Raw genomic sequence first — 56,441 nt, forward strand, 5'->3', positions numbered from 1 at the left:
GCGTCGAATCAACCACATGCGCGCGGAACACATCCGCCAGCCGCAGCGCCTCGACCCGGTCGTCGCCCTTGCCGGCGACCTTGATCAACGCCAGCTCGCGTTCGACGGAGGGGCCTTCGACGGTCAGGTCATGCACTTCGTGCACCGGCACGATGCGGCCGAGCTGCGCCTTGATCTGTTCGATCACCTGCGGTGTACCGGTGGTGACCACGGTGATGCGGCTGAGGTGGCCGGTATGGTCGACCTCGGCCACGGTGAGGCTCTCGATATTGTAGCCCCGGCCCGAGAACAGCCCGATCACCCGCGCCAGAACCCCGGGTTCGTTGTCGACGATGACCGCCAGGGTATGGCTTTCCTGCACGTCCGAGAAATTCGGCCGCAGGTTATAAGCGGAGTGTTTGGACGAGCCTTTTTTGATCTTTAGCGCAGACATGATCTCTTCTTCTGTTTGAAAATACCGCGTGGGGTCGACTTTGACCCGCCATTGGTCCGAGGGTCAATGTCGACAGACAGAGCCCCCGGACAGCGCATCGTCACACCATCACCGCGCCCTTGGCGCCGATGGCATCCTTGGTCGAGGCCGCGCCCAGCAGCATCTTGTTGTGCGGCTCGCCCGACGGGATCATCGGGAAGCAGTTCTCGTGCTTCTCGACCAGACAGTCGAAGATCACCGGACCGTCATATTCGATCATTTCCATGATCGCATCGTCGAGCTCGCCGGGGTCCTTGGCCAGGATGCCCTTGGCGCCGAAAGCTTCGGCCAGCTTGACGAAATCGGGCAGCGCCTCGCTCCAGGAATGCGAATAGCGTTCGCCGTGCAGCAGCTCCTGCCACTGGCGGACCATGCCGAGACGCTCGTTGTTGAGGATGAACTGCTTGACCGGCAGGTTGAACTGCACCGCGGTGCCCATCTCCTGCATGTTCATCAGCCACGAGGCCTCGCCGGCGACATTGATCACCAGCGATTTCGGATGCGCCACCTGCACCCCGACCGAGGCCGGGAAGCCATAGCCCATGGTGCCGAGCCCGCCGGAGGTCATCCAGCGGTTGGGATCCTCGAAGCCCAGGTATTGCGCCGCCCACATCTGGTGCTGGCCGACCTCGGTGCAGATATAGCGGTCGTGCCCCTTGGTCAGCGCCTCGAGCCGTTCGAGCGCGTATTGCGGTTTGATGCCGGGGCCGTCGTTCTTGTAGCTCAGGCAGTTGACGCGCTTCCAGTCGTCGATCTGGGCCCACCACTTTTGCAGCCCCTCGCGGTTGACCTTGCGGCCGCGCGCCTTCCAGACCTTGAGCACATCCTCGAGCACATGGCCGACATCGCCGATGATCGGCATGTCGACGCGGATCACCTTGTTGATCGAGCTGGGATCGATGTCGATATGCGCCTTGCGGCTGTGCGGGCTGAAAGCATCGAGCCGGCCGGTGATCCGGTCGTCGAAGCGGGCGCCGATGTTGATCATCAGGTCGCAGCCGTGCATCGCCAGGTTGGCCTCGTAAAGCCCATGCATCCCCAGCATGCCCAGCCAGTGCTTGCCCGAGGCGGGATAGGCGCCAAGGCCCATCAGCGTCGAGGTGATCGGAATGCCGGTGGCCTCGACCAGTTCGCGCAGAAGCTGGCTGGCCGCCGCGCCCGAGTTGATCACGCCGCCGCCGGTGTAGAACACCGGGCGTTCGGCGTTCTCGATCGCCTCGACCAGCTCGGTGATCGTCTCCATGTCGCCCTTCACCCGCGGCTGGTAATGGCCAAGATCGGCCTTGGCCGGCGGGGTGTACTGGGCCGAGGCAAACTGCACGTCCTTGGGAATGTCGATCAGCACCGGGCCGGGGCGGCCCTGGCAGGCGACGTGGAACCCTTCGTGGATCAGCGACGCGAGGTCCTTGGTGTCCTTCACCAGCCAGTTCATCTTGGTGCAGGGCCGGGTGATGCCGACGGTATCGGCCTCCTGAAAGGCGTCCGAGCCGATCATGAATGTCGGCACCTGGCCCGACAGCACGACGATCGGGATCGAATCCATCAGCGCATCGGTCAGCCCGGTCACCGCGTTGGTGGCGCCGGGGCCGGAGGTCACCAGCGCCACGCCCGGCTTGCCGGTCGAGCGGGCATAGCCCTCGGCGGCATGCACCGCCGCCTGTTCGTGGCGCACCAGGATGTGGCGGATCTCGTTCTGCTGGAACAGCTCGTCATAGATCGGTAGCACAGCACCGCCGGGATAGCCGAATACCGTGTCCACACCCTGATCCTTCAGGGCCTGAACCACCATCTTTGCTCCGGTCATCTGACGTGTCATCTTGTTGCTCCGTTCATGACGTCATCATTTTTTCTTCTGCGCACAAAAAAGCCCCCGAAATTTCGGGGGCGCATGGGGTACCGTTCAGGGTGTCCGTTACCGGCCCATGCGCCACTTGCCTACTACGACGACTAGACGTGTCATTGAATGCGTCCTTCCTTGTGCGTGGGCGCGACACTAGGTGAGGGCGGCAGGAGGGTCAACCGCTGTTTGACGGGTTTTCTTTCCAAATATTGCCCCGCGAGCCGATCTGGCGACAGGAATGCAAAGTTTCCCGGAGTGGCGGCCCGGTCTGGAAAACGGTGCGCCGGTCGCGCCGCCGCTAGGGAATTTCCGCCGGCCGAACCTGTGAGCGTTACCGGTCATTTAACAAGATAAATATGTCTGAAATACAGGCACTTGCCTGCCGCAACGGCAGCTTTCCGGGGGTGGGGCGCGCTGCCTTCAAACCCCTTCGGATGCAAGTCGAAAAAATGTCCAATCCGGAAATTGTGGGTATTTCCACATGGCGACACAGCCGCTAACCTCCGACTCGTTACCAACGATCCGCCATGCTGCGACCGGCGCAGGCCGCTGGCAGGAGCGTGGCAATCAAAAAACCATGGGAGGTATGAATGGATCGTCGTTCATTTCTGAAGAATTCCGCACTTGGCGGCACCGCGGCCGCGGCCACCACGCTGGCCGCCCCGGCTTATGCCCAAGGCAAGCGCACCCTGCGTCTGGTCACCTCGGTGCCCGAGGGCTTTGCCGTGTTTGACGACGCCGCGCAGTATTTCACCGACGCGGTCAACGCGATGTCGGAAAACATCACCATCCAGAAGAACCCGGCCGGCACCCTCGTGGGCGCCTTCGAGGTGTTCGACGCGGTGACCGCTGGTCAGGCCGATCTGTATCACTCGGCCGACTACTACTTCGGCGGCCAGCACCCGGGCTACTACTTCTTCACCGCCGTGCCCTTCGGCGGCACCGGCCAGGAACTGATGAACTGGTATCTGCACGACGGCGGCGCCGAGCTGCATGACGAGCTGGGCGAGATCTTCGGCCTGAAGTCCTTCCTCGCGGGCAACACCGGGCTTCAGCCGGGCGGTTGGTTCAACAAGGAAATCAACTCGGCCGAAGACCTTCAGGGCCTCAAGTTCCGCATGCCGGGCCTCGGCGGCCGCGCGCTGGGCCTCACCGGCGCCTCGGTACAGAACGTGCCGGGCGGCGAGATCTATCAGGCCCTGTCCTCGGGCTCGATCGACGGTGCCGAGTGGATCGGTCCCTTCGCCGACGAACGCCTCGGCCTGCAAGAGGTCTGCGAATTCTACTACACCGCCGGTTTCCACGAGCCGGGCTCGGCGCTGTCCTGTGCCTTCAACCGCGACGTCTTCAACGAGCTGGACGCTGCCGATCAGAAGATCGTCGAGATCGCGGCGCAGGCCACCCACCACTGGTCGCTCGCCCAGAGCTATGCCAACAACGCGGCGGCGCTCGAGCGTCTGCAATCGGGCGGCACCAAGCTGATGACCTTCCCCGACGACGTCTGGGAAGCTTTCGGCAAGGGCTCGCAAGAGGCGCTCGACGAGCATATGGGCGACGAGCTCTATGCCCGCATCCGCGAAAGCTTCAACGCCTCGCTGAAGAAATCGTCGAAATGGACCTCGGTTTCCGACGACGCCTATCGCCAGCAGCGCGACCGCGTCCTGGGCTGATCGTTCCGACACTTCACTGAAAAAGGTCCCCGGCATCCGTGCTGGGGGCTTTGCTGTACCGACGGCACGGGCCAGAGGCCCGGCCGGACACGGGGATATCGAAAGGGGGCACGATGCTGGACGGTCTTGTTTGGGCGCTGCAAAACCTTGTGCTGGCGTTTTTCAATTTCGCCAACGCGCTGATAAACTGGGACCAGTGGATGAGCTGGACCGGCGGGATGGAAACACCCGAGGACAAACAGGCGCTGATGCGCTTCATCTACTACGGCGGATCGACAGAATTTTTCTTTGTCGTCTTCACCCTGTTCCTCGTGATCTTCCTGGTCGGCCTCTGGAGTCGGAAGTTCCTCTGGGGCGTGGTGATCGCGCTCGAAGGATTTGCCAATGGCATCGGACGGTTCTTTGCCTGGGCCGGGATCCTGATGGTGATCCAGCAGATCCTGATCGTCTTCAACCAGCGGATTTTCGCGACGCCGGAAATTTCGCTGGGCTTCGGTTCTGTGCTGACCCGCGACATCAGCTGGTGGGCCGAGGAGCTCAAGCTCTATAACGCGATGATCGTGGCGCTCTGTGTCACCTACACCTTTGTCCAGGGCGGGCATGTGCGCGTCGACCTGATCTATTCCGCGATCTCGTTCCGCGCCAAACGACTGGTCGACATGGTGGGCTGTATGATCTTCATGATCCCGGCGGCGGTGCTGACCTGGATGTACGGCTGGTACTTCCTGTGGCGGCATCTGGTGGTGCCCAAACCCTCGGCCTCGGACACGCTCGACCGGCTGATCGCCAAGGCGCGCGCGCTGCGCTGGAACGTTGAGACCATCGGCTTTTCGCCGAACGGCTTCGACGCCTATTTCCTCTTTAAAGTCCTGCTCGTGGCCTATGCCGGGCTGGTCTTCATCCACGGCTGGGCGTTCTTCTACCGATCCTACCTGGAATGGCGCGAAGGACCTGAGAGCGAACACAAATACCTCGACCGGGACGTGCTTGGCAGCGACGAAGCCGAACTCGTTCACGCGATCGAAGAACATCACTAAGGGGCAGGGTACATGCTATTCGGACTTGATGGCGTCGAGATCGGCCTGATCATCGTCTTCCTCTGCCTCTTCGGGGGCATTCTTTCCGGCTTTCCGGTGGCCTTTGCCATCGGCGGCGCCGGCATCATCTCATTCGGCATCATTGCCGCGCTCGACAGCGCCGGGCTGCTGCTGCACCAGGCGATCGACACCGGATCGGCGATGTATGCCGATCTGGTGGCGCAGGGGGTGCGGCCGGAGTCGATATCGACCTTCCGATACCCGGATCTGCCCAGATACAGCGAACCGGTATTCCCGCGCGGCTGGGAAGTGGCGCTCGACCGCAACATCTCTTTCGTGGTCAACCGGATGAACGAACGCGTTCTGGCCGGCCAATCGATCGAGACGCTGCTGGCGGTGGCGATGTTCGTGCTGATGGGCATCACGCTGGAGCGGTCGCGGATCGCCAATGACCTGTTGACCACCATGGCGCGGGTCTTCGGCCCGCTGCCCGGCGGCCTCGCCGTCTCGGTGGTTGTGGTGGGGGCCTTCCTGGCCGCCTCGACCGGGATCGTCGGTGCCACCGTGGTGACCATGGGTCTGCTGTCCCTGCCCACCATGCTGCGCGCCGGCTATTCGCCACAGCTCGCCACCGGCGTGATTGCCGCCTCGGGCACGCTGGGGCAGATCATTCCGCCGTCGATCGTCATCGTCCTTCTGGGCACGCTGGCGGGCGATCTCTATTCCGCCGCGCAGGAAGAGCGCGCGACGCTGGCCGGCTGTACCGATGCCCTGACCTTCCTGGGCGAACCGGCGGTGGTCTCGGTCGGTACTCTGTTCCAGGCGGCGCTGCTGCCGGGCATCCTTCTGGCCGGGCTCTACGGGCTTTATGCCTTCGGCTACGCGCTGGTGAACCCCTCCAAGGCCCCGGCGGTTGAACTGGGCGACGGCGGCTCCGAGCCGGTGACCCGGGGCGAGGCGATGACCTGGTTCCTCGGTGTGCCGGCGCTGCTGATCGTCGGCATGCTGGCGCTGGGGCAGGTTGGCGTGATCGGTTCGCAGGATGTGACCGTCGACACCTATTCCGACGCGGGTGAAACCGCCAGCCTGCGCACCAACGTAGGCGAGCAGTGCCGCGCGTCGATGATCGATCTGCACGGCCAGGCTGCCTGGGACCGGGCGGTCGCCGAACAGCAGGCGATCAACGAGGCGGGCGGTGTCGAACAGGCGCGCGCGCTGAGCGAAGAGGAACGCGACGCCCTGCGCGACGCCAAGATCGCCAACAGCCCGGTGATCGGCACCGGCGTGGCGGTGGGTTTCCTGCTGCTGGCGCTGGCGCTCAGCGTGGCGCGGGGGGTGTCGCCCACCGCTGAGCCGCTGCCGCTGATTGTCGGCGCGGCAGGGGTGGCGTTGGCACTGCTGTTCGACGCGCTCTTCATCTCGCCGCTGGCCAGCGCGGGCGTGACCTTCCTGATCCTGTTGGTGCCCCTGGCGCTGACGCTCTGGGGCGTGCGCTACGCAACCGGCATCCTGTCGCAGAACGAGCTTTTGCGCGTGGTCTTCCCGCCGCTGGTGCTGATCGTCGCCGTGCTCGGCTCGATCCTCGGCGGCATCACCAACCCGACGCCGGCGGCCGCGCTTGGTGCGGGCGGGGCGATCATGCTGGCGGCCTATCGCAAGCTGGCGGACGAGAACCGGTCGGGCAGGCTGATCATCTGGACCACCTTCGCGGTGGTGATCATGATCCTCGTCGGCATCAACTTCGATCTGCGGGTCGGGCTGGCCGACGTGGCGCTGGAAAGCTGGATCGCCTATGTCGTGGCGCAGGCGGCCTATCTGTTTGCCATCTTCGGGCTGTTCTATGCGCTCTGGGTGCTCTTTGCCGGCGGGGTGCTGACCCCGGTGGTGCGCGAGACGGCCAAGGTGACCTCGATGGTCTTTACCATCCTGATCGGCTCGCAGCTCTTGAACCTCGTGGTGATCAGCTTCGGCGGCGAGCATTACATCCAGACCTTCCTTCAGAGCTTCGACAACGAGTTCAAAGTCTTCCTGATCGTGATGCTGGTGCTCTTCGTGCTGGGCTTCGTGCTCGACTTCCTCGAGATCATCTACATCGTGATCCCGATCGTCGGGCCGGTGATCTATGGCGGCACCTTCGATCCGAAATGGGTGACGATCATGATCGCGGTCAACCTTCAGACCTCCTTCCTGACGCCGCCCTTCGGCTTTGCGCTGTTCTATCTGCGCGGCGTGGCGCCCAAGGAGGTGACCACAGGGCACATCTATCAGGGCGTGCTGCCCTTCGTGCTGATCCAGGTGGTGGGGATCGCGATCCTGTGGTTCTTCCCGGCGATCGTGACCATCGTGCCGGATCTGATCCCGAACTAGGGTGGTTTGAAGGAAATCGGAAAGGCCGGGCTCAGCGCCCGGTCTTTTTTGTTGCGGGTGGGGCAGGGTGATGGGTTGGAAGCCCGTCCCAAGGGGGCGATTTGCCCTCCGGCCGCGCGGTGTTCCGAAAGGGAGGTGCGCCGCACCGTGGCCCGGCGATGGAACCGAGGCCGGTCTCGCGCATTGTTTCGGCGAGGCTGGAAACCACGGACAGTGACCGCAAATGCGCGCATGTATCATTCTCAATCCCGCGTCGGGGCGCGGCGACCACAGAGGTGACGCAATCCGCGCCGCCGCGGCGAAATTCCCCGGGGTCGAAATTCGTGAGGTGCCGTCCCCGTCGAAGCTGGGCGACACGGTCGACACCGCATTGGCCGAAGGCTGCGATCCGATCATCGCCGCCGGCGGCGATGGCACCATCGGCGCCCTGGCCGCCGCCCTGGCCGGCACCGACGTCGCGCTGGGAATCCTGCCGATGGGCACCTTCAACTATTTCGCGCGCAGCCTGGGCCTGCCGGAAGACCCGGAACAGGCGCTGACCGCGGCGCTCGAGGGCGACACCCGCGCGGTCTCTGTCGGCGAGGTGAACGGCCGGGTCTTTCTCAACAACGCCAGCCTCGGCGCCTATGCCTCGGTGCTCAGCGTGCGCGAAAGCATCTACAAGAACTGGGGCCGCAGCCGGCTGGCGGCCTATTGGTCGGTGATCGTGGCGATGACGACGATCTACAAGTCGCTCAAAATGACGATCACCGTCGACGGCAAGACCCACCGGGTGAAATCGCCAATGGCCTTTGTCGCGATCAGCGCCTATCAGCTTGAGCAGTTCGATCTCGCCGGCGCCGATGCGGTCTCTGACGGTAAGCTGGCGTTGTTGGTGGCGCGCGACGTCGGCCGGCTGCATCTGTTGTGGCGGGCGGTGCGCATCTTCTTTCGCGGCGCCCGCTCGGGCACCGATTATGTACTGCTGACCGGCGAGGACATCACCATCGAAACCAAGCGCAGCAAACGCCTGATCGCCCATGACGGCGAAAAGGAGCGCATGCCGGGCCCCTATCGCTTTCACCTGAGGAAAGACGCCCTGACCGTCCGTGTGCCGCGCCCAACCGACGAGGTGCGGTGATGCGACTGGCCCTGCTCTCGGATCTGCATTTCGGCCGGGCCAGCCCCGAGCTGGTGCTGCCGCTGCTTGCCGCGCTGGAACGGGCCGCGCCCGATCACATCGTCATCGCCGGCGATTTCGTGCAGCGCGCCCGGGCCAGCCAATACGACATGGCGCGCAGCTTCGTCGATCGGCTGCCAGCGCCCTGGCTCGCGGTGCCCGGCAACCACGACATTCCGCTGTTCAACCTGCTGGCCCGGCTCGCCTGGCCGCGCCGCGCCTATCGCCGCTGGATCGCCGACGACACAGAGCCGATGCTGGTGACCGACAGCTGCGCCATCCTCGGTCTCGACACCACCCATCGCTGGAGCCGGCAGGGCGGGCGGGTTGATCCGGCCCAGATCGAGCGTGTCGCCGGCTTCATCCGCGAGCATGCGGCCGACCGGGTGGTGCTCATCGCCGCCCACCATCCGTTTCACCAGGGTGCCGAGATCGCCAAGAAGCTGATGCGCGGTGCGCCACGGGCGCTCGAGGCCTGGGCCGAAGCGGGGCCGCATGTGATCCTCACCGGCCATCTGCACCGCTGGCTGGTCGAGCCCTTCGTCTCGCGCAAGAACCGGTCGGCCACCTTGCAGGTGCACTGCGGCACCGGGCTCTCGACCCGCCTGCGCGGCGAGCCGAACGAATTCGCCCTGATCGAGATCCATGATCACGCGGTGGAAATCCGCCGCATGGTGGCCGAGGGCGCCGAAACCGGCTTTGACGCGGCCGGACGCTGGTGTTTTGTGATCGAAGCGGGCGACTGGGCGCTGTCCGAGGACTAGCGGCCTCTGGGGCTCAGGTCGGGCAGTGAGATATTGGCGACCTGTTCGGCAATCGGATCGGTCGACAGCGGATGGTGATCGGCGTCATAATCCTGCGGGTTCCGCATCCGGGTCCAACGCCCGCCGCGATAGACCTCGAGACCGGCGAATTTTGCCTTGTAGCCCATCTTGGGGCTGCCCGGCACCCAATACCCGAGGTAGACATAAGGCAGGCCGGCCTCGCGCGCGATTTCGATGTGATCGAGGATCATGTAGGTGCCGAGGCTCTGGCGCGGCAGTTCGGGCTTGTAGAAGGAATAGACCATGCTCAGCCCGTCATCGAGCACATCGGTCAGGCAGACCGCCGTCAGGTCGTCGTCGGCCTCGCGGTCGGTATATTCGACGACCCGGCTGCGAATCGGCGTCTCTTCGATCATCGCGGCGAATTCAAACACATCCATGTCGGCCATGCCGCCTTCGGCATGACGGCTCTCGAGATAGCTGCGGAACAGGTCGTATTGCTCGTCGGTGGCCCAGGGCGAGGTCGCCCGGCGGTCGAGGTGGGCATTGCGGCGCAGGGTGCGCTTCTGGCTTCTGGAAGGGGCGAAATCCGCCACCGAGATCCGCGCCGACATGCAGGCGGCGCAATCGGTGCAGGACGGCCGGTAGAGCACGTTCTGCGACCGCCGAAAGCCCTGTTTCGACAGGCTGTCATTGAGCTTTTCCGCGCTTTCGCCCTGCAAGGCGGTGAACAGCTTCCGTTCCAGCCGCCCGTCGAGATAGGGGCAGGGCTGCGGAGCCGTCACGTAGAATTGTGGCGCGAGTGGAAGCGTATGGCGCATGTGGACATCCCTGAGCTTCCCAGAAGATAACAACGAATATCGCCGCCGCCAAGCGCAAGACTGGGGCGGCGGCGGTCCTTTGCGTGGCAGGCCTCGGGCGGCACCGGCGGCGGGCTCAGATCCGGCGGTTCACCATCACCGTGCCAAGCACCATGTCGGTCAGGCCCTGGCCGCGCTCCGAGGTCAGCATCAGCACCACGGACCCCAGCTGCACCAGCGCCATCAGGCAGCTCAGATAATAGCCCAGCGTGTGCAGAAAGGCGCCGCCCAGGTCGAGCCTTTCGCCCCGCGCATTGCGCAATTCGACCGACATCACCCGCATGCCCAGCGTCGCCGAGCCGCCGGCAAGGGTCATCACGCGATAGGCAAAGCCCAGAATCGCATAAAGAAAGGGCAGGAAAAACAGGCCGATAAAGGCGGTGAACGGCAGCGCGATCAGCGTCAGGCCCAGGATCAGGCCGACATCGATCATCCAGGCCATCAGCCGCTTGGGAGCGATATCGGCGTAGAACTCGGGCTGATACTGCGGATCGGGCAGGGCGGCGGTATGCATCATGTCCTCCGTTGGCAAGGGTGGCCCCCTTCGGGGGACCACCCGGTCATGCTCTGGCTCAGGCGTCGCGACGGTCGTCGTCGGCGCTGTCTTCGGCGCGGGCCTTGCGGGCGTCGCGGGCGCGCTCGTCCATGAACTGGTCGAATTCGGCCTTGTCCTTGGCGGCGCGCAGCCGTTCGAGGAAGGCCTCGAAGCTCTCCTGTTCCTCCTGGAGCCGGCGCAGGGTCTCTTCCTTGTAGGCGTCAAAGGCGCTGTTGCCCGAGGGTTTCATCGCGTTCCAGCGCGCCGCGTGGCGGCTGTGACGGCGGGAAGCCATGCTGCATTTTCCAAACATGCGTTTGCTCCAGATCATATAGGCAAGAAGGGCGAGGCCGACGGGCCAGAAAAAGATGAAGCCCAGGACCATCGCAGCAATCCAGGCACCTCTGCCCTTGCTGTCGAGCCAGGCCTCGCTGCGCGAGAACCAGCCCTGGGTGGACCGGATCGGGTGGACTTCGGTGGCGACGGTTGTCATCGGGGCTCTCCGTTGTTGGGTTCAATGTGAATGCTCTTCACATCACAACAGATGGGAAGCCGGTCCCCGGGGCGCAAGCCTCCATGTGAATGTTTTTTACATTTATTTTGACTCTACAACGAAATCAGATACTTGAGCCCCGGTCAGCGGCTGCAATTCCGCCGAAGGCATGGCAAAGACATGCCGCGGCGTGCCGCCTGCGGCCCAGACCTCGGCAAAGGCCTGCAAGCGCGGATCGAGAAAGGCGCGGATCGGAGCGAGATGGCCGATCGGCGCCACGCCGCCGATGGCAAAGCCGGTCTGCGCCCGGATCAGTGCCGCGTCCGCCTTGCCCAGCGGCTCGCCGGCCAGGGCGCTGGCCTTGGCGCCATCCACCCGGTTGCCGCCGGCGGTGAGAAACAGGATCGCCGCGCCGCTCGCCTCGCCGCGAAAGATGATCGACTTGGCGATCTGGTCGATATGGCAGCCGACGGCATCGGCCGCCTCCTGCGCGGTGCGCGACTGGCCCACTTCGACGATCTCGGTCTCGATCCCGGCCTCTGCCAGGGCGCGCGCCACCCGTTTCAGCGATTTGCTCATGTCAGCCTCCTGTCTCACCGTCACAAACGCAAAACGCCGGCCGGGGTCAAGCGGGCTCCGGTCTTCCTCTTGCCGGAAATACCTCGGGGGAGGCCGCAGGCCGGGGGCAGCGCCCCCTGTGATCCCGCCGGTTCCAAGCGCCACTTGACGGGGTCCCGCCCCCATGCACAACGTGGCGGCATGAATTTCGCCAGCCGCATCACCCGCTTGCCCCATCCCTTCGAGCCCGACCGCGGCGCCGAGACCCGCGCGCTCTTTCCCGGGGTCGAGCAGGGGGTCGGTGATCTTCTGGCCGGCACCGGCGGATGCAGCCCCTATCTCAAAGGACTCTGCGAAAAGGAGCAGGCCTGGCTGGCGCCCGCCCTCGACGATGCCGAAGCGGAAATCGAGGCGCTCTTCGACACGCTTCGCGCCACCGCCCCGGATCAGCTCGCCTCGGCGCTGCGGCGGGGCAAGCGCCGGGTGGCGCTCTTGGCAGGGCTTGCCGATCTCGGCGGTGTCTGGTCGCTGGAAGAGGTCACCGGCACGCTGACCCGCTTTGCCGATCTCGCCACCCACCTGGCGATCCGCGCCTGCGTCGGCCACGAACTGCGCCGCGGCAAGATCCCCGGCAAGACCGAGGAGGATGCCGAAACCGGCGCCGGCATGGTGGCGCTGGCGATGGGCAAGATGGGCGCGCATGAGCTGAATTATTCCTCCGACATCGACCTGATCTGCCTGTTCGACGAGAGCCAGTTCGAACGCGACGATTATCACGAGGCCCGCGCCGCGCTGATCCGGGCCACCCGCAAGATGGCGGCGATGCTCAACGACCAGACCGGCGAGGGCTATGTCTTCCGCACCGACCTGCGGCTGCGCCCGGATGCCTCGGTCACCCCGGTCTGCATGACGATGGAGGCCGCCGAACGCTATTACGAAAGCCTCGGCCGCACCTGGGAGCGCGCCGCCTATATCAAGGCCCGCGCCTGTGCCGGCGATATCGCGGCGGGCGAGCGGTTCCTGCATACCCTGCGGCCCTTCGTCTGGCGCCGGCACCTGGATTTCGCCGCCATTCAGGACGCCCATGACATGCGGCTGCGGATTCGCGAGCACAAGGGGCTGGGCGGGCCGATCACCCTGCCAGGGCACAACATGAAGCTCGGCCGCGGCGGCATCCGCGAGATCGAGTTCTTCACCCAGACCCAGCAGATCATCGCCGGCGGCCGCGATCCCGATCTGCGGGTGCGCGGCACCGTCGAGGGGCTGGCGGTGCTGGCGGACAAGGCGTGGATCCCCGACGATCTGGCGCAGCTGCTGACCGACCATTACCGCTGTCACCGCGAGGTCGAGCACCGGCTCCAGATGGTGGCCGATGCCCAGACCCAGACCCTGCCCACCAGCCAGGAGGGCTTCGACCGCATCGCCGCGATGATGGGTACCGAACGCGCCGCGCTCGAGGCCGATCTGATGGCCCGGCTGACCGAGGTTCACGAAAGCACCGAGGGTTTCTTCGCACCCGATCCCGAAACCGAGCCCGGCGCCCCCGAGACCGAGTTCGACAGCGGTGTCACCAGCCGCTGGCGCAGCTATGCGGCGCTGCGCAGCCCGCGCGCGGTCGAGATCTTCACCCGCATCCGCCCCGAGATCCTGCGCCGCCTGGCCGAGACCGCGCGGCCCGACGATGCGCTCAATGCCTTTGACGGGTTCCTGTCGGGGCTGCCCGCCGGGGTGCAGCTGTTTTCGCTCTTCGAGGCCAATCCGCAGCTCATCGACCTGCTGGTCGACATCGCCGGCACTTCGCCGGCGCTGGCGAAATACCTGTCACGCAATTCCTCGGTCTTCGACGCGGTGATCGGCGGCGATTTCTTTGCCGACTGGCCCGGCACCGAGGCGCTGACCGAGGAGCTGGCCGAAGTGCTGGCGCGCGAGGGCGATTACGAGCGCAAGCTCGACGCGGCGCGACGCTGGGCCAAGGAATGGCATTTCCGTATCGGCGTGCATCACCTGCGCGGGCTGATCGATGCCCGTCGGGCCGGGGCGCAATATGCCGACCTGGCCAGTGCCAACCTCGCCGCGCTCTGGCCCGAGGTGGTGGCGCAGTTCAGCCTCAAGCACGGAGACCCGCCGGGCCGCGGCGCGGTGGTGCTGGGCATGGGCAGCCTCGGCGCCGGGCGGCTGACCTCGGCGTCGGATCTCGACCTGATCGTGATCTATGACGCCGAGGGGGTGGAACAGTCGCAGGGCCGCCGCCCGCTGGCGGCGCGCACCTACTACGCCCGGCTGACCCAGGCGCTGGTGACCGCGATGACCGCGCCGATGGCCGAGGGACGGCTCTACGAGGTCGACATGCGGCTGCGGCCCTCGGGGACGCAGGGCCCGGTGGCCACCTCCTGGCAGAGTTTCGAGAACTACCAGCGCAACGAGGCCTGGGTCTGGGAGCATCTGGCGCTGACCCGGGCGCGGGCGGTGGCCGGCACCGCGGCGCTGGGGGCCGATGTCGAGGCGCTGCGCCGCGATCTGCTGGGGCAACGCCCGCGCGCCGAGGTGCTGCGCGAGGTGGCGAAGATGCGGGCGCGGATCGCCGCCGCGAAATCGCCCGATGGCCCGCTCGACGCCAAGATCGGCCCCGGCCGGATGCAGGACATCGAACTTCTGGCTCAGGCCGGCGCGCTGATCGACGGCTGCGCCGTACGCAGCACCTCCGAGGGGCTGGCGGCGGCGGCCCGGGCCGGGGTGATTTCGGCGGCGTCGGCGGGGTATCTGACCGAGGCTTATGCCTTGCAGGGGGCCTTGCAGATGGCCTCGCGGCTGTTGAGCGAGCGGGCTTTGGACCCCGAAACGCTTGCCGGCGGCGGCGCGGGCTTCGTGCTGCGCGAATGCGGTGCCGAGACGCTGAGCGATCTCGGCGGGATGTTGGCGGATTTCCGGGATCAGGCGGATCAGGCGATCAGCGCCGCGCTGCCCGGGTTGGAGGAGGTGTCATGAGCAAGGGCGATGCATTGGATCCGCGCGGGCTGATCCACGAAAGCTATCGGATGGAGGGGATCACCGAAGGCGAATGCCGGTCGATCTTTCTCGACTGGGCCTTGGCGGTGGAGGGCGATGTCACCACCACCATCGATGCGCTGCTGGAGCGTCACGGCCAAGCCCACCCGGACCACCCGATGACAGGCGTTCTGCGCGAAGGCCGCGCCCCGGCCGCAAAACCGCGCCGCCGGGGCGGCTGGCGGTCGCGCGACCGGTAAGGCCCGGCGGGCGGCTCAGCCGCGGGCCAGGGCGGCCGCTTCGCGGGCCAGTTCCTCGATGGCTTTCCAGTCGCCGGCCTGCACCAGGTTTTTCGGCGCGACCCAGCTGCCGCCGCAGCAGAGCACGTTCGACAGGCCCAGGTAATCCGGCGCGTTCTTCAGCGAGATGCCGCCGGTCGGGCAGAACTTGATCTGCGGCAGCGGCGCGCCGATCGAGCCCAGCGCCTTGGCGCCGCCGTTGGCCTCGGCGGGAAAGAACTTCTGTACGGTATAGCCGCGTTCCAGCAGGCGCAGCGCCTCGGTGGTGGTGGCCGCGCCGGGCAGGGTGGGCAAATCGGCCGCTTCGACGGCGTCGAGCAGCCGGTCGGTGCAGCCCGGTGTCACGCCAAAGCGCGCGCCGGCCGTCTTGGCGTTCTGCACGTCTTCCGGCGTCAGCAGGGTGCCGGCGCCGACCACGCCGCCCTCGACCTTGGCCATCTCGCGGATCACGTCGAGCGCGGCCGGCGTCCGCAGGGTGACCTCGAGCGCCGGCAGTCCGCCCGCGACCAGCGCCTCGGCCAGCGGCCGGGCATGGGCCACGTCCTCGACCACGAGCACCGGCACCACAGGTGCGCGGCGGCAGAGGGCTTCGGTTTCCTTGGAGGCGTCTTGCGGGGTCATGTCACTGGGACCTTTCTGCTTGGGGCCGGAGCTGCGGCCGGCGGCGGGGCTGCGTATTTGACAAGAGAAGAAGCACGGGAGCGACGATTAGACAACCACCGCCGCGCCATTGGAGGCAAGACCGACGTTCTGGCGGAAGGCCTCGAAGAGCTCGCGTCCGACGCCATGGCCATTGCCGGTGATATCGGCCACCACCGCCTCGCGGCTGTCGAAATTCTCGACCAGCGCCTCGATCCTGCCATTGGTGGCATCGACCCGGACGATATCGCCGTCGCGCAGCTTGGCCAGCGGGCCGCCGGCGGCGGCCTCGGGCGAGATGTGGATCGCCGAGGGCACCTTGCCGGAGGCGCCCGACATCCGGCCATCGGTGACCAGCGCCACCTTGAGCCCGCGGTCTTGCAGCACCGCAAGTGTCGGGGTCAGCCCGTGCAGTTCCGGCATGCCGTTGGATTTCGGCCCCTGAAAGCGGACGACAATCACGGTGTCGGAGGTGAATTCGCCGTTCTTGAAGGCCTGTTTCACCGAGGCCTGATCGTGGAACACGCGGGCCGGCGCCTCGATGATGTGACGTTCGGGAGCCACGGCCGAGACCTTCATCATGCCATGGCCGAGGTTGCCGTACATCTGCTTGAGCCCGCCGGTCGGCTGAAAGGCCTCGCCCACCGGGCGCAGGATCTTGTCGTTCTGGGTCACCTTGGCACCGTCTTCCCAGACCAGCGTGCCGTCCTTGATCTTGGGTTCCTGGGCATAGGCTGCGAGCCCGCTGCCCATCACCGTGGTGGTATCGTCATGCAGCAGTCCCGCGTCGAGCAGCTCGCCGATCATGAAGCCGAGCCCGCCGGCGGCGTGGAAATGGTTCACATCGGCCAGCCCGTTGGGATAGACCTTGGCCATCAGCGGCACGACGCTCGAGATCGCGTCGAAATCCTCGAGCTCGAGTTCGACGCCCGCCGCCCGCGCCATCGCCGGCAGGTGCAGCACCAGGTTGGTCGAGCCGCCGGTCGCCATCAGCCCGACGATGCCGTTGACAAAGGCTTTTTCGTCCAGCACGTCGCAGACCGGGGTATATTGGTTGCCCAGCGCGGTGATCGCCAGCGCGCGTTCGGTTGCCGCCTCGGTCAGCGCCTCGCGCAGCGCGGTGCCGGGGTTGACAAAGCTGGTGCCGGGCAGGTGCAGCCCCATGAACTCCATCAGCATCTGGTTGGTATTGGCGGTGCCGTAGAATGTGCAGGTGCCCGGCCCGTGATACGAGGCCATCTCGGCCTTCATCAACTCGTCCCGGCCGACCTCGCCGGTGGCGAATTTCTGCCGCACCTTGGATTTTTCGTCATTCGGCAGCCCCGAGGTCATCGGCCCGGCCGGGATGAACAGCCCGGGAATATAGCCGAAAGTGGCGGCGGCGATGATCAGACCGGGCACGATCTTGTCGCAGACCCCGAGGTAAACGGCGGCGTCATAGGTGTTGTGCGACAGCGAAACCCCGGTGGCCAGCGCGATCACGTCCCGCGAGAACAGTGACAATTCCATGCCCACCTGACCCTGGGTCACCCCGTCGCACATCGCCGGCACGCCGCCCGAGACCTGCGCCGTGCCGCCGGCGCGCCGGGCGGCCGCCTTGATCAGCTGCGGATAGGTCTCGAAGGGCTGGTGCGCCGAGAGCATGTCGTTATAGGCGGTGATGATTCCCAGGTTGGGCTTTTGCGAGGCCGCGAGGGCGTCCTTGTCCTCCTCCAGCGCGGCATAGGCATGGGCCTGGTTGCCACAGCTCAGATGGCCGCGGCGCGGGCCCTCCTCGGCGGCGCGGCGCATCTTGTCGAGATAGCCGGCGCGGCGCGCCTCGGAGCGTTTGCGGATCTTGTCGGTGACATCGGCAATGATGGCGTTCAGGGTCATGCTGGCTCCTATCGCGGCGGCAGGTCTGTCGCGGCTGTTAGCGCTAACTTCCTGGGTCTTCTAGCTGGCCGGCCTGGGGATTGCAACCCTCGTCCCGCGCGCAGGATAACACAGTGGCGCGGAATGGCGACGGGTCTTTCCTCGGCGCGGTTTTGGCCCTATCAGCGCGCTATGACAGATTTACCCGTGATCCGCCTGAAACCCCAAGCCAACGCCCGCGCCATTCGCCATGGCGCGCCCTGGGTCTTTGCCAACGAGGTGGTCACCGACCGCCGCACCCGTTCGATCGCGCCGGGCGCGCTGGCCGTGCTCGAGGATGCCGACCGCACGCCACTGGCGCTGGTGGCGGCCAATCCGACCTCGAAGATCATCGGCCGGGTGCTGTCGCGCGATCCGGGCGAGACCGTGGATCAGGCCTGGTTCGCGGCGCGGCTGAGCAAGGCGCTGGCGCTGCGGGCGCAGCTTTATGATGCGCCCTTCTATCGACTGGTGCATGCCGAGGCCGACGGGCTGCCGGGGCTGGTGATCGACCGGTTCGGCGACACTGCGGTGGTGCAGCCCAACGCGGCCTGGCTCGAGGTCCGGCTCGAGGCGCTGACCGCGGCCCTGCAACAGGTGACGGGGGTCCAGCATGTGCTCAAGAACGCCGGTGGCCGCACAAGGGCGCTCGAAGGGCTCGACGACCAATCCGGCGTGCTGGCGGGGCAGGCGCCCGACGCGCCGTTGCCGGTCACGATGAACGGCGCCACCTATATGGCGGACCTCACCGGCGGCCAGAAGACCGGGCTGTTCTTCGATCAGCGGGCCTCGCATGCCTTTGCCCGCCGGCTGGTGACGCCGGGGGCCGAGGTGCTTGACGTCTTTTCCCATGTTGGCGGCTTCGGCCTGGCCATGCTGGCGGCCGGCGCAAAGACGGCGCTCTGCGTCGATGGCTCCGCCCCGGCGCTGGCGCTGGCCGAGGCGGGGGCCGAGGCCTCGGGCTTCGGCGACAGGCTTTCGGTCCGGCAGGGCGATGCCTTCGACACGCTGACCGCGCTGGCCGAGGCGGGCGCGCAATTCGACGTGGTGGTCTGCGACCCGCCGGCCTTCGCGCCCTCGAAACAGGCGTTGGAGGCGGGGTTGCGAGCCTATGAGCGCATCGCGCGGCTGGCGGCGCCGCTGGTCCGTGATGGCGGTTATCTGGGCCTCTGTTCCTGCTCGCATGCCGCCGATCTCGGCGCCTTCCGCACTGCCTGCACCCGCGGCATCGGCCGCGCCGGGCGGCAGGGCGCACTGATCCACACCGGATTTGCCGGGCCGGACCATCCGCTGATGCCGCAGCTGGCGGAATCGGGCTACCTCAAGGCGTTGTTCTACCGCCTCTGATCCCGTCGTCTTTTTGCCAAAACCCTTGGGGTGAGGCCGCAGGCCGAGGGGCACGGCCCCACTCTCCCCGGTACGGAGCCTGTATCATGAAAGTCCTGCTCGACGCTTGCGTGATCTATCCGACGGTGATGCGCGAGATGCTGCTCGGCGTGGCGGCGCAGGGCGCCTTCACACCGCTCTGGTCGGCCCGTATCCTCGAGGAATGGGCGCGGGCGGCGCGCAAGATCGGACCGGGCGGCGAGGCCCAGGCGCGCGGCGAGATCGCGCTCCTGGCAATCGACTGGCCGGAGGCGGAGGTGAGCTGGCCACCATCGCTCGAGGCGCGGCTGTGGCTGCCCGATCCGGCCGACATACATGTGCTGGCGGCGGCGATCGCCGGTTCGGCCGACATGATCTGCACCATGAACGCCAAGGATTTCCCCCGTCAGATCCTGGCCGAAGAGGGGCTGTCGCGGCTCGATCCCGACGGTTTCCTGCATGGCATCTGGCAGGCCCGGCCGGAACTGGTGGAGCCGGTGGCGACAAGCGTGCTCGCCAAGGCTCGCAGCCTTTCAGAACATGACTGGCAGATGCGGCCGCTGTTGAAAAAGGCGCGTCTCCCCCGGTTGGCCAAGGCTCTCGCCTAGGGAGCATCGAACCCTACCGGGCAGGCCGGGCCGTCGCGCCACGGTGGGGTGCACACCCACCTTACGACTGCCAGCGGCCTTCCAGCTTCTCCAGCTCCGCCACCCGCTCGGCGGTCTTCGGGTGGCTCATCAGCCAGGCCGGTGCGGCACCGGCGCGTTTCGCGGTCAGCGCGTCCAGCTTGTGGAACAGGCTGATCTGCGGCGCCACGCCGATCCCGGCCTTGGTCAGCAGCGCCGCCGCATAGGCATCGGCCTCGTATTCATCCGACCGGGACAGCCGCGCCGCCAGCAACGAGGTCAGCGCCCCGGCAATCCAGACACCGATCCCCGGCAGGAAGCGGCTCAGCACCATACCGAGCGCGGTGCGCAGCGCGTTCTGGCCGGAAAAATCGATCATCCGCCGCCGCGAATGGCCCAGCGCCACATGGCCCAGCTCATGGGCGATCACGCTGGCCATCTCCTCGGCGGTGACCTCGCCGTTGCGATACTTGCGATAGAAGCCGCGGGTGATGAAGATCCGCCCGTCCGGCGCCGCCAGCCCGTTGACCGGATCGATCTCGTAGATATGCACCCGAATGCGCGCCAGATCGAGCGCCGCGGCCATCCGGTCGGTCAGCCGCTTCAGCGCCGGATCGGCCAGTTCGGTCGACCGCGCGTCAAGCTCCTTGCGGGTGCGCCAGGCCGAGAAGTGATACATCGCCAGGCCATAGAGAAGGGCGAGCAGGATCGGGGTGAATTTCAACATGGCTCAGATATGGGGCCGGCGCGGGCTCATGTCGAGCCCGTCCGCGCCCGGGCCCGGCGCACCCGCGCCCGCAGGAGCAGCCCCAGGCCCAGTGCCACCGCCGCCGCCGCCAGGAAACCCGAGGCATTTGCGGCAATATCCGCCACCTGCGCCAGTTGATCGGCAAAGACATAGCCCAGGGTGATGTAGCCGCCGACCCAGATCGCCTCGCCGGCGGCATCCCAGAGTAAAAAGCGCAGCCAGCCCAGCCCGCTGGCCCCGGCGATGAAGTTGACGTAAGGCCCCAGCGGCGCCACCAGCCAGGTGGAAAAGAACACCCCGAGCCCGCCGCGCCGCGCCACCAGCGCCCGGGCGCGGGCAATCAGCGCAGCCTGTTTGGCATGGCGCGCGGACAGCCGGTCGAGCAAAGGCGCGCCGCTGCGGCCGATCAGATAGCCGGTCTGATCGCCCGCCACCGCCGCCAGCCAGGTGGCGAGGAACATTGCCGTGAATTCCAGATCGCCCGCCGCGACAAAGGCGCCGCCGGCCAGCATCAGCAGCGACGAGGGGATCGGCACCAGCAGGCACGACAGGAAACAGGCTCCGGCCAGCAGCCAGATGCCATTGCTGGCGACAAGCTCGAACAGCGCCTCGCTCATCCGCGCGGTCCCGGCGTCGGCCCGCCGCGCGCCGCGCGGTCGGCTTCGATGGCGGCGATCACCCGGGCGGCGATTTCCGGCAGGCTCACGCCTTCGCGCGCCGCGATCTCGGCCATGGTGATGCGTCCGCCGCCGGGGGTGAGCCCCAGCGCCTCGGCCACCACCTTTGGCGGCACATGCCAGGAATGCGCCACATAACGCGGTGTCATCCAGGGCTCGATCGCCTGATTGCGATGCGCCGGATCGGCCCAGTAAATCCAGAACCCCACCGCCCGCACCGCAAAGAATCCGGCCAGCACCAGCGCCAGCACGAAACCGCTCAGCAGCAGCTTGTTGTCGCGCCACAACAGGGCCAGCGTGCCCATCACGACAGGCCGGTCACGGGCAGGGCAGAGCTTCGCAGGACCATGGCGCGCCTCCTTGGAAACATCGCCGCCAGCCTAGCGGCCCGTGGCCGGAGGACCAAGCCCCGATCCGCCCCGGCTGTGGTGTTTGCGCCGCGCACCGCGGGCAAGGGCGCGGGCCGGATTGACGCCGGCCTCCGGCATGCCGCATTCTCGGCGCCGAGCAGAATGAATAACAGTCAGAAAAAAGGGTAAAAAATGCCCAGCTATACGATCTATTCCCTGGGAGAGTCGCAGATCTCGATCTCCGGCGGGGCCGAGCTTTCGGGGTACGACCAGGGCGATGGCTCGCATCTGGTCGGCGAGACCATCACGCTGAACTCCACCGCTTGGGAAACGATTGACGTCGACGACAGCGAGAACAATTTCGAGGACACCGACAGCAGCCAGACGCTGGACGGCGCGCAGAGCTTTGACGGCGTGTCATATGACAGCGGCCTGCGGGTCGAGGCCGAATATCAGCTTGTGGTGCAGGATCCCGACGGCAACAGCTACACGCTGATCGGCTTCAACATCAACGAACCGGGCGGCGGGGCCTCTTATGGCACGGTCGAAGGGCTGGCCTTCATGGGCGGCCCCGGGGGCTTTCCGCCGCCGGGCGTGCCGCTGACGGTGGTGTCGGCCTCCGAGGGCGGATCGCGCCCTTATGAAGAACTGGCCACACCGGTCTGTTTCCGCGCCGGCAGCCGCATCGCCACCGAAACCGGCCCGATCCGGGTCGAGGCGCTGGCGCCGGGCATGCGGGTCAAGCTGCATGGCGGCGGCACGGCCGAGGTGCAGCAGGTGCTGATGAAGCGTTATCCCTTGGCCGCGGTGCGCGAGGACCGGCGGTTCTGGCCGGTGCGCATCGGTCCCGAGGCACTGGGCCCGGGACGGCCGCGCCGCGCGGTCGAGCTGTCGCCGCAGCACCGGGTTCTGGTGCGCGACTGGCGGGCCCAGATCTATTTCGGCGAAGAGGCCGTGCTTGTCCCCGCCATCAAGCTGACCAATGGCGACAGCATTCGCCAAGTGGCGCCCGAGGGCGATCTTGTCTATGTGCATGTGGCGCTCGCGGGGCATGAGGTGCTGATCTGCGAGGGGCTGGGCTGCGAATCGTTCCTCGGTGACGTGGCGCAGGGCCTGGCCGCCTATTTCGAGACCGACGCCGAGGTTGCGCCGCCCACCGCATTGCCCGCGATCCGGGACCGTCGGCTGGTCTGTCTGCGCTGAGGCGGCGGCTCAGAGGGCGCCGCCGCGGGGCTGCGCCGCCTTGTGCCGCGTCATCGCGTCCACACGATGCCGCAGATCCCGCAAAAGATCGGTCTGCGCCGTGCGGCTGACGCCATAGCCGAGGTTCCACAGGTAGTCGAAATCGGGCTGCTGCGTGCCGGTGACGTGCTGCACCATGGTCTCGATCTTGTCCAACCCCTTGGCCAGCGCCGCTTCCGGCGTCTCGCCCCGGTCGTATTCCTCCCAGAGCGCGAGCAGCCGCGTGGTGACATCCTCGGGCAAACCGTCGCAGAGCGTCAGAAGATCGGCACGCTCACGGGCGGATTTGTCGTCCTCCGTGGTCTGGTGGATCGCCGGCACGTCGCCCGAGATCGCTTCGCCCAGATCATGCACCAGGCAAAGCCGCAGGAGCTGTAAAAGGTCGGCGCCGGCAATCTCGTCCTCGAGCAGCAGCACCAGCAGGCAGAGCGACCAGCTGTGCGCCGCCACGCTCTCGGGCCGCCCTTCGGCGGTCCGGCCCGAGCGCAGGGTATCCTTCAGCCGTTCGGCCCGTTGCAGAAAGTCAAGCAGCCGGTCGAGCCGGTCGGGCGGGATGTCTTCGGGCTGCGTCATGCGGGACAGGGTGACCGCCCCGCGGGAGATTCGCCAGCCCCGCCGACCTGTGCGGATTTTCGCACTGTTTGCCGCTAACCTTGTGCGGAATTTCGCACAGGTGTCATGTGGTGCTCGGACTTGAAATTTGAAATTTAAATAAAATCAGTTGGTTGAAGGATTATTCTCACCTGCGATCACAACCTCTTGAGCGGATTCCCGCCGCGCTGTCTAGTACGGTCATCGGTCCGGAGCGCACTCCGGGCGCGTCAATTCTCGGGAGGAGAGACCATGAAAACATTCCTGACAACCGCCGCAACTGCCGTGGCCTTGACCGTCACCACCGCATCCGGTGCGCTGGCGGCCTGCGAAGAGGGCGAGATCGTCATCAAGTTCGCCCATGTCACCAACACCGACAAACACCCCAAGGGCATTGCCGCCTCGCTGCTGGAAAAGCGCGTCAACGAGGAAATGAACGGCAAAGCCTGCATGGAGGTCTTTCCGAACTCGACCCTCTACAACGATGACCAAGTGCTCGAGGCGATGCTGAACGGCGACGTCCAGTTCGCGGCGCCCTCGCTGTCGAAATTCGAGCGCTTCACCAAACAGTTCCGGATTTTCGATCTGCCGTTCATGTTCAACGACATCAACGCCGTCGACGCCTTCCAGAACTCGGAAACCGGCCAGGCGATGAAGGAATCGATGACCCGCCGCGGCCTGCTGGGCCTGGCGTTCTGGCACAATGGCATGAAGCAGATGTCGGCCAACAAGCCGCTTCTGGTGCCGTCCGACGCCGAAGGCCTGAAGTTCCGGGTGCAATCGTCGGACGTGCTCAAGGCGCAGATGTCGGCGATGGGCGCCTCGCCGCAGCCGATGGCCTTTTCGGAGGTCTACGGCGCGCTTCAGACCGGCGTTGTCGACGGTCAGGAAAACACCTGGTCCAACATCTACGGCCAGAAGTTCTTTGAGGTGCAGGACGGCATCACCGAGACCAACCACGGCATTCTCGACTACCTGCTCGTGACCTCGGTGGATTTCTGGGACAACCTGCCCGATGATGTGCGCGAGCAGCTCCGCACCATCGTCGACGAGGTGACCGAAACCCGGAACTCGGAATCGGCCAAGGTGAACGGCGAGGCCAAGCAGGCGATCATCGATGCCGGCGGCACCGTGCGCCAGCTCGACGCCGATCAGCGCCAGGCCTGGGTGGACGCAATGAAGCCGGTCTGGGCGGAATTCACCGAGGACGTCGGCCAGGAGAACATCGACGCCGCGCAGGCGATCAATAACATGAACTGATCCGGCACTGCCGACCCGGCCCGCTTGCGGGCCGGGACCGCCAGACCGCGGGGACAGGGGCCGGGATCCGCAACGATCCCGGCCCGTTTCACTTCCGGGGCACGGCCGGCAACGCGCCGGGTGTCCGGCAACTTCCAGACGAAAAGGGGACGGGCGATGTCAGCCCATTACGAACCCAAGGGGATTCTGGGCCGCATGGTCCATGAGCTCGAGGAAACCTTCATCGCGCTGATCCTCGGCGCCATGACCATCATCACCTTCATCAACGTCGTTTTGCGCTATGGCTTCAACACCGGGCTGATCTGGGGGCTGGAGATGACCGCCTTTCTCTTCGCCTGGCTGGTGCTCTTCGGGGTGAGCTATGCGGTCAAGGTCACCGCCCATCTCGGCGTCGACGCGGTGATCAACCTGTTCGACCGGCCGGTGCGCAAGGCGCTGGCGCTGATCGCCGGGGTGATCTGCATCGTCTATGCCTTCCTGCTGCTCAAGGGGTCCTGGGACTACTGGGCCAATTTCGCAAATCTGCCGCAGACCACCGGCCGCTGGTTCCCCACCGGCTTGGAAGAGATGGGGCGTTCGTCGTTCCGCGCCTGGTACGAGGTCAACGACATCCCGATGCCGGCCTTTCTGGCCTGGCTCGGTGATGCGATGAACGAAGGCGAGGCCTACGAGAAGATCCCGCGTTTCATCCCCTATGCCATGCTGCCTTTCGGCGCGGCGCTGCTGCTCTTTCGCTTCATCCAGGCCTTCCTGCGTCTGGTGACTGACAAGGCCGAGGGGCTGATTGTCAGCCATGAGGCCGAAGACGCCGTCGATGATGTCCGCCACATGAACTACGAGGAATAACCCAATGGAAGTCGTCTTCCTCTTTGTCATGGTGATCGGCCTGATGCTGATCGGCGTGCCCATCGCCGTTTCGCTCGGCATGTCGTCCATCCTGTTCCTGCTGCTGCTGTCGGACACCTCGCTGGCCTCGATTGCCCAGACTTTCTTTCAGGCGATGGCGGGCCATTACACGCTGCTGGCGATCCCGTTCTTCATCCTGGCGTCCAGCTTCATGTCGACCGGCGGCGTGGCGAAGCGGATCATCCGCTTCTCGATCGCGCTGGTCGGCCATTTCCACGGCGGCCTGGCGATCGCCGGCGTCTTTGCCTGCATGCTCTTTGCCGCGCTCTCCGGCTCGTCGCCGGCAACCGTGGTGGCCATCGGTTCGATCGTCATCGCCGGCATGCGCCAGGTCGGCTATTCCAAGGATTTCGCCGCCGGCGTGATCGCCAACGCCGGCACCCTGGGCATCCTGATCCCGCCCTCCATCGTCATGGTGGTCTATGCCTCCGCCACGGATGTGTCGGTCGGGCGGATGTTTCTGGCCGGTGTCATTCCGGGGCTGATGGCGGGCACCATGCTGATGGTGACGATCTACATCATCGCCCGCATCCGCGCGCTGCCCAAGGGCGAATGGAAGGGCTGGGGCGAGGTCTTCGAGTCCGGCGCAGAGGCCGGCTGGGGCCTGTTCCTCATCGTCATCATCCTGGGCGGCATCTACGGCGGCATCTTCACCCCGACCGAGGCGGCGGCGGTGGCGGCGGTCTATGCCTTCTTCATCGCCACCTTCGTCTATCGTGACATGGGGCCGCTGTCGCGTCCCGAGGGCGAGCGCAACCTGTCGCTGATGCAGAAGACCATCGCGCTGGTCACCGCCTTCGTGCACCGCGACACCCGCGACACGCTGTTCGAGGCCGGCAAGCTGACGGTCACGCTGATGTTCATCATCGCCAATGCACTGATCCTGAAACACGTGCTGACCGACGAGCAGATCCCGCAACAGATCGCCGCCTCGATGCTCGCGGCGGGCTTCGGCGCGGTGATGTTCCTGGTGATCGTGAACGTGATCCTGCTGATCGGCGGTCAGTTCATGGAGCCCTCGGGGCTGATCGTGATCGTGGCGCCGCTGGTGTTTCCGATTGCCATCGAACTCGGCATCGATCCGATCCACCTCGGGATCATCATGGTCGTCAACATGGAGATCGGCATGATCACCCCGCCGGTCGGCCTCAACCTCTTTGTCACCTCCGGGGTGGCGGGGATGCCGATGATGCGGGTGGTCAAGGCGGCGCTGCCCTTCCTCGCGGTGCTCTTCGTCTTCCTGATCATGGTGACCTACATCCCCTGGCTCTCGACCTGGCTTCCCACCACCTTCATGGGGCCGGAGATCGTGGTTCAATAGACCTGCGCCCGCGCCGCCGCGCGCCTGTTCCCGACAAACCAAAAAGGCGACGCTCCATCCGGGCGTCGCCTTTGCAGTCTGCTTTCCTCTTGCCGGAAATACCGCGGGGAGCGCGAGGGGCTGGCCCCTCGCTGCCGCAGTCTCAGCCCGCGCTGGCCTCGAGGGTGTCGATGATCGGGCCGAAATCCTCAGGCTTCAGGCTGGCGCCCCCCACCAGCGCACCGTCGACATTCGAGACCGCAAAGATCTCGGCCGCATTGCCCGGCTTGACCGAACCGCCGTAGAGAATGCGGATGGCATCGCCGGCCTCGGCGCCGAACCGGCGGGTGAGGCCCGCGCGGATGAAATCATGCACCTCGCCGATCTGATCGGTGGTGGGCACCTTGCCGGTGCCGATCGCCCAGACCGGCTCATAGGCGATGACCACGCGCGCGCCGCTGGCGCCATCGGGGGTGGAACCTTCGAGCTGGGTGCCGATCACGTCGAGCGTCTGCCCGGCCTCGCGCTCTGAGAGGCTTTCGCCGAGGCAGATCACCGCGGTCAGCCCGGCGGCAATGGCGGCCTCGGATTTGGTGCGCACCAGGGCATCGCCTTCGCCATGGTCGGCCCGGCGCTCGGAATGGCCGAGGATCACGTGGCTGGCGCCAGCGTCCTTCAGCATCCCGGCCGAGATGTCGCCGGTATGGGCGCCGCTGGTGGCGCCGTGGCAATCCTGTCCGCCAACCGCGATGGCGCTGCCCGAGAGCGCCTCGGCGGCGCGGCTGAGCAGGGTGGCGGGCGGGCAGATCAGCACGTCGCAGCCGGCGGAGCCGTGGCTTTCGGCCAGGGTTGTCAGCCGGGCGAGCTCGGCCGAGGTTCCGTTCATCTTCCAATTGCCGGCGGCAAGTTTTCTGCGCATGACCACTCCTCTGGTTTGATTGGCGCGCATCATTGCCGCTGCCGGCCAAAGGTCAACCCCGGTTGCAGGACCGCGGGGGTTCTGAAACACAGGGGGCCGAGGCACAGGGGCCCGACGCACAGCGGCCGGCCGGCAAGGGAGGCGCCAGCATGATACCGAGGATCGACGCCTGTTCGCTGCGCGCGGGCGATCCGCTGACGCTCGATGCCCTGCGGGTGGCGGCGCAGGAGATCGGCTTTCTCGTCCTGAACGGTACCGCGCTCGATGCGGCCCGGGTGACGGCGGTGATCGCCGCCTACCGCGATTTCTTTCGCCGGCCCGAGGCCGAGAAACGCGCGGTCGACATGGCGCGCACCGGGTCGAACCGGGGCTGGGGCGCGGCGCAGAGCGAACAGGTCGATCCCGGCGCCAATCCCGATTACAAGCAGGTCTTCGATTGCGGCTTTGAACTGGCGGCGGGCGATCCGCTGCGCGGCCTTGATCTGCCGGTCTATGCCGACAACCTCTGGCCGGCGCGGCCCGCGCGGTTCCGGCGCATCGTGCAGGCCTATTACAGCGATGCGCTGGTCGTGGCGCGCGACATGCTGCGCGGCATCGCGCGGGCCATCGACGCGCCCGAGGATTATTTCGACGACAAGTTCACCCGGCCGATGGCGCTCTTGCGGGGCAATTACTATCCCGAACGCCCGACCTGGGCCGGCGAAAAGGATTTCGGCATCGCCCCGCATACCGATTACGGCTGTCTGACGCTGCTGGCCACCGACGGGGTGCCGGGGCTCGAGGTGCATAGCCGCGACGGGCGCTGGCTGCCGGTCGCCGCGCAGCCCGGCAGCTTCATCATCAATTTCGGCGAAATGCTCGAGATGTGGACCGAGGGGCAGGTGGTGGCGACGCTGCATCGGGTGAAGGGCTCCGAGCAGGAGCGAATCTCGGTGCCGATGTTCTTCAACCCCAATCATGACGCCATTGTCGCGCCGCCGGGCTCGGGCGCGGTGATCCGCGCCGGCGATCACCTCGCCAAGCGGTTCAACGAGACGTACCTGCACCTGAAGGGCTGAGGCGGACGGCAGGTCGTTTCCGCCGCCCCGACAGGTCGCAATCCGGCGCATCGGGGCGTCTGGCATCGGGTCATACTCGGTGCGAGCGATCCCGGAGGCCCCATGAGCAAGGACAGGTTCGAACCCTACAGCACCCGGCGCAAGATCGATCCGGGCCAGGGGCGGCGGCTGGCCGACAACACGCCCAACGATGCTGATCGGGTCGAGATCGGGCCGACGCGGCTGGCCTATGACGAATGGGCGGCGGCGGGGCTGGCGCTGCCCGATCTTCAGGCGATGCGGCGCTGGCGCTGGCAGCGGCTGGTGCAGGCGGTGCAGGCCCGCGGCTGGGGCGGGCTTCTGGTCTTCGATCCGCTCAACATCCGCTATGCCACCGACAGCACCAACATGCAGCTCTGGAACACCCACAACCCGTTCCGCGCCGTGCTGGTCTGTGCCGACGGCTACATGGTGATCTGGGATTACCGGGTGGCGCCCTTTCTTTCCGGCTTCAACCCGCTGGTGCGCGAACAGCGCTCGGGCGCCGATCTGTTCTACTTCAGCCGCGGCGACGGGCTGGAGGCGGCAGCGACGGTCTTTGCAGGCGAGGTGCGCGATCTGCTGGCTGACCATGGCGGCGGCGGGATGCGGCTGGGGGTGGACAAGATCATGCAGCACGGGCTGCGGGCGCTCGAGGGGCTGGGCATCCGCATCTTCCCCGGCGAAGAGGCCACGGAAAAGGCCCGCAGCATCAAGGGGGCGGACGAGATCCGCGCAATGCGCTGCGCGATCCATGCCTGCGAGGCGGCCATGGCCGAAATGGAGCGCTTTGCCCGGGCAGAGGTGCCGCGCGGCGATGTGAGCGAAGATGACATCTGGGCGGTGCTGCATGCCGAGAACATCCGCCGGGGTGGCGAATGGATCGAGACGCGGCTGCTGACTTCGGGGCCGCGCACCAACCCCTGGTTTCAGGAATGCGGCGGCCGGATCGTGCAGGAAAACGAGATCCTCGCCTTCGACACCGATCTGGTGGGCGCCTATGGCTTCTGCACCGACATCAGCCGGACCTGGTGGATCGACCCGGGGCCGCCACGGCCCGACATGGTCGACGCGATGCGCCATGGGCTCGACCACATCCGAAGCAACATGGACATGTTGGGGCCGGGCGTGCAGATCGAGGATCTGAGCCGCAATTGCCACCGCCTGCGGCCGGAGTTCGAGATGCAGAAATACAGCTGTCTGGCCCATGGTGTCGGGCTCTGCGATGAATGGCCGCTGGTGGCCTATCCCGATCACATGATGCCCGGCGCCTTCGATTATGCGCTGGAACCGGGCATGACGCTTTGTGTCGAGGCGCTGATCAGCCCCGAGGGTGGCGATTTCTCGATCAAGCTGGAGGATCAGGTGCTGATCACCGAGACCGGTTATGAACTGCTGTCACGTTATCCCTATGACCCGCGGCTGACCGGGCAATGAGCGGCCGGCGGAGCGGCGTGGCTCAGCTCAGCTTCGGAATGCCGTCGGGGAATTCCTCGGCCAGCTCCTCGACATCCTTGAACTTGATCGATTCGCCGCAGCCGCAGGCGTCTTCGACATTGGGATTGTTGAACTTGAAGCCGCTTTCCAGAAGCGAGGTCTGGTAGTCGATCTCGGTGCCGAAGAGGAACATCTGCGCCATCGGCGCAATCATCACGCGGGCGCCATCCTGATCGACCACCTCGTCGTTTTCGCCGATCTCGTCGGCGAAATCCATGGTGTATTCCATGCCCGCGCAGCCGCCTTTCTTGACGCCGATGCGCAGGCCGGCATGGCCTTTCTGCTGCATCAGTTTCACGATCTGGCGGATCGCGGCGGGGGTCATGGTCACGGCTTGCTTGCCGGGGATGCCAAACATGAGCGGGTCTCCTTTGCGCCTTACCTAAGCCTGCACCCGGCGCGAAACAAGCGGGCGGGCCGGATTTCCGCCAACCGTGATGCCGGCGGCCACGTCGCGGGTGACAACGGCGCCGGCGCCGATCACCGCGTCATCGCCGATGTTGACGCCGGGCAGAAGGATCGCGCCGCCGCCGATCCAGACATTGCGGCCAATGGTCACCGGCCGGCCGAATTCCAGCCCCCGATCACGGGTTTCCGGGTCGCGCGGGTGATCGGCGGTGAGGATCTGCACATAGGGGCCGATCTGGGTCATGTCGCCGATGGTGATCGGACAGACATCAAGCAGCACGCAGCCATAGTTGAGAAACACCTTGTCGCCCAGAAACACGTTCCAGCCGTAATCGACAAAAAGCGGCGCGCGCAGGGCGCAGCCGTCGCCCCGGCGGCCCAGAAGTTCGTCCAGAATGGCGGCGCGGGCCGCGCCTTCGCCGTAGATCGTGGCGTTGTAGTCGCGCATCAGGCTCTGGGCGCGCTGCCGCGCCGCCACCAGCTCGGGATCGCCGGCATCATAAAGCTCGCCGGCCTGCATGCGCGCCTTCTGCGACGTCATCGGCGCCTACATGAACCCCAGCTCGAGCCGGGCCTCGTCGCTCATCATGTCCATGCCCCAGGGCGGATCCCAGGTGATCTCGACATCGACCTCCTGCACGCCATCGACGGGCGAGACCGCATCCACCAGCCAGCCGGGCATTTCCCCGGCCACCGGACAGCCCGGCGCGGTGAGGGTCATGATGATCATGACCTTGTTTTCGGGGCTGATCTCGATCGTGTAGACCAGACCGAGATCGTAGATATTCACCGGGATCTCGGGATCATAGACCGTCCGGCAGGCTTCGACGATATTGTCGTAGAGCGGGTGTTCGGTGCTCGAAGGCTTGATCAGCGGCGCGCCTTCCATTGGCGCGGTGGCGTCATTCATCACGGGGCCTCGTTTGATTTCTTACCAAACATATAGGGAATGGGGGCGGCAGGGTCCAGAGGGGCCGATGCCCCGGCAGCACGCGCGCCCCGGGCCTGACCCGGGGCCTCTCGGCCCGAGCGGCGGAAGACCGAGGCCTCGGCAGCGGCGCCGGGGCGGGCCGGGGACCGAGACGTCAGTCGTTGATGTCGCGGTCGAAATGTTTGACTTGGCCCTTGGGCAGCGAAAACAGCCGTCGCAGCGCCAGCCAGGCCAGCAGCGACAGGGCCGCAAAGACCAGCAGAATCATCGCCGGTGACAGCCAGGCCAGCGGTCCCAGCATCGCCAGCCCGACCAGCGCCGCGCCAATCGCGAAGCCGAGAAAGACGAAGCCGGGCACCAACACCTCGAGGCTGCCCAGCACCAGCGACGCCGCCAGCCAGACCCACCATGTGTTGACCAGTTCCGTCATCACGCCCGGCCCTTGAGCAGCTTGAAGGCATCGCCGAAGGCCTCGAGCGCCTGCGCCGGGATCACCACCGTCTGGTTGCCGGCGCTGGCGCCTAGGCCGGCCATCGCCTCGACCTGTTTCAGCGCCACCTGGTATTGCGCCGCCTCGATGCCGTGGTCGGAGATCGCCTGGGCCACTACCGCGGTGGCATAGGCCTCGGCATCGGCCTGGATGCGGCGTGCCTTGGCGGTCTGTTCGGCGGCATAGAGTTCGGCATCGGCGTTCAGTTCGACGGCGCGTTTGGCGCCCTCTGCCTTGGTCACCTGTGCCCGGCGCTCGCGTTCGGCATTGAGTTGTTGCAGCATCGCTTCGCGGGTCGCCTGATCGAGATTGACGTCGAGGATCTCGGCCCGTGTCACTTCGATCCCCCAGTTGTCCACCGCGTCCTCGACGCTGTGCTTGATGGTGTCGATCAGCGCCGACCGGTTGGATTGCACATGGTCGAGCTCCATCTTGCCGATCTCGGCGCGCACGATGCCGGCCACCGTGGTCTCGATCGCGGCGTCGATGTCGCGGATGCGATAGACGGTCTTTTCCGGCTCGATGATGCGGTAGAACACCGAGGTGTCGACCTGCACCAGCACGTTGTCCGAGGTGATGGCGTCCTGCGAATGGGTGGGAAGCTGCCGTTCGAGGATCGAGATCCGGTGCGCGACCCGGTCGAGGAAGGGCACGATGAAGTTGATGCCGGGGCCAAGCACCGCATGCAGCCGGCCGAAGCGTTCGACGACGAATTTCTCGGGTTGCGGCACGATCTTGACCCCGCGCACGACAACGAGGATCAGGAACAGCGCCGCCAGCAGGATCACCAGATTGTCCTGCAACAGGGGGAGGATCACGTCTTCCATGGGTTCTCTGCGAGCTCCGGGTCTGAGGCCCGAAATCGCGGGCGGATCGTTTTGTAAAGCTGTGGTCAGTATAACGTTCGAAGGGAGGCGGGGAAGGGCGCTTTCATGAGAACTGTCTGATTTCTCAAGACGTCCCGAAGCCGCACATCCCCGGGTCGCGGCGCGGCGATCCTCGGCGTGTGCCGAAACGGTTTATGCCCGCCGGGCCCATCCGACCGCTGAACAATGCGCCTGCGGGCAGGCAGCCCGCCGGCAAGGCGCGTGGCGTGATTTCAATCCGTCTTCCGCCGCCGCACCGGCTGCGGCCGCACATGGGTCTCGATGTGATCGTAAAGCAGACCGGCGATGTTCTTGCCGCTGGCCTTCTCGATCCCCTCAAGCCCGGGCGAGGAATTGACCTCGAGCACCTTCGGCCCGCCTTCCGAGCGCAGCAGATCGACCCCGGCCAGTTTCAGCCCGAAAACCCGCGCCGCCTTGACCGCCGCCTCGCGCTCGGCCTTGGAGATGCGCACCACCTGCGCCGATCCGCCACGGTGCAGGTTGGAGCGGAAATCGCCCTCGGCGCCGGTGCGTTTCATCGCCGCCACCACCTTGCCGCCGACCACCAGGCAGCGGATGTCCTCGCCGGCCGCCTCCTTGACGAAATCCTGCACCAGGAAATTGGCCTTGAGCCCGCGGAAGGCATCGATCACCGATTGCGCCGCCTTCTTGGTCTCGGCCAGCACCACGCCCTTGCCCTGCGTCGATTCCAGCAGCTTGACGATCAGCGGCGCCGTGCCCACCAGCCCGATCAGCCCGTCGGTGTCCTTGGGCGAGGCGGCAAAGGCGGTGTTCGGCATGCCGATCTTGTGCCGCGCCATGAGCTGATGGGCACAGAGCTTGTCGCGGCTCTGGGTGATACCGGCCGAGCCGTTGATGCAATAGGTGCCGATGGTCTCGAACTGGCGCACCACGGCGGTACCATAGCTGGTGATCGAGGCGCCGATGCGCGGGATCACCGCGTCATAACGCGGCAGCCGCTTGCCATCGTAATAGACATCCGGCGCCAGGGCGTTGATCGCCATGTAACAACGGGTGGTGTCGATGGTCTCGACCACATGGCCGCGTTCCTCGCCCTCGGCCACCAGCCGCGCGGTGGAATAATTCGCCTCGCGCGACAGCACCGCCACCCGAAGCGCCCGGTTCGGCGCCATCTTGCGCACGCGGGTCGAATGATAGACGTCGAAGCTCAGCTCGGGCTGCTGGAATTTCTCGGCTGGCACCACGGTGACCGCTTCGGTCAGCGCCTGACGGCCCAGCAGCATGTGGTTCGACATGCCGCGCCGGTCGGTGAGCGTCACTTCGATCGGCCAGGATTTGGTGCCGACCTTGATGTTGGTGCGGATCACGTAGCGGCTCTCGGCCTCGCCATTGGACGAGATCACCTCGCGCCGGTCGATGATCTCGGCCGAGCAGGGAATCGAGAGATCGTCCCGGCCGGGGATCGGGTGGACGGCAAAGCGGACCTTGGGCTTGGACGCCGGGCCGAAGCGTTCGATCTCATAGGCGTGCAGCGCCGAGGTGCGCGCGCCGGTGTCGACCTTGGCGCGCAGCGCCGGCAGGCCCAGGTCGGGCAGCGATACCCATTCTTCCCATCCCAGCTTGATCTCTTCGCTCATGTTTCATGCCCCCGGTTGCCGTGCGGGGCAGCGGTAGCGATTACGGGGCGATGTAGCAAGGAAAGAACGGGCAGGGGGCTGGGATCATCATGCATGGGCTGCAAGCTAAGGCAGAGCCGGCGCGGGTCAAATCCGCGCTCTCGACAAATGCCGTCAAACCGGGCAAATCCGGGCGCATGACACAGACCTCCTTCACGCTTCACGCCAGTGATGGCCGCGCCCGCACCGGGGTGATCTCGACCCCGCGGGGCGATATTCGCACCCCCGCCTTCATGCCCGTCGGCACCGCCGCCACCGTCAAGGCGATGCTGCCGGAAAGCGTGCGCGAGACCGGGGCCGATATCCTGCTGGGCAACACCTATCACCTGATGCTGCGGCCTACGGCAGAGCGCATCGACCGGCTGGGGGGGCTGCATGTCTTCATGAACTGGCAGCGGCCGATCCTGACCGACAGCGGCGGCTTTCAGGTGATGAGCCTGGCGAGCCTGCGCAAGCTGACCGAGCAGGGCGTGTCGTTCAAATCGCATATCGACGGCTCGAAACACATGCTCAGCCCGGAACGTTCGATGGAGATCCAGCGGCTTTTGGGCTCTGACATCGTGATGTGTTTCGATGAATGCCCGGCCCTGCCTGCCGACCGCGACCGGATCGCCGAGAGCATGGAGCTTTCGATGCGCTGGGCCGCGCGTTCGAAAGCGGCCTTTGGCGACCGCCCCGGGCACATGCTGTTCGGGATTCAGCAGGGCGGGCTGGAGCAGGACCTGCGCCAGCACTCCGCCGAGGCCTTGCGGGAGATCGGCTTTGACGGCTACGCCATCGGCGGGCTGGCGGTGGGCGAAGGCCAGGAGGCGATGTTCGGCTGTCTCGATTTCGCGCCCGGACAATTGCCCGAGGACCGGCCACGCTATCTCATGGGGGTGGGCAAGCCCGACGATATCGTCGGCGCGGTAGCGCGGGGCGTCGACATGATGGATTGCGTGCTGCCGTCGCGATCGGGGCGCACCGGGCAGGTCTTTACCCGGCTGGGCCAGCTCAACATCAAGAACGCGCGCCATCAGGACGATCCCAGGCCGCTGGACGAAAGCTGCGGCTGTCCGACCTGCCGCAACTATTCGCGGGCCTATCTGCATCATGTGTTCCGCAGCCAGGAGATCATCTCGTCGATGCTGCTGACCTGGCACAACCTGCATTATTACCAGGAACTCATGGACGGAATGCGCACCGCCATCGCCAAGGGCGGCTTTGCCCAATGGGCGTCCGAGTTCCATGCCCAGCGGGCCCAGGGCGACATCGATCCGCTGTAGAGCCGCGCCGCAGAGCCGGATGACGTTAAGCTAACGTTTGCATGCTTGGGTTATTGCTCTATGAAGCCGGCCAACCAACGAGCAAGCAGGCGCATGACCGAGACACCGCAATCGCCCCGGCGATCCCCCGAACCGCGCGCCGCGCGCGACTGGGTCAAACTCCTTTCGGAATACCGTGATCCCGATACCACGCGCAGCTGGTTCGAGCTGGCGGTGACCATCGGGCCCTTCGTGCTGCTCTGGGCGCTGGCCTGGTGGTCGCTCGGGGTGAGCTACTGGCTGACGCTGGCGCTGTCGTCGCTCAACGCGGCCTTTCTGCTGCGGCTCTTTGCCATCCAGCACGATTGCGGCCATGGCGCGTTTTTCCGCAACCGCACGCTCAGCGACTGGCTGGGCCGGGTGCTCGGCGTGCTGACGCTGACACCTTATGACGTCTGGCGGCGGTCGCATTCGATTCACCACAGCTCTGCCGGCAATCTCGGCCGGCGCGGCATGGGCGATATCCACACCCTGACCGTGGCGGAATATCGCGACCTGACGCCTTACAACCGGCTGATGTACCGGCTTTATCGTCATCCGCTGGTACTGTTCGGCCTGGGGCCGGGCTATCTGTTCTTTCTGCAAAACCGCCTGCCGCTCGGCTTGATGGAGACCGCGCGCTACTGGATCAGCGCGATGTGCACCAATGCGGCGATCCTCGCCCTGCTGGGGCTGATCTTCTGGTTTGGCGGGCTGATGCCGATCCTGCTGATCTTCTTGCCCTCGACGCTGCTGGCCGCCACCGCCGGGGTCTGGCTGTTCTATGTGCAGCACCAGTTCGAGACCACCCATTGGGAGGCCGAGGAAGACTGGCAGTTGCACGATGCCGCGCTGCATGGCAGCTCGCATTACGTGATGCCGGCGGTGCTGCAATGGCTGAGCGCAAATATCGGCATTCACCACGTGCATCACCTGCACAGCCGCATCCCGTTCTATCGCCTGCCGCGTGTGCTGCGCGATCACGCAGATCTGGCCACCGGCAACCGGATGACGATCCGCGAAAGCTTTCAGAACGCGCGCCTTCATCTTTGGGACGAAGACAGCCGCCGGCTGCTGTCGTTCCGCGAGGCGCGGACGTTGATCGGCTAGGGCGGCTTCGGCAGGTCGTCGCCACCGGCCGGCCTGGACGGGAACCCGAGGCGAAACCCGGCGTTGACCGGCCATGATACGCCGAATCCGCCACACCGCTTATGTGAGTTCGCCGCCGGCCCGGCCAGCGCCGCGCGGGGACGCGCGGCCGCGACACATGCCGCCGGCGGCGGCGGCTGGCGACCGGGTGTCACAATCTGGCGGGATGTGGGGCGCGGTTCTGGTCGCGGCGCTGGTCGCCTTTCCCGTCGTGGCGCAGGAGGCGGACGCGCCCGCCCGGCCCGAGGTGCCGCCCGAGACTTCCCTGAAACCGCAGGCCCGGCCTGCTGACCGCGCCGGCACGCCCGATGCCGATGAACCGGGCCGCGACGCGCCGCTCGCCGCCGGGCAAGCTCTGGCGCCAGAGACGCCGCCGAAACCCGACCGCATCGCCATGGGGACGGCTGAGCTGGCGGCCTGTCTTGCCGCGCTCGATCTCCTTGGCGTGCAATATCAGACGATTGCCCCGATCAGTGAACCGGAGGATGCCGCCTGCGGCATCCGCCAGCCGGTCGAGGTCAGCGCCCTGCCGGGCGGGGTGGCGCTGGAGCCGGCGGGCCAGATGCGCTGCGAAACCGCGCTGGCGCTGGGGCAATGGGTGCAGGATTTTGTCATTCCGGCGGCAGAGAGGCTGCCCGAGCGCGGGGCGCTGGCGGCGATCGACCAGGGCAGCAGCTACATCTGCCGCCGCCGCAATTCGCAGCCCGATGGCAAGCTGTCGGAACATGCGGTCGGCAATGGCATCGATATCACAGGTTTCCGCTTCGCGTCCGGCGCGCCGATCCCGATCCAGCCACGCGAACGTGACGGCGGCATGGCCGAGGCGTTCCAGGACACGGTGCGCGCCACGGCCTGCCTGCATTTCACCACGGTGCTGGGGCCGGGGACGGATGCCACCCATTCCGATCACCTGCACCTGGACGTGATCGCCCGGAGCAGCGGCTTCCGGCTCTGTCAGTGAGTGCCGCTCACGCCCGGAGCTTCAGCAGACCTTCAATCGCGTCCTGACGGCCTTCGCCGATGTAGCGGTTGTAATCGGGGTGCTCGAACAGGTGGCCATAATAGATCTGGTGGCGGTACGGCAGGTAATCCTGATGGATCAGGTTCTGGTTGCGGTGGATGCGGATCGCCTCCTGCCCGGCGTTCAATTCGGCAATGGCGCGCAGCTGGCCATTGTGTTCGCCGTACATTTCGAGCTCGGAGCCGAGAACATCGTCGAAATACATGAAGATCCGCGGCAGGAAATGTTCGGGCTTCTCTGCCACTTCGTCAAAGATGCGAAAGCTTTCGCGGGTCGAGGAATGGTAATCGGTGTCATTGAACATCACGCCGATCGGGGCGGGCTTGTGGGCATCGAGAAAGCCGGCGATGGTTTCGCGGATGTCGCCGATCACCAGCTTGGCCTGTGGCACCCGGGCTTGCAGCGCGGCCTGGTCCATCCGGTATTGCTTGGCGGCGAACCAATAGGGCAGGTCATAGGCGCCTTCCGGCTCTGGCATGCCGGCGCCGGTGTCAAAGCCGTAGCATTCGACGGCGACCCCGGTTACCGCCTTCACATGTTCGGCAAAGTCGCACATGTAGGCCAGCCCGTTGCCGCCGGCGACGCCGAACTCGATGGCCGAGATCCGGTCATGGCCCAGTGCCTTGCCCAGCCGCGCGGCATTGAGCATGCACCAGGCGTAATGCGGGCGCTCGACGGCCAGCATGTCGACCTGGAAATCGACCGAATACTTCATCCGCGACGCGGTGGCGCGGATCAGCTTGCGGGTCAGCGCCCCGGCCATGGAATTGCGAAACTCGCGCGAATAAAGCAGGTCGGAAATCATCGCCTTCATGCGGTACCCCATATATGACAGCCGGCGCGGCGTGCTGCCGGCCGGGATAAAATACGTCGGGCCGGACGATGGCCCAAGGATTGCGCGCGGTATGGCCAACAATTGTGGCGATTTTGCGAGCGATGGCCGGGTGGATTGCGGCCCGAATCCCGGGGCTGACCCAAGATACCCGCTTGCCCCGCCGCCGCCGCGCGGGCATTCTGAACCGGACAAGACCAACCGCCCATCCTTGAATGGGACAGGGCACCGCCCTACTTGATTAGCCTGACAGGAACTGGTGAGTGCTGCCGCAAAGCGGGGCCGTGCCAGTTTGCCAAGAATAAGGAAAGAGCATGCAAGACCCCCTCAACTCAAGCTATCCCGTGCTTCCGCTGCGCGATATCGTGGTCTTCCCGCATATGATCGTGCCGCTTTTCGTGGGCCGTGAGAAATCGGTTCGCGCGCTGGAAGAGGTGATGGCCGACGACAAGCAGATTCTGCTGTCGAGCCAGATCGACCCCGCCGTCGATGACCCCGAAGCCTCGGGCATCTACAAGGCGGGCGTGCTGGCCAACGTTCTGCAACTGCTCAAGCTGCCCGATGGCACCGTCAAGGTGCTGGTCGAAGGCGTGGCGCGGGTGCGTATCGTCGAATACCTGGAAAACGAAGAGTTTTTCGAGGCGCGTTGCGATTACCTGACGGAAATGCCGGGTGACCAGGCGTCGATTGAGGCGCTGCTGCGCACCGTCGCGGCCGAGTTCGAGCGCTATGCCAAGGTCAAGAAGAACATCCCCGAAGAGGCGCTTGTCGCCGTGTCCGAGACCGAGGAGCCGGCCAAGCTGGCGGACTTGGTGGCCGGGCATCTGGGCATCGAGGTCGATCAGAAGCAGGATCTGCTGGAAACGCTGTCGGTCTCGGAACGGCTGGAAAAGGTCTATGGCCTGATGCAGGGCGAAATGTCCGTCCTTCAGGTCGAGAAAAAGATCAAGACCCGGGTCAAGAGCCAGATGGAGCGCACCCAGCGCGAATATTATCTGAATGAGCAGATGAAGGCCATTCAGAAGGAGCTGGGCGACGGCGAGGACGGCGCCAACGAGATCGCCGAGCTGGAAGAGAAGATCGCCGGCACCAAGCTGTCGAAAGAGGCCAAGGAAAAGGCCGAGGCCGAGCTGAAAAAGCTCAAGAACATGAGCCCGATGTCGGCCGAAGCCACGGTTGTGCGCAATTACCTCGACTGGATGCTGTCGATCCCCTGGGGTGTGAAAAGCCGCGTCAAGAAGGATCTGAACAAGGCGCAGGGCGTGCTTGATGACGATCACTACGGTCTGGAAAAGGTCAAGGAACGCATCGTCGAATACCTTGCGGTGCAGCAGCGCTCGAAAAAGCTGAAGGGCCCGATCATGTGCCTTGTCGGCCCTCCGGGCGTGGGCAAGACCTCGCTGGGCAAATCCGTCGCCAAGGCCACGGGACGCGAGTTCATCCGCATCAGCCTCGGCGGCGTGCGGGACGAGAGCGAGATCCGCGGCCACCGTCGGACCTACATCGGCTCGATGCCGGGCAAGATCATCCAGGCGCTGAAGAAGGCCAAGACCACCAATCCGCTCATCCTGCTCGACGAGATCGACAAGATGGGGCAGGACTTTCGTGGCGATCCGGCCTCGGCCATGCTCGAAGTGCTCGACCCGGAACAGAACGGCACCTTCGTCGACCACTATCTCGAAGTGGAATACGACCTGTCGAACGTGATGTTCCTGACCACCTCGAACAGCTACAACATGCCCGGGCCGCTGCTTGACCGGATGGAGATCATCCCGCTGGCCGGCTACACCGAGGACGAGAAGACCGAGATCGCCAAACGGCACCTGATCGGCAAGCAGATCAAGAACCACGGTCTGAAAAAGACCGAGTTCGAGCTGACCGACGAAGCGCTGTCGGACATGGTGCGCTATTACACCCGCGAGGCCGGGGTGCGGAACCTCGAGCGCGAGATCGCCAAGACCGCGCGCAAGGCGGTGACGCAGATCGTCAAGGGCGAGAGCGACAAGGTGGTCGTGAACTCCGGGAACCTCTCGGATTTCCTCGGCGTGCGCAAACACCGTTTTGGCCTGGCCGAGGATGAGCATCAGGTCGGGGTCGTGACCGGGCTGGCCTATACCTCTGTCGGCGGCGACCTGTTGCAGATCGAGGCGTTGCGCCTGCCGGGCAAGGGCCGGATGAAGACCACCGGCAAACTCGGCGACGTGATGAAGGAATCGATCGACGCGGCCTCGAGCTACGTGCGCTCGATCTCGCCGCAGATCGGGGTCAAGCCGCCGAAGTTCGAAAAGTGGGACATCCACGTCCACGTGCCCGATGGCGCCACTCCCAAGGACGGCCCCTCGGCCGGTCTGGCGATGGTGACCTCGATCGTCTCGGTGCTGACCGGCATTCCGGTGCGCAAGGACATCGCCATGACCGGCGAGGTCAGCCTGCGCGGCAATGCGATGCCGATCGGCGGGCTGAAAGAGAAGCTGCTGGCGGCGCTGCGCGGCGGGATCAAGACGGTCTTCATTCCGGAAGAGAATGAAAAGGACCTGGCGGATATCCCCGACAACGTCACCTCGGGGCTCAAGATCATTCCCGTCAACCATGTTTCGGACGTGCTGGAACAGGCGCTGATCCGCAAGCCCGAACCGGTGGAATGGGATGAGGCTGCCGAAGAAGAGGCCGCAGCCCGGCGCGCGCTCTCGAAGGGAGACGACACGACGAGCGCCGTGGCGCACTGAGCCTGTCGCGAGAGAAATGATTGAGGCCGTCCGATCCGCTCGGGCGGCCTTTTTCATGCGGGGACAACCCGAGGCCGTTGTGCGATTGCGCCGCGCCAAAGACCACAAGGAGCATCGGCAGAAGCGCCGTTGCTGGCCAAGGATGCGCGGACCGCCTCGGGCCTGACCGCGACGACCACGGGCCGGACAGCGGGCTGCCGGCCCGCGCCGCGTTGGCAACGCGCGCCGCGCAAGTGACTGCGATCAATGATGCCTTCATCTTTGCAGACCGCCTTTCCCTACGCCGCCAGAGGTGGGCGCCGCCGGTGCAACCGGTCACGCCTTCGCCGGTCCGGCGGGGATCTCACGCACCGGCGGTCGGGCCGGGCAGACAGGGGCAGGGGCGCGGGATTGGCGGTGCGGAATTTTCTCCCGATCCCCTCTTGCACGGCCCGAAAAGGGGCGTTAATAGACGCGCTACCGGGTGATTAGCTCAGTGGTAGAGCGCTTCGTTCACATCGAAGATGTCAGGAGTTCAAATCTCTTATCACCCACCACCTCCCCCCCTTGCGACCAAGAACACCATTGCCCCAACCGCACTGCCTCCGTTCCCGCCGAACAGACTGGGTTGCGCGGATAGCCGGCAGAGGGAGGAAACCGGAAAAAGAGCTTTGATCAATCCGGGCATCAGGGCGCGCGGGCGATCTTGCCACCGGTTCGGTTACAAAAGACCGCCTTTCAGAGCCCGGGCAACAGCCTCGAGCATTGTCCGCGCCCCGAGCTTGCGCCGAACGTTGCTGCTGTGTAGGTCGACTGTGGCAACAGAGATATCGAGGTCGAAAGCGAGCTGATCACGCCGCTGACCTTTCATCAGGCCGCGCAGGACTTCCGCTTCGCGGGCGGTCAAGACGGCCTTTTCCTCGGGAGCGTAGGCCGCGGCTTTCAGGGCTGGCAGCTCCTCGGTTGTCGCGATGACAAGGACATGTCGCCCGCCGTTGGATTGAGGCAAAAAATTCACCTGCATCCCGGGCAAAATTCGTCCGTCGGCACCGCGGACCTGGGGCAGGTCCAATGTGTTCGCCCGGCCGTATGTGGCATCCGTGGCAAGTCCGACACCGGCCTGGAACTGCGCGGCCATCGGACCGCTCAGCGTCACGACCTGATCGTTGCGAAAGATGAAATTCGGGTGTTGCCGCAGCAGGAAATCCGCCAGTCCGTTCAGGCGAAGCAAGCGGCCCTCATGGTCCAGCTCGAACATCGGAACTTCGCCGTTCAGGGAACCGTCCGCGGCCGCGATGTCACGAACCCGGTTTCTGATCAGCTCCCGCCTGATTGCGTGCATTCGACCGAGGTCGGACTGGCGCCGATTGAGCAGCGCCATCTCATCGTCGGAAAAATCGCCGGCGTGCTTGCCCTTGTGAAAGGCCGTGACGACCCGCCCGTCCCGGGTGTCTTGCACCAGCCCGAGACACCAGAAGCGCTCGAGGCGATTCTTCACGATGAACTCGTTGTACATCAGGCTTTTCTGAAACGTCTCGGGGCTTACGAACTGGGTCAGCCGAAAGGCGCCCGTGCCGATCCTTTCATCATTGACCTGGGCCATCCACGGATCGCGGCGCATGAACTCGGCGTAGTCGTCATTGGTTTCGGGCTGCGTCCCGGCGCTTACTTCCTGAAGGTCACCGGGATGCAGCCAGAAGAACATTGCCGACGGCACATCCATGTCGCGGGCCAATTGCCGGGGCAGTGTCTCGAAGAGTTCGTTGTCAAGGGCCGCATCATAAATCTCGTGATGGGTAAGTTTTTCGTTCATTTGGGCATACTTACGACGCTGGACTGCCTTCGCCCGAAAGGTGGCAGAACTTTCGGGCGTGAGCAACATCTTGTGAACCGGGGCCCGTTCGGCGATCCCGCCTGGCCGGGCGCACGTCTCACGCGCGATCATCCGCCTCCGCGCTGGCATCGGGCCGCCGGGGCGGGTAAAGCTGTTTCCAGTCTGACTGCCCGGCGTGCCGGAGGGGTCGGAAGGTGCCGGCGCGCAGGGCTGACAGGGAGTGGAACACATGAAATTTTCGGCAAATCTCGGGTTTCTCTGGGCCGACAGGCCTTTGCCAGAGGCGATCCGGGCGGCCAAATCGGCGGGGTTCGATGCCGTCGAATGCCACTGGCCCTATGACACGCCGGCCCAGGAGGTGCGCGCCGCGCTGCGCGAGACCGGGCTGGAGATGTTGGGCCTCAACACCGCGCGGGGCGACCTGGCGGCGGGCGACAACGGGCTGTCGGCGCTGCCCGGGCGCGAACCCGAGGCGCGTGCCGCGATTGACGAGGCGCTGGCCTATGCCAGCGAAATCGGCGCGCGGAACCTGCATGTGATGGCCGGTTTTGCCGCCGGCCCGGCGGCGCAGCGCGCTTTTGTCGACAACCTGGCCTATGCCTGCCAGGAGGCGGCCGACGCCGAGATCACGATCCTGATCGAGCCGCTCAACCGCTATGACGCGCCGGGCTATTTCCTGACCACAACGGCGCAGGCGGATGAGGTGATCCGCGCCGTCGGGGCGCCGAATCTGAAACTGATGTTCGATTGTTATCATGTGCAGTTGATGGAGGGCGATTTGAGCCGCAGGCTCGAGGCGCTGCAAGCGCAGATCGGTCATATCCAGTTTGCCTCGGTGCCCGATCGCGGCGCGCCCGATCATGGTGAGGTCAATTACGCCCATGTCTTTCAGGTGATCGAGAGGCTTGGCTTTCCCATGCCGCTTGGCGCCGAATACAAGCCCGCCGGCGCGACCGAGGACAGCCTCGGCTGGCTGACGGCGCTGCGCTGATCCCGGCGCCGGGGCGCGCTTTTCCGGGCCATCGCGGCGCATGCGCCGGGGGCCGGATCGGGGCAGGTGACCACTAAAGGAACCGCCAAGCTGCTATTGGAAAAGCCTGCCGCCTCTCTGCGGTCATTTCCGTCTGACCGGGCGGCAATTCGGGCTGGCGTCCGCGCTCCGGGCGTGGTCGTGATCCACCTCAGGGCCGTTTGCGCAGGAACGCCGCGGCCAGAGCGAGTGCAGGAGAGCGGATATGACGGCCCGGATCATCGATGGCAAGGCCTTTGCGGCCAAAGTGCGGGGACAGGTAGCAGGGCAGGTGACCCGGCTCAGCGAGGACCACGGGCTCACGCCAGGGCTGGCGGTGGTGCTGGTGGGCGAAGATCCGGCCAGCGAGGTCTATGTACGCAACAAGGGCAAGCAGACCGTCGAATGCGGCATGGCCTCCTTCGAGCACAAGCTTGACGCCCGCACCTCCGAGGCAGAGCTTCTGGCGCTGATCGCGCAGCTGAACGCCGATCCGGCGGTGCATGGCATCCTGGTGCAGCTGCCGCTGCCCGATCATCTGAACGAGGATCTGGTGATCAACGCCATCGCACCCGAAAAGGACGTTGACGGCTTTCACATCTCGAATGTCGGCCTGCTGGCCACCGGGCAGAAGGCAATGGTGCCCTGCACGCCGCTGGGCTGCCTGATGATGCTGCGCGAGGCGCATGGCAACCTGTCGGGGCTGAATGCCGTGGTGGTCGGCCGGTCGAACATCGTCGGCAAACCGATGGCACAGCTTCTGCTGCGCGACAGTTGCACAGTGACGCTCGCCCATTCCCGCACCCGCGATATCGAGGCGCTCTGCCGCCAGGCCGATATCCTGGTGGCCGCCGTGGGCCGGCCGCAGATGGTGACCGGTGATTGGGTCAAGCCCGGCGCCACGGTGATCGACGTCGGCATCAACCGCATCGACGCGCCGGAAAAGGGCGAAGGCAAGACCCGGCTCGTGGGCGACGTGGATTTCGCCTCGGCCGCCGCCGTGGCCGGCGCCATCACCCCGGTGCCCGGCGGAGTGGGGCCGATGACCATCGCCTGCCTGCTGGCCAATACGCTGACCGCCTGTTGCCGCAGCCACGGTCTGCCCGAACCCGACGGCCTGACCGCCTGATCCCCTGACAGACAAATTCGCCCGGAGCCCCCAATGAGCAAATATGCCCTCACCGTTGCCTGCCGTTCGACCCGCGGCATCGTCGCCGCCATCGCCGGATACATGGTCGGGAACGGCTGCAACATCACCGACAGCGCCCAGTTCGACGACATGGAGACCGGCAATTTCTTCATGCGTATCAGCTTCACCAGCGAAGACGGCGTCGACCTGGCGACCCTGCGCGCCGGCTTTGTCGACACCGCGGCCGAGTTCGACATGACCTGGGATTTCCATGACGAGGCCGAGAAGATGAAGGTCATCATCATGGTCTCGCGCTTCGGCCATTGCCTGAACGATCTGCTTTATCGCTGGCGCATCGGTGCGCTGCCGATCGACATCGTGGCGGTGATCTCGAACCACATGGACTATCAGAAGGTGGTGGTGAACCACGACATCCCGTTCCACTGCATCCGGGTGACCAAGGAAAACAAGCCGCAGGCCGAGGCGGCGATCATGCAGGTGGTGGAAGAGACCGGCGCCGAACTGGTGGTGCTGGCGCGCTACATGCAGATCCTGTCGGACGAGATGTGCCAGAAGATGTCGGGCCGGATCATCAACATCCACCACTCGTTCCTGCCGTCGTTCAAGGGTGCGAACCCCTACAAGCAGGCGTTTCAGCGCGGCGTCAAGCTGATCGGCGCGACCTCGCATTACGTCACCGCCGATCTCGACGAGGGGCCGATCATCGAACAGGACATCGTGCGCGTCACCCACGCCCAATCGCCCGAGGATTACGTCTCGCTCGGGCGCGACGTCGAAAGCCAGGTGCTGGCCCGGGCGATCCACGCGCATATTCACCGCCGGGTCTTTCTCAACGGCAACAAGACGGTGGTCTTTCCGGCCTCGCCGGGCTCCTACGCCTCCGAGCGCATGGGATGAGCGCCGGACCGGATCAGCGCATCACGAAGGGATTGGCCATCGGCCGGTCCGAGGTGCTGATCCAGGTGGTCTTGGTACGGGTGTAGTCCTGGATCGCCTCGATCCCGGCCTCGCGCCCGTAGCCGGACTGGCCATAGCCGCCAAACGGCGCGATCGGCGACACCGCGCGGTAGGTGTTCACCCAGCATATCCCCGCCTTGAGCCGCGCCGAGACCCGGTGCGCGCGGGCGAGGTTTTCGGTAAAGACGCCCGAGCCGAGGCCGAACGGCGTGTCATTGGCCAGGGCGATTGCCTCTTCCTCGCTGTCGAACGGCAGCAGCGACATCACCGGGCCGAACATCTCGACATGCAATGTCGCGGTGTCGGGGCCGGCGCATTCCACCAGCGTCGGGGGCATGTAGTTGCCGGGACGCGCGAGCGGCGCGCCGCCAAAGCGGATCGTCGCGCCCTGGGCCGTGGCGGCGGCCAGCGTGGCCTCGATCTTCGCGATCTGCGCCGCGGTGCAGAGCGGGCCGATCTGCGTCTGCGCCTCCAGCGGGTCGCCAATGGTGACCCCGGCCATCTTTTCCTCGATCCGGGCGACAAGCGCGTCGAAGACCGGGCGATGCACCAGCCCGCGCGAACCGGCGACACAGCTCTGCCCGGAGGCGCCGAAATTGCCCGCAATCAGCCCGTTGGCCGCACCTTCGAGATCGGCATCCTCGAACACCAGGATCGGGGATTTTCCGCCGAGTTCCAGCGTCGTCACCGCGAAGCTTTCGGCCGAATTGCGCACCACATGGCGCGCCGTCTCGGGCCCGCCGGTAAAGGCGATCCGGTCGACCCCGGGGTGACGGGTGAGCGGAATGGCACAGGCCTCGGCGTCACCGGTCAGCACCGAGACGACGCCGGGCGGAAATCCCGCCTCCTCGATCAGCCGGGCAAACTCGAGCATCGGGGCGGGGGCCACCTCGGAGGCTTTCAGAACCACCGCACAGCCCGCCGCCAGGGCCGGGCCGAGCTTGGTGGCGGTCAGGAACATCTGCGCATTCCAGGGTACGATCGCCACAACCACACCAATCGGCTCGCGGCGGGTAAAGACATGCATGTCGGGTTTGTCGATCGGCAGCACCGCGCCTTCGATCTTGTCGGCGAGGCCGGCGTAATAGCGATAATAATCGCCCACATAGGCGGTCTGGCTGGCGGTTTCGGCCAGGAGCTTGCCACTGTCCGTGGTCTCGATCCGGCCGATCCCGGCGGCGTGTTGTTCGATCAGATCGGCGAGGCGATGGAGCAGCTTGCCGCGCGCGGTCTGGCTGAGGTCACGCCAGGCCGGATCGGTCAGCGCGCGGCGGGCGGCGGTCACGGCGCGGTCGATGTCCGCAGGCGCCGCGCAGGCGAAAGTCGCCCATTCCTCACCGGTCGCGGGGTTTAGCGTGCTCATGGTCTGGCCATCCGCGCCCTCGATCCATTGGCCGTCGATGAAAAGCTGGTAATGCGGTGTGTCGGTCATCTGATCCCTCATTGAAAGGCCGGCATAACTTCGTCGATGAACCGCGCGAGCGAGGCGCGCTTGCGCTCGAAGCTCATGCCGCTGTCGATCCAGAAGGCGAATTCATCGTAGCCCAGGGCCTCGTAGGCCTTGATCCGCCGCGTCACCTCCGGCGCGGTGCCGATGGTCAGATCGCGCGCAAGGTTTTCCGGCGCCATCATCGCATTGCCGGCGATTTCCGCCGCCGAAAGCGGCGCGATCAGTCCTTGTTCCACTGGTCGCTTGTTCTGGAACCAGGCCCCGAAATAACAGTAGAAGCGCGACAGATCCCGCGCGGCCTGCGCCACGTCGTCGCCGTCGGCTCCGACATAGGTGTGGTGCAGCAGCATGATTTTCGGCCGCGCGCCATCGTGGCTGGCGCAGGCGGCGTCAAACCGGGACATCAGGGTTTCGATCTCGCGCATTCCCTGCCAGAGCGGGGTGACCTGGATGTTGAACCCGTTGTGCACGCCGAATTCATGGCTGTTGGGGTCACGTGCGGCAATCCAGATCGGCGGGCCGCCGGGCTGTGCCGGTTTCGGCGCCGAGGTGGTGGCGGGAAAGGCGAAATACTGGCCGTCATGGACGCAGTCCCCGGCCCAGAGCCGGGGCAGAAGCGGCGTCATCTCGCGCATTCGCTGGCCGGCTTCCCAGGCGTCCATGCCGGGCATCAGACGCTCGTATTCATAGGCATAGGCCCCGCGCGCCACGCCAAGCTCGATCCGTCCACCGGTCATCAGATCGGCGGCGGCGGCTTCTCCGGCGAGCTTGATCGGATGCCAGAACGGCGCGATCACCGTGCCGGTGCCAAGCCGGACCCGTTTCGTGTGATGGGCGAGGTTGACCAGCGTCGTCAGAGGGTTGGGCGCAATGGTGAATTCCATGCCGTGATGCTCGCCGGTCCAGATGGCACGCATGCCGGCGGCATCGGCCATCTTGCAAAGTTCGATGAATTCATCGTTCAGCCGGGCCTGCGGCTGGTCGGGCGTGAGCCGTTCCATATGCACGAAGAGCGAGAACTCCATGGGTCAGGTCCTTTCAGACGGGGTGTGAACATCGCCGCGCTGGCCATCGCCGAGGTAGAAGCCAAAGCTGCGGCTGCCGGCCTCGCGCGCGAAACGCGCCATCATGTCGGCGATGGGCGGGGCGGTGTAGGTCAGATGCGGCAGCGCGGCGGTGGCGATGGCCTCGATGTCGCCGGCGGGCGTGGCCTCGGTGGTGGCGCGCAGATAGGTGAAACGGGTGTCCGCCACGTCAAAGACGGAATAGGCGGCGTGCAACCGGGCCGGCAGCCCCCGTCCGGCCAGGTCCTGCGACAAGTCGTGCCGCAGCCGGCCCCGGTCGGGCAGCGCGACCTGTGGCGGGCGGTGGCCGTGCGGCGTGCGCTCCAGCAGGACACGGTCGCCGCGTTCGAGGATCGCGCCGCAGATCGTGGCACCGGGGCGGCGCTCCAGCGCCGCGCGTTCCAGCCCGAGGCTGAAATACTGGCCGCCGGCATAGCCCAGCCCGCGCCCTTCGGCACAGGCGAAATCCTGCACCCGGCCAATCAGGATGCTGTGGTCGCCGGCGTCGAGCACCCGTTCCGTGGTGCAGGAAAATTGCGCCAGCGCGCCCTCGATCAGCGGATTGCCACGGGCGTCGCTGCGGTGCGGTACACGGGCAAAACGGTCGCCCTTGAAGCTGGCAAAGGTATTGGAAACCTCCTGCTGGCCTTCGGCGAGGATATTGACGGCAAACTCCGTGCAGGTGGCAAAGCGGTCATGGGTCGAAAGGAACTTGCCCGGACAGACCAGAAGAAGCGGCGGATCGAGCGCGACGGAGGTGAAGGAATTGGCGGTAAAGCCCAGCGGCCGGCCGTCGTCCGTGCGGCTGGTGACGACGGTGACGCCGGTCATGAAACTACCGAAGGCGCGGCGCAGCGCACGCGGGTCGAGGGCGGTCATGGCAGAACCTCCGTGGCCAAGTCGATGAGCGCGGCATTGACGTCTCCGGCATGGGTCATCGGCATCATGTGAGCGGCGCCCGCGGCGATCCGCACGCGGCCCCGTGGCGCCAGGCGGGCCATGGTGTCCGACATCTGCGGGGTGGAGTTGGGCTCCAGCGCGCCGGTCATGAAGAGCACCGGGCAGGGCAGGCGGGCCAGGGCTTCGCGGGCCGGGCCCTGGGCGCGGGCAAAGGCAGCATAGGCCATCCTGTAACCTGCCGGATCGACGGCGCGCAGCCAGTCGCCGCAGGCGTGGCGCTCTGGCGTCTCGTCCGGACCGAACCAGCGCGCCAGCGTCGGCCCGGGATCGGCCGCGCGTTCGCCGTCGAGGCTGGCGGCGCGGGCCTCGACCGCTGCGGCGGCCGCGGCATCACGTTCGAACACTGCGTTCAGCGCCGCCACGCCGCGGACCATTTCAGGATGACGCACGGCCATGTCGAGCGCGATCATCGCCCCCATCGAATGACCGACGATCAGCGCCGGTTCGGCCAGAACGGCCAAGGCCGCCTCGGCGTAGTCGGCCAGCGCCATCGGCACGGCCGGCCGGGGGCTTTCGCCATGGCCCGGCAGGTCGGGCGCGGTCACCCGGTAGCGGCGGGACAAGGCGTCGATCTGCCGGTTCCAGGCCTCGGCGCGCAGGCCGACACCATGCAGGAGTAAAACCGGCGGGCCCTCGCCGCAGCGGATCGCGGCCAGCCCGCCGATCTCAGACCGCGGCCGGGTTGTCCAGGTCATGGCCCAGGTCCTTCAGGTCTTGGTAGCGGTCGCCAATGCGGTGATGCGGCCGGCCGCCGGTGGCGGCGCCCAGCACGACGACGATCTCATCGGCGCGCGGCGCGTCGGGAATGGCGAACTGGAGCGTCAGATAATGCGAGCGGCGGCCGGCATCGTCCTTGTCCATCAGCGGCACCATGATCGGCGCATTGGCCGGGCCACGGGTGTTGGTGAATGCGAGGTAGGATTTCGCGGCCACCGCCTCGCGGTAGTGATTGCCGAACCGCAGCGTGTGGATCAGCCCGGAGGCATGTTCGATCTCGCCGTCAAGGCCCACCACCGCCGCCTTGCCATAGGCCTCGATCGCCGCGCCGCTTCCGGCAAGGCGGATCATCCGCTCGGTCAGCAGAGCGCCCAGAACTGGGCCATAGGCCTGGATCTCGGGCTTCAGGTTCTCGACGAAACGGCCCGCCCAGGGGTTGCTGACCACGGCGGCCACGGCGAACATGCGCCAAGGTGGGTCCGCGGGGCGAAACCCCTCGATCAGAACGTCTTCGGCATAGGTTACGATTTTGCGGATTTCGGGGCGCATGGTCACTCCTGTTCGTGTGACCAAACGCTAGAAACCCGTGGCTTTTTTCACAAACGAAGGATTTCCCCCCTTAGCCATTAGCAAGACTTATGGCTAAGTTGACCTCATGGCCAATTCACTTCCTCCCCTGACCTGGTTCCGCTCGTTCGAGGCGGCGGCGCGGCATCTGAGCTTTACCGCCGCGGCGGAAGAGATCGGCATGACCCAATCGGCGGTCAGCCAGCAGGTCAAATCGCTCGAGATGCGTCTTCGGGTGCCGCTGTTCGTGCGGCAGCCGCGCGGGCTGGCGCTGACAGATCACGGAAGGCGGCTTCTGCCCGAGGTCGGCGCGCCGCTCGAGGCGCTGGCCGCGGCCACCGCCCGGTTCGAAGCCGGGCCGGGGACCGATCTGCTGACCGTCGCCACCTCGGTCAGCGTGGCGCAATGGGTGATCGCGCCGCATCTGCCGGATTTCACTGCCCGCCACCCCGAGATCCGGGCGCGGTTCCTGAGCGCGATCTGGCCCGATGATTTCCAATCCGCCCGCGCCGATGTGGAAATCCGTTTCGGGTCTCTCAAACAGGTGGGCAGCGATGCCGAGCTATTGCTGCCAAACCGGCTTGTGGCGCTGAAGTCGCCAGGTCTGTCCGGGGCGCTCGCCGATCTGCCGCTGATCGAGGCGGTGGGCACGTCGAGCGGCTGGCGCGCCTGGGCCGAGATACAGGGCGGCGGCGCGCTGCATCCGACGCTCTATGCCGATACCTATGGAATGGCCCTGCAACTCGCCGCACATGGCAACGGGGTGGCGCTGGTGAGCGAGCTACTGGCGCAGCATGCGGTCATGACCGGGCTGGTGCAGCGCGCGCACCCGGGCTCGATCCCCTGTCAGGAGGGGTATTTCCTTTCGGTCAAAGAACATCGCGCCGCCGCCACGGCCTTTCGAAGCTGGCTGCTGGAACAGCTCGGCAGGTGATCTGCCACGGTTGAATCGACAGGCGCGGTCTACCTCGAAAGGATAGGGGCGCACACCGGATGCGCGGCCCGGCTACCCGGGCGATCAATGGCGCCTGTCCGGTCTTTCGTGCGACATATGCCTTGTCCATGTGTCTCTTCGGGCTGCGGTGAAATTAATGAATGTACGTTTGGCGATACCGTATGCACGGGCGGTAAAAAGTGTCCTTGTTTCCTTCTTGCTCCTGCTGACCACCGCGCTTGTCGCGGCGGCGCAGGAGCTCATCCTTCAGCCGGTGGGAGCGCCGCAGGTGACCGGCGCCGGAGCCGGCAAGCGCGCCGTGTGGCGCAATGCCGGCACGGTCGGCGGCGCGACGGTGGACATCGTCGGCGTGATGACCGACGCGGCGCTCGATCACAGTCTGACCACCGGCAATGGCCAGATCCAGATCACCTCGGCCGCGCAGGACGTGCATTACCTCGACATGTATATCTACAGCGCCGGCACCTATGATCTTGCCAGCGACAGCGGCGGCGTTCCGGTCATCGCCGACGTGCATATCCAGATCAACGATATCGACGGGCCGTCCAACGAACAGGTCTATGTCGAATTGTGTTCGGGCCAGGTGGAATACGTCCGCATCGACCGCAACGCCACCACCCGCCGCTCCTTCGTGGCCGGGCCGGCGCCGGTGGGCACCGAAATCTTCGTTCTGTCGGGCGATCGGAATTACAGCAATCAGCCGGTCTCGGGCCTCGAGATCTATTACCCGCAGACCTCGGTGTTCCGTTTCGGCCGCACCGCCAACAGCCGGTTTCTGGTGCGCCTGGCCAACCCGACCTATGACGAGGCCGATACCTTCGATCTGAAATGCGGCGATTTCCGCACCATCACGCTGGTCGATGACCTCAAGGAACAGGTGTTGGGCCAGCCGGTGACGCTCAACATCCTCTACAACGACACCGTGTCGACCGAAAACAACAATGGTCCGGCCAACGCGTCCCGCTTGCCGAGCACCTACGGCAACCAGGCGGTGGATCTGATCGCGCCGACCGGGGCGATCAACCAGGTGACCGACAGTTCCGGCCATCTGGTCGGTTTCGACGTCATCGGAGAAGGCACCTGGAGCTACGATGACAACACCGGCGAGCTGACCTTCACCCCCTTTGCCGCCTTCTTCGGTGTGCCGACGCCGATCGACTATCGCTTTCAGCGCCCCGAGAACACCACCGGCGTGGCCTATTCGGCCCCGGCCCGAGTGTCCATCGACATCGGCGCGCTCGGTCTGCTCAAGACCGCGACGCTGGTCGACACCAACGTCAACGGCTATGCCGATCCGGGCGAGACAATCGCCTATGTCTTCACCGCCGAGAATTTCGGCAATGTCACTCTGACCAATGTCACCCTGGCCGAGACCCAGTTCAGCGGCAAGGGCGCCACGCCGGTGATGCAGTTCCAGGCGGCGACCGGATTGTCGCCGGAAGGCACGCTCGAACCCGGCGAGCGTGCGGTCTATACGGCGACCTACACCCTGGTGCCCGAAGACCTCGACACCACGATCAGCAATCAGGCCCGCGCCACCGCCACCACGCCGGGCGGCACCGAGGTCTCGGACCTGTCGGACTCCGAGAACCCGTCGGATGGCGATGGCGAGGCCCGGAACGGCCCCGGGGCGGGCCGGGACGATCCGACGACAATCTATGCCGGCTCTGGCCCGGACCGGGGCGATGCGCCGCTGAGTTACGGCGATCCGCAGCATGCCGACACCGCGCAATACCGCATCGGCGCGGTCAACGGCGACGGCGACAGCAGCGCCCAGCACAGCGCCGATGCCAGCGGCGACGATCTCGACGGCAATGACGACGATGACGAAACCATGCTGCCGCAGCTCTATGGCGGCCTGACGCGGACCGTCACCATCCCGGTGAGCGAGCCCGCGCCGGGCACCGGCCGCTTGCAGGTCTTTGTCGATTTCGGCGCCGATGGCAGCTTTCTGACGCCCGGCGATCAGGTTGGCACCGATCTGCGCGATGGCGGGCCGCAGGATCTTGACGGGGCGGTCAATGGCCAGATCAGCTTTGCCGTCGCAGTGCCGCCCACGGCGCCGCTGGTCCCGACCTTCGCGCGGCTGCGCTGGTCGAGCGTGGCCGGCCTGAATGCCATTGCCGCAGCCGCCGATGGCGAGGTCGAGGACCATGCGATCACGCTCAAGACCCCGCCCGATGCCGACCGGGGCGATGCGCCGGCCAGCTATGGCGATCCGCAGCATGTCGTCGAAGGGCCGGGTGCGCCGACCATCTATCTGGGCAGCGTGCCGCCGGATGTCGACCTGGTGTCGCAGGCGGGCGCAGGCGCCACCGGTGACGATCTTTACGGCAGTGACGACGAGGACGGCGTGACCCTGCCGCAGCTCTACGCCGGCGGTCTGACCGAAGTGACGGTGAATGTGGCCGAGCCCGCCGCCGGCACCGCCTACCTTCAGGCCTTCGTGGATTTCGACGGTGACGGCACATTTGCCGGCGAACAGGTGGCCAGCGATCTTCAGGACGGTGGCACGCTCGACAAGGACGGCGCGGTCAATGGCGCCATCACCTTTGAATTCACCGTGCCCGCCGGGGCCACCACGCTGCCCACCCATGCCCGGTTCCGCTGGTCCACCGATCTGACCGGCGCCGAGACCGCCTTTGACGGCGAGGTCGAGGATTACGGGCTGACGATCTCGTCCGATCCGCCGCCCTTCATCTGCGACGCGTCGCTCTATGCCTTCTCGACCAGGCGGACGACCCTGTCGCGGCTGACCTTCTCGGATGCCGGCGGCAGCTATGCGGTCACGGCGACGACGGTCGGCTCGACCGGGTCCAACCGGGACGGGCCCTGGGGGTTCAACGAGCTCGACGGCTATTTCTATGGCGTCGATCAGGGCCGCCGCAGGCTCTACCGCGTCGACGGCGGCGGCACGTTCACCGATCTCGGCAATATCTCGGGCGCCAGGACCGCGGCGGACGCGGGCGATATCCTGCCCAACGGCCGGATGATCTATGAGGTCGACGAGGCCAGGTGGCATATCGTCGACCTGAGCGGTGCGGGCGCAGCCACTGCGGTTGGCGATATCGATCTCAGCTTCGATGTCTTTCCGGATGATCTTGCCTACAACCCGATCGATGGACTGGTCTACGGCATCGACCGCTCCAGCCGCCGGCTGTTCAGTGTCGCGGTCAACCGCGGGGTGCCCGGCACCCGCACGCCGCAGCTGATCGGCCCCGCGATCTATTCCGGTGTTTTCGACTCCCTCTGGTTCGATCGGGACGGCCGGCTGTACGGCTATTCCAACTCGACCAACAATCTTTACCTGATCTCCACCGTCACCGGCGAGGCGCAGCTGATCATGACGCTGCCCTTCGACGAAGGCGACAGAAGCGATGGCGCTTCCTGTCGCGGTCCGGCACCGATCCCCTTTGGCGCGGTGTCGGGCAATGTCTTCGAGGATCGCGACGCCTCGGACATCAAGGAGGCAGGCGAGCCGAACTACGGCGCCGGCATCGGCCTGACGATCTTTGCCGACAATGGCACGCCGGCGAATTTCGGCGACGATCTGCAAATTGCGGTGACCGAGACACTGCCCGATGGCACCTACGGGTTCGGCGACCTGCTGATCAACACCACTTACCGTATCCTGCTGGACGAGACCGACCCCGATCTCGGCCCCGGCGCCACCATCGGCACCTCGAACCCGCTGACCTCGGTCGCGGTGGGCGGCAACGCCGCGACCGAAGATCAGGACTTCGGATTTGACGCCGCCGAGGCCGACCTCTCGATCACCAAGTTCGCCGCCGCCTCCGGCACGGCCACGCCGCGCAGTTCGGCCACACCGGGCGACCTGATCGACTGGGTGATCACCGTCGAGAACATCGGGCCGGGCTCGCCCTCGGGCGTCAAGGTGATCGACCGGATCCCCGACGGCTATGAATACGTCTCCGACAGCGCGCCCAACACCGGCGACACCTACGACCCGGCCACCGGGCTGTGGTTTGTCGACGAGATCCTCGCCGGCACCTCCGAGACGCTGACCGTGACCGTGCGGATGCGCGACACCGGCGAGACCACCAACCGCACGGAAATCGTCTACAGTTCGCTGCCCGATCCCGACAGCGATCCGGATGTCGGCCATCTGGTCGATGACCTCGGCGACGGCAGCGTCGACGACGACGAAGCCGCCTATGCGCTGGCCCGCATCGTCGATACGCGGCGCCTGGCGGGCCGGGTCTTCCTCGACACCGGCGCCGGCGGCGGGAGCGCCCATGACTCGCTGGTCAACGGCGCCGAAGCCGGCGTCGGCGGCGGAACCCTGC

At 65.9% G+C, this 56,441-nt stretch carries 50 protein-coding genes and 1 tRNA gene (2 of these 51 running past the window's edge); 25 read left to right on the top strand and 26 right to left on the bottom strand.

Annotated elements, in window-relative coordinates; genetic code table 11:
- Positions 1-433, bottom strand: partial view of an acetolactate synthase small subunit gene (gene ilvN / locus PVW49_RS00560; protein ID WP_048532023.1) — the 5' portion only. The gene continues 131 nt to the left of window position 1, outside the view; the window shows 433 of its 564 coding nt (coding positions 1-433); the start codon lies at positions 431-433; the stop codon falls past the left edge of the window.
- Between the two features lie 100 nt (positions 434-533).
- Positions 534-2,288 carry an acetolactate synthase 3 large subunit gene (locus PVW49_RS00565; protein WP_048532022.1) on the bottom strand — a complete coding sequence of 585 codons (1,755 nt, stop codon included), beginning with the start codon at positions 2,286-2,288 and terminating at the stop codon, positions 534-536.
- Between the two features lie 614 nt (positions 2,289-2,902).
- On the opposite strand from PVW49_RS00565, the gene PVW49_RS00570 reads away from it, so the two are divergent.
- From PVW49_RS00570 to PVW49_RS00590, 5 genes are all read left to right on the top strand, one after another.
- Positions 2,903-3,982, top strand: a complete 1,080-nt coding sequence (locus PVW49_RS00570) for a TRAP transporter substrate-binding protein (RefSeq protein ID WP_048532021.1) — start codon at positions 2,903-2,905, stop codon at positions 3,980-3,982.
- A gap of 113 nt (positions 3,983-4,095) precedes the next feature.
- Positions 4,096-5,019 carry a TRAP transporter small permease subunit gene (locus tag PVW49_RS00575; RefSeq protein ID WP_274589648.1) on the top strand — a complete coding sequence of 308 codons (924 nt, stop codon included), beginning with the start codon at positions 4,096-4,098 and terminating at the stop codon, positions 5,017-5,019.
- A gap of 12 nt (positions 5,020-5,031) precedes the next feature.
- Entirely contained in the window at positions 5,032-7,386 is a 2,355-nt protein-coding gene (locus PVW49_RS00580; RefSeq protein ID WP_274589649.1) for a TRAP transporter large permease, read from the top strand.
- 223 nt (positions 7,387-7,609) lie between these two features.
- Entirely contained in the window at positions 7,610-8,506 is an 897-nt protein-coding gene (locus PVW49_RS00585; protein ID WP_274589650.1) for a diacylglycerol/lipid kinase family protein, read from the top strand.
- The gene (locus PVW49_RS00590) at positions 8,506-9,309 is read left to right on the top strand and encodes a metallophosphoesterase family protein (RefSeq protein ID WP_274589651.1); all 804 of its coding nucleotides are present in this window, start codon (positions 8,506-8,508) and stop codon (positions 9,307-9,309) included. Before PVW49_RS00585 ends, PVW49_RS00590 begins: the two co-directional genes overlap by 1 nt.
- Here PVW49_RS00590 and PVW49_RS00595 read toward each other — a convergent pair.
- From PVW49_RS00595 to PVW49_RS00610, 4 genes are all read right to left on the bottom strand, one after another.
- A complete protein-coding gene (locus tag PVW49_RS00595; RefSeq protein ID WP_074836704.1) occupies positions 9,306-10,130 on the bottom strand; it encodes an arginyltransferase in 825 nt (274 codons plus the stop codon). The two genes, PVW49_RS00590 and PVW49_RS00595, sit on opposite strands and share 4 nt — an antisense overlap.
- A 115-nt stretch (positions 10,131-10,245) precedes the next feature.
- The gene (locus tag PVW49_RS00600) at positions 10,246-10,683 is read right to left on the bottom strand and encodes an RDD family protein (RefSeq protein ID WP_306456255.1); all 438 of its coding nucleotides are present in this window, start codon (positions 10,681-10,683) and stop codon (positions 10,246-10,248) included.
- 58 nt (positions 10,684-10,741) lie between these two features.
- A complete protein-coding gene (locus PVW49_RS00605) occupies positions 10,742-11,197 on the bottom strand; it encodes a DUF2852 domain-containing protein (RefSeq protein ID WP_074836708.1) in 456 nt (151 codons plus the stop codon).
- A gap of 102 nt (positions 11,198-11,299) precedes the next feature.
- The gene (locus PVW49_RS00610; RefSeq protein ID WP_274589652.1) at positions 11,300-11,776 is read right to left on the bottom strand and encodes a YbaK/EbsC family protein; all 477 of its coding nucleotides are present in this window, start codon (positions 11,774-11,776) and stop codon (positions 11,300-11,302) included.
- Between the two features lie 180 nt (positions 11,777-11,956).
- On the opposite strand from PVW49_RS00610, the gene PVW49_RS00615 reads away from it, so the two are divergent.
- Positions 11,957-14,740 (top strand): glutamine-synthetase adenylyltransferase, encoded by a 2,784-nt coding sequence (locus PVW49_RS00615; RefSeq protein WP_274589653.1) that lies wholly within the window; start codon positions 11,957-11,959, stop codon positions 14,738-14,740.
- Positions 14,737-15,000: a hypothetical protein gene (locus tag PVW49_RS00620; protein ID WP_048532012.1), complete on the top strand. Its 264-nt coding sequence runs from the start codon at positions 14,737-14,739 to the stop codon at positions 14,998-15,000. Before PVW49_RS00615 ends, PVW49_RS00620 begins: the two co-directional genes overlap by 4 nt.
- Before the next feature lie 15 nt (positions 15,001-15,015).
- Here the strand turns inward: PVW49_RS00620 and eda are convergent, their stop codons facing one another.
- Both eda and edd read right to left on the bottom strand, forming a co-directional pair.
- A complete protein-coding gene (eda, locus tag PVW49_RS00625; RefSeq protein WP_048532011.1) occupies positions 15,016-15,660 on the bottom strand; it encodes a bifunctional 4-hydroxy-2-oxoglutarate aldolase/2-dehydro-3-deoxy-phosphogluconate aldolase in 645 nt (214 codons plus the stop codon).
- 87 nt (positions 15,661-15,747) lie between these two features.
- Positions 15,748-17,553, bottom strand: coding sequence for a phosphogluconate dehydratase (gene edd / locus PVW49_RS00630; protein ID WP_074836715.1), 1,806 nt, complete (start codon positions 17,551-17,553; stop codon positions 15,748-15,750).
- A gap of 171 nt (positions 17,554-17,724) precedes the next feature.
- Here edd and PVW49_RS00635 point away from each other — a divergent pair, with 171 nt between their 5' ends.
- Positions 17,725-18,918: an RSP_2647 family RNA methyltransferase gene (locus PVW49_RS00635; RefSeq protein ID WP_274589654.1), complete on the top strand. Its 1,194-nt coding sequence runs from the start codon at positions 17,725-17,727 to the stop codon at positions 18,916-18,918.
- 86 nt (positions 18,919-19,004) lie between these two features.
- Entirely contained in the window at positions 19,005-19,544 is a 540-nt protein-coding gene (locus PVW49_RS00640) for an RSP_2648 family PIN domain-containing protein (RefSeq protein WP_274589655.1), read from the top strand.
- Positions 19,545-19,605: 61 nt separating this feature from the next.
- Here the strand turns inward: PVW49_RS00640 and PVW49_RS00645 are convergent, their stop codons facing one another.
- From PVW49_RS00645 to PVW49_RS00655, 3 genes are read right to left on the bottom strand one after another with little or no spacing between them, the layout of a single operon-like run.
- Positions 19,606-20,289: a M48 family metalloprotease gene (locus PVW49_RS00645; protein WP_048532008.1), complete on the bottom strand. Its 684-nt coding sequence runs from the start codon at positions 20,287-20,289 to the stop codon at positions 19,606-19,608.
- 26 nt (positions 20,290-20,315) lie between these two features.
- Complete coding sequence (locus PVW49_RS00650) at positions 20,316-20,927, bottom strand: DedA family protein (RefSeq protein ID WP_274589656.1); 612 nt, start codon at positions 20,925-20,927, stop codon at positions 20,316-20,318.
- Entirely contained in the window at positions 20,924-21,292 is a 369-nt protein-coding gene (locus tag PVW49_RS00655) for a hypothetical protein (protein ID WP_074836718.1), read from the bottom strand. Before PVW49_RS00655 ends, PVW49_RS00650 begins: the two co-directional genes overlap by 4 nt.
- A gap of 237 nt (positions 21,293-21,529) precedes the next feature.
- On the opposite strand from PVW49_RS00655, the gene PVW49_RS00660 reads away from it, so the two are divergent.
- The gene (locus PVW49_RS00660) at positions 21,530-22,540 is read left to right on the top strand and encodes a Hint domain-containing protein (RefSeq protein WP_274589657.1); all 1,011 of its coding nucleotides are present in this window, start codon (positions 21,530-21,532) and stop codon (positions 22,538-22,540) included.
- A gap of 9 nt (positions 22,541-22,549) precedes the next feature.
- Here PVW49_RS00660 and PVW49_RS00665 read toward each other — a convergent pair whose 3' ends face one another.
- On the bottom strand, positions 22,550-23,152 hold the full coding sequence (locus PVW49_RS00665) for an HD domain-containing protein (protein ID WP_274589658.1): 603 nt from the start codon (positions 23,150-23,152) through the stop codon (positions 22,550-22,552).
- A 270-nt stretch (positions 23,153-23,422) separates the two neighbouring features.
- Between PVW49_RS00665 and PVW49_RS00670 the strand changes: the two genes are divergently transcribed.
- From PVW49_RS00670 to PVW49_RS00680, 3 genes are all read left to right on the top strand, one after another.
- The gene (locus PVW49_RS00670; RefSeq protein ID WP_048532005.1) at positions 23,423-24,430 is read left to right on the top strand and encodes a DctP family TRAP transporter solute-binding subunit; all 1,008 of its coding nucleotides are present in this window, start codon (positions 23,423-23,425) and stop codon (positions 24,428-24,430) included.
- A gap of 156 nt (positions 24,431-24,586) precedes the next feature.
- Complete coding sequence (locus tag PVW49_RS00675; RefSeq protein ID WP_048532004.1) at positions 24,587-25,276, top strand: TRAP transporter small permease; 690 nt, start codon at positions 24,587-24,589, stop codon at positions 25,274-25,276.
- Between the two features lie 4 nt (positions 25,277-25,280).
- Positions 25,281-26,657, top strand: a complete 1,377-nt coding sequence (locus PVW49_RS00680; RefSeq protein ID WP_274589659.1) for a TRAP transporter large permease — start codon at positions 25,281-25,283, stop codon at positions 26,655-26,657.
- 142 nt (positions 26,658-26,799) lie between these two features.
- Here PVW49_RS00680 and tpiA read toward each other — a convergent pair whose 3' ends face one another.
- Positions 26,800-27,555, bottom strand: coding sequence for a triose-phosphate isomerase (gene tpiA, locus PVW49_RS00685; RefSeq protein WP_274589660.1), 756 nt, complete (start codon positions 27,553-27,555; stop codon positions 26,800-26,802).
- A 149-nt stretch (positions 27,556-27,704) separates the two neighbouring features.
- On the opposite strand from tpiA, the gene PVW49_RS00690 reads away from it, so the two are divergent.
- Positions 27,705-28,613, top strand: coding sequence for an isopenicillin N synthase family dioxygenase (locus PVW49_RS00690; RefSeq protein ID WP_274589661.1), 909 nt, complete (start codon positions 27,705-27,707; stop codon positions 28,611-28,613).
- Between the two features lie 102 nt (positions 28,614-28,715).
- Complete coding sequence (gene dddP, locus PVW49_RS00695) at positions 28,716-30,068, top strand: dimethylsulfonioproprionate lyase DddP (protein ID WP_274589662.1); 1,353 nt, start codon at positions 28,716-28,718, stop codon at positions 30,066-30,068.
- 22 nt (positions 30,069-30,090) lie between these two features.
- On the opposite strand, the gene PVW49_RS00700 is transcribed toward dddP, so the two are convergent.
- The 6 genes from PVW49_RS00700 to rimK form a co-directional block, all read right to left on the bottom strand.
- Positions 30,091-30,486: a HesB/IscA family protein gene (locus tag PVW49_RS00700; RefSeq protein WP_048531999.1), complete on the bottom strand. Its 396-nt coding sequence runs from the start codon at positions 30,484-30,486 to the stop codon at positions 30,091-30,093.
- Between the two features lie 24 nt (positions 30,487-30,510).
- Positions 30,511-31,077 (bottom strand): sugar O-acetyltransferase, encoded by a 567-nt coding sequence (locus PVW49_RS00705; protein WP_274589663.1) that lies wholly within the window; start codon positions 31,075-31,077, stop codon positions 30,511-30,513.
- A 6-nt stretch (positions 31,078-31,083) separates the two neighbouring features.
- Positions 31,084-31,446 carry an SUF system Fe-S cluster assembly protein gene (locus tag PVW49_RS00710; protein ID WP_048531997.1) on the bottom strand — a complete coding sequence of 121 codons (363 nt, stop codon included), beginning with the start codon at positions 31,444-31,446 and terminating at the stop codon, positions 31,084-31,086.
- Between the two features lie 175 nt (positions 31,447-31,621).
- Positions 31,622-31,897 carry an NfeD family protein gene (locus PVW49_RS00715; RefSeq protein ID WP_274589664.1) on the bottom strand — a complete coding sequence of 92 codons (276 nt, stop codon included), beginning with the start codon at positions 31,895-31,897 and terminating at the stop codon, positions 31,622-31,624.
- The gene (locus tag PVW49_RS00720) at positions 31,897-32,784 is read right to left on the bottom strand and encodes an SPFH domain-containing protein (RefSeq protein ID WP_274589665.1); all 888 of its coding nucleotides are present in this window, start codon (positions 32,782-32,784) and stop codon (positions 31,897-31,899) included. The genes PVW49_RS00715 and PVW49_RS00720 overlap by 1 nt, the downstream gene beginning before the upstream one ends.
- A gap of 272 nt (positions 32,785-33,056) precedes the next feature.
- Positions 33,057-34,442 (bottom strand): 30S ribosomal protein S6--L-glutamate ligase, encoded by a 1,386-nt coding sequence (rimK, locus tag PVW49_RS00725; protein WP_048531994.1) that lies wholly within the window; start codon positions 34,440-34,442, stop codon positions 33,057-33,059.
- A gap of 176 nt (positions 34,443-34,618) precedes the next feature.
- Between rimK and tgt the strand changes: the two genes are divergently transcribed.
- The 3 genes from tgt (at position 34,619) to PVW49_RS00740 (ending at position 37,874) form a co-directional block, all read left to right on the top strand.
- Complete coding sequence (tgt, locus tag PVW49_RS00730) at positions 34,619-35,746, top strand: tRNA guanosine(34) transglycosylase Tgt (RefSeq protein WP_074836810.1); 1,128 nt, start codon at positions 34,619-34,621, stop codon at positions 35,744-35,746.
- Between the two features lie 93 nt (positions 35,747-35,839).
- Positions 35,840-36,874, top strand: coding sequence for a fatty acid desaturase (locus PVW49_RS00735; RefSeq protein WP_048531993.1), 1,035 nt, complete (start codon positions 35,840-35,842; stop codon positions 36,872-36,874).
- A gap of 187 nt (positions 36,875-37,061) precedes the next feature.
- Positions 37,062-37,874: an extensin-like domain-containing protein gene (locus PVW49_RS00740; RefSeq protein WP_139211347.1), complete on the top strand. Its 813-nt coding sequence runs from the start codon at positions 37,062-37,064 to the stop codon at positions 37,872-37,874.
- Between the two features lie 7 nt (positions 37,875-37,881).
- On the opposite strand, the gene PVW49_RS00745 is transcribed toward PVW49_RS00740, so the two are convergent.
- On the bottom strand, positions 37,882-38,748 hold the full coding sequence (locus PVW49_RS00745) for a hypothetical protein (RefSeq protein WP_211568867.1): 867 nt from the start codon (positions 38,746-38,748) through the stop codon (positions 37,882-37,884).
- A gap of 332 nt (positions 38,749-39,080) precedes the next feature.
- Between PVW49_RS00745 and lon the strand changes: the two genes are divergently transcribed.
- Both lon and PVW49_RS00755 read left to right on the top strand, forming a co-directional pair.
- Positions 39,081-41,492, top strand: coding sequence for an endopeptidase La (gene lon / locus PVW49_RS00750; protein WP_274589666.1), 2,412 nt, complete (start codon positions 39,081-39,083; stop codon positions 41,490-41,492).
- A 461-nt stretch (positions 41,493-41,953) separates the two neighbouring features.
- Positions 41,954-42,028: transfer RNA gene (locus tag PVW49_RS00755), tRNA-Val, on the top strand.
- 164 nt (positions 42,029-42,192) lie between these two features.
- Here the strand turns inward: PVW49_RS00755 and PVW49_RS00760 are convergent.
- Positions 42,193-43,284 (bottom strand): helix-turn-helix transcriptional regulator, encoded by a 1,092-nt coding sequence (locus tag PVW49_RS00760; protein WP_274589667.1) that lies wholly within the window; start codon positions 43,282-43,284, stop codon positions 42,193-42,195.
- A gap of 250 nt (positions 43,285-43,534) precedes the next feature.
- On the opposite strand from PVW49_RS00760, the gene PVW49_RS00765 reads away from it, so the two are divergent.
- The 3 genes from PVW49_RS00765 (at position 43,535) to purU (ending at position 46,361) form a co-directional block, all read left to right on the top strand.
- On the top strand, positions 43,535-44,296 hold the full coding sequence (locus PVW49_RS00765; RefSeq protein ID WP_274589668.1) for a hydroxypyruvate isomerase family protein: 762 nt from the start codon (positions 43,535-43,537) through the stop codon (positions 44,294-44,296).
- A gap of 244 nt (positions 44,297-44,540) precedes the next feature.
- The gene (folD, locus tag PVW49_RS00770; RefSeq protein WP_074836740.1) at positions 44,541-45,443 is read left to right on the top strand and encodes a bifunctional methylenetetrahydrofolate dehydrogenase/methenyltetrahydrofolate cyclohydrolase FolD; all 903 of its coding nucleotides are present in this window, start codon (positions 44,541-44,543) and stop codon (positions 45,441-45,443) included.
- 33 nt (positions 45,444-45,476) lie between these two features.
- Positions 45,477-46,361 carry a formyltetrahydrofolate deformylase gene (gene purU / locus PVW49_RS00775; RefSeq protein ID WP_074836742.1) on the top strand — a complete coding sequence of 295 codons (885 nt, stop codon included), beginning with the start codon at positions 45,477-45,479 and terminating at the stop codon, positions 46,359-46,361.
- A gap of 13 nt (positions 46,362-46,374) precedes the next feature.
- On the opposite strand, the gene PVW49_RS00780 is transcribed toward purU, so the two are convergent.
- From PVW49_RS00780 to PVW49_RS00800, 5 genes are read right to left on the bottom strand one after another with little or no spacing between them, the layout of a single operon-like run.
- Positions 46,375-47,853, bottom strand: a complete 1,479-nt coding sequence (locus PVW49_RS00780) for an aldehyde dehydrogenase (RefSeq protein ID WP_274589669.1) — start codon at positions 47,851-47,853, stop codon at positions 46,375-46,377.
- A gap of 8 nt (positions 47,854-47,861) precedes the next feature.
- A complete protein-coding gene (locus PVW49_RS00785; protein WP_274564553.1) occupies positions 47,862-48,896 on the bottom strand; it encodes an LLM class flavin-dependent oxidoreductase in 1,035 nt (344 codons plus the stop codon).
- A gap of 3 nt (positions 48,897-48,899) precedes the next feature.
- Positions 48,900-49,814, bottom strand: coding sequence for a flavin reductase family protein (locus PVW49_RS00790; RefSeq protein ID WP_274589670.1), 915 nt, complete (start codon positions 49,812-49,814; stop codon positions 48,900-48,902).
- Positions 49,811-50,590, bottom strand: a complete 780-nt coding sequence (locus tag PVW49_RS00795) for an alpha/beta fold hydrolase (protein ID WP_274564556.1) — start codon at positions 50,588-50,590, stop codon at positions 49,811-49,813. Before PVW49_RS00795 ends, PVW49_RS00790 begins: the two co-directional genes overlap by 4 nt.
- Entirely contained in the window at positions 50,562-51,161 is a 600-nt protein-coding gene (locus PVW49_RS00800; RefSeq protein WP_048531982.1) for an amino acid synthesis family protein, read from the bottom strand. The genes PVW49_RS00795 and PVW49_RS00800 overlap by 29 nt, the downstream gene beginning before the upstream one ends.
- 106 nt (positions 51,162-51,267) lie before the next feature.
- On the opposite strand from PVW49_RS00800, the gene PVW49_RS00805 reads away from it, so the two are divergent.
- Together PVW49_RS00805 and PVW49_RS00810 are read left to right on the top strand one after the other, a co-directional pair.
- A complete protein-coding gene (locus PVW49_RS00805; RefSeq protein ID WP_274589671.1) occupies positions 51,268-52,113 on the top strand; it encodes a LysR family transcriptional regulator in 846 nt (281 codons plus the stop codon).
- Positions 52,114-52,330: 217 nt separating this feature from the next.
- Positions 52,331-56,441, top strand: partial view of a DUF7507 domain-containing protein gene (locus tag PVW49_RS00810; RefSeq protein WP_274589672.1) — the 5' portion only. It continues 977 nt past the right edge of the window; 4,111 of the gene's 5,088 nt are visible here — the first part of the coding sequence; it begins with the start codon at positions 52,331-52,333; its stop codon lies off the right edge, out of view.

Origin of the sequence: Marinovum sp. PR37, assembly GCF_028807375.1 — a bacterium.
Lineage (GTDB): Bacteria > Pseudomonadota > Alphaproteobacteria > Rhodobacterales > Rhodobacteraceae > Marinovum > Marinovum algicola.

Coding starts and splice junctions, on each gene's coding strand:
- PVW49_RS00595 (WP_074836704.1), bottom strand. CDS start 10,130: ATGCGCCATACGCTTCCACTCGCGCCACAATTCTACGTGACGGCTCCG.
- PVW49_RS00760 (WP_274589667.1), bottom strand. CDS start 43,284: ATGAACGAAAAACTTACCCATCACGAGATTTATGATGCGGCCCTTGAC.
- PVW49_RS00780 (WP_274589669.1), bottom strand. CDS start 47,853: ATGACCGACACACCGCATTACCAGCTTTTCATCGACGGCCAATGGATC.
- PVW49_RS00705 (WP_274589663.1), bottom strand. CDS start 31,077: ATGACGTCGCAGAAGGCGCGCATGCAGGCCGGCGAGCTTTATGATGCC.
- PVW49_RS00690 (WP_274589661.1), top strand. CDS start 27,705: ATGATACCGAGGATCGACGCCTGTTCGCTGCGCGCGGGCGATCCGCTG.
- PVW49_RS00650 (WP_274589656.1), bottom strand. CDS start 20,927: ATGAGCGAGGCGCTGTTCGAGCTTGTCGCCAGCAATGGCATCTGGCTG.
- PVW49_RS00655 (WP_074836718.1), bottom strand. CDS start 21,292: ATGGGCACGCTGGCCCTGTTGTGGCGCGACAACAAGCTGCTGCTGAGC.
- PVW49_RS00735 (WP_048531993.1), top strand. CDS start 35,840: ATGACCGAGACACCGCAATCGCCCCGGCGATCCCCCGAACCGCGCGCC.
- PVW49_RS00790 (WP_274589670.1), bottom strand. CDS start 49,814: ATGACCGCCCTCGACCCGCGTGCGCTGCGCCGCGCCTTCGGTAGTTTC.
- PVW49_RS00620 (WP_048532012.1), top strand. CDS start 14,737: ATGAGCAAGGGCGATGCATTGGATCCGCGCGGGCTGATCCACGAAAGC.
- PVW49_RS00715 (WP_274589664.1), bottom strand. CDS start 31,897: ATGACGGAACTGGTCAACACATGGTGGGTCTGGCTGGCGGCGTCGCTG.
- PVW49_RS00795 (WP_274564556.1), bottom strand. CDS start 50,590: ATGACCTGGACAACCCGGCCGCGGTCTGAGATCGGCGGGCTGGCCGCG.
- dddP (WP_274589662.1), top strand. CDS start 28,716: ATGAGCAAGGACAGGTTCGAACCCTACAGCACCCGGCGCAAGATCGAT.
- PVW49_RS00800 (WP_048531982.1), bottom strand. CDS start 51,161: ATGCGCCCCGAAATCCGCAAAATCGTAACCTATGCCGAAGACGTTCTG.
- PVW49_RS00590 (WP_274589651.1), top strand. CDS start 8,506: ATGCGACTGGCCCTGCTCTCGGATCTGCATTTCGGCCGGGCCAGCCCC.
- purU (WP_074836742.1), top strand. CDS start 45,477: ATGAGCAAATATGCCCTCACCGTTGCCTGCCGTTCGACCCGCGGCATC.
- PVW49_RS00700 (WP_048531999.1), bottom strand. CDS start 30,486: ATGTTTGGCATCCCCGGCAAGCAAGCCGTGACCATGACCCCCGCCGCG.
- PVW49_RS00640 (WP_274589655.1), top strand. CDS start 19,005: ATGAAAGTCCTGCTCGACGCTTGCGTGATCTATCCGACGGTGATGCGC.
- eda (WP_048532011.1), bottom strand. CDS start 15,660: ATGACCCCGCAAGACGCCTCCAAGGAAACCGAAGCCCTCTGCCGCCGC.
- PVW49_RS00615 (WP_274589653.1), top strand. CDS start 11,957: ATGAATTTCGCCAGCCGCATCACCCGCTTGCCCCATCCCTTCGAGCCC.
- tgt (WP_074836810.1), top strand. CDS start 34,619: ATGACACAGACCTCCTTCACGCTTCACGCCAGTGATGGCCGCGCCCGC.
- PVW49_RS00765 (WP_274589668.1), top strand. CDS start 43,535: ATGAAATTTTCGGCAAATCTCGGGTTTCTCTGGGCCGACAGGCCTTTG.
- PVW49_RS00660 (WP_274589657.1), top strand. CDS start 21,530: ATGCCCAGCTATACGATCTATTCCCTGGGAGAGTCGCAGATCTCGATC.
- PVW49_RS00635 (WP_274589654.1), top strand. CDS start 17,725: ATGACAGATTTACCCGTGATCCGCCTGAAACCCCAAGCCAACGCCCGC.
- PVW49_RS00710 (WP_048531997.1), bottom strand. CDS start 31,446: ATGAATGACGCCACCGCGCCAATGGAAGGCGCGCCGCTGATCAAGCCT.
- folD (WP_074836740.1), top strand. CDS start 44,541: ATGACGGCCCGGATCATCGATGGCAAGGCCTTTGCGGCCAAAGTGCGG.
- PVW49_RS00675 (WP_048532004.1), top strand. CDS start 24,587: ATGTCAGCCCATTACGAACCCAAGGGGATTCTGGGCCGCATGGTCCAT.
- PVW49_RS00565 (WP_048532022.1), bottom strand. CDS start 2,288: ATGACACGTCAGATGACCGGAGCAAAGATGGTGGTTCAGGCCCTGAAG.
- PVW49_RS00680 (WP_274589659.1), top strand. CDS start 25,281: ATGGAAGTCGTCTTCCTCTTTGTCATGGTGATCGGCCTGATGCTGATC.
- PVW49_RS00670 (WP_048532005.1), top strand. CDS start 23,423: ATGAAAACATTCCTGACAACCGCCGCAACTGCCGTGGCCTTGACCGTC.
- PVW49_RS00585 (WP_274589650.1), top strand. CDS start 7,610: ATGCGCGCATGTATCATTCTCAATCCCGCGTCGGGGCGCGGCGACCAC.
- PVW49_RS00580 (WP_274589649.1), top strand. CDS start 5,032: ATGCTATTCGGACTTGATGGCGTCGAGATCGGCCTGATCATCGTCTTC.
- PVW49_RS00610 (WP_274589652.1), bottom strand. CDS start 11,776: ATGAGCAAATCGCTGAAACGGGTGGCGCGCGCCCTGGCAGAGGCCGGG.
- edd (WP_074836715.1), bottom strand. CDS start 17,553: ATGACCCTGAACGCCATCATTGCCGATGTCACCGACAAGATCCGCAAA.
- PVW49_RS00575 (WP_274589648.1), top strand. CDS start 4,096: ATGCTGGACGGTCTTGTTTGGGCGCTGCAAAACCTTGTGCTGGCGTTT.
- PVW49_RS00745 (WP_211568867.1), bottom strand. CDS start 38,748: ATGAAGGCGATGATTTCCGACCTGCTTTATTCGCGCGAGTTTCGCAAT.
- PVW49_RS00600 (WP_306456255.1), bottom strand. CDS start 10,683: ATGCATACCGCCGCCCTGCCCGATCCGCAGTATCAGCCCGAGTTCTAC.
- rimK (WP_048531994.1), bottom strand. CDS start 34,442: ATGAGCGAAGAGATCAAGCTGGGATGGGAAGAATGGGTATCGCTGCCC.
- lon (WP_274589666.1), top strand. CDS start 39,081: ATGCAAGACCCCCTCAACTCAAGCTATCCCGTGCTTCCGCTGCGCGAT.
- PVW49_RS00720 (WP_274589665.1), bottom strand. CDS start 32,784: ATGGAAGACGTGATCCTCCCCCTGTTGCAGGACAATCTGGTGATCCTG.
- PVW49_RS00645 (WP_048532008.1), bottom strand. CDS start 20,289: ATGTTGAAATTCACCCCGATCCTGCTCGCCCTTCTCTATGGCCTGGCG.
- PVW49_RS00605 (WP_074836708.1), bottom strand. CDS start 11,197: ATGACAACCGTCGCCACCGAAGTCCACCCGATCCGGTCCACCCAGGGC.
- PVW49_RS00570 (WP_048532021.1), top strand. CDS start 2,903: ATGGATCGTCGTTCATTTCTGAAGAATTCCGCACTTGGCGGCACCGCG.
- PVW49_RS00665 (WP_274589658.1), bottom strand. CDS start 23,152: ATGACGCAGCCCGAAGACATCCCGCCCGACCGGCTCGACCGGCTGCTT.
- PVW49_RS00785 (WP_274564553.1), bottom strand. CDS start 48,896: ATGGAGTTCTCGCTCTTCGTGCATATGGAACGGCTCACGCCCGACCAG.
- tpiA (WP_274589660.1), bottom strand. CDS start 27,555: ATGCGCAGAAAACTTGCCGCCGGCAATTGGAAGATGAACGGAACCTCG.
- PVW49_RS00805 (WP_274589671.1), top strand. CDS start 51,268: ATGGCCAATTCACTTCCTCCCCTGACCTGGTTCCGCTCGTTCGAGGCG.